Origin of the sequence: Mycobacterium sp. AMU20-3851 (assembly GCF_043974665.1) — a bacterium.
Classification (GTDB): domain Bacteria; phylum Actinomycetota; class Actinomycetes; order Mycobacteriales; family Mycobacteriaceae; genus Mycobacterium.
This window is the reverse complement of the sequence record NZ_CP146371.1, coordinates 4,039,205-4,096,875: the sequence shown is the minus strand read 5'-3', so window position 1 is coordinate 4,096,875 and position 57,671 is coordinate 4,039,205. Positions and strand designations below refer to the sequence as shown.

26 protein-coding genes (2 of these 26 running past the window's edge) are annotated in these 57,671 nt (G+C 69.9%); 8 read left to right on the top strand and 18 right to left on the bottom strand.

Annotation, left to right across the window (positions count from 1 at the left end; genetic code table 11):
- The 9 genes from V4U86_RS19525 to V4U86_RS19485 all read right to left on the bottom strand — a co-directional run.
- Positions 1-8 carry the 5' end (the start) of a DUF6285 domain-containing protein gene (locus V4U86_RS19525; protein ID WP_395307585.1) on the bottom strand. Its footprint begins 331 nt before the window's first position, so 8 of the gene's 339 nt are visible here — the first part of the coding sequence; its start codon is at positions 6-8; the stop codon falls past the left edge of the window.
- A complete protein-coding gene (locus tag V4U86_RS19520; RefSeq protein ID WP_395307584.1) occupies positions 5-973 on the bottom strand; it encodes a phosphotransferase family protein in 969 nt (322 codons plus the stop codon). Before V4U86_RS19520 ends, V4U86_RS19525 begins: the two co-directional genes overlap by 4 nt.
- On the bottom strand, positions 970-2,208 hold the full coding sequence (locus V4U86_RS19515) for an acyl-CoA dehydrogenase family protein (protein ID WP_395307583.1): 1,239 nt from the start codon (positions 2,206-2,208) through the stop codon (positions 970-972). The genes V4U86_RS19520 and V4U86_RS19515 overlap by 4 nt, the downstream gene beginning before the upstream one ends.
- A gap of 19 nt (positions 2,209-2,227) precedes the next feature.
- A complete protein-coding gene (locus V4U86_RS19510) occupies positions 2,228-2,842 on the bottom strand; it encodes a TetR/AcrR family transcriptional regulator (RefSeq protein ID WP_395307582.1) in 615 nt (204 codons plus the stop codon).
- Position 2,843: 1 nt separating this feature from the next.
- Positions 2,844-3,734, bottom strand: a complete 891-nt coding sequence (locus V4U86_RS19505) for a hydroxymethylglutaryl-CoA lyase (protein ID WP_395307581.1) — start codon at positions 3,732-3,734, stop codon at positions 2,844-2,846.
- Complete coding sequence (locus tag V4U86_RS19500; protein ID WP_395307580.1) at positions 3,734-4,972, bottom strand: CaiB/BaiF CoA transferase family protein; 1,239 nt, start codon at positions 4,970-4,972, stop codon at positions 3,734-3,736. The genes V4U86_RS19505 and V4U86_RS19500 overlap by 1 nt, the downstream gene beginning before the upstream one ends.
- Positions 4,972-6,165 carry an alpha/beta hydrolase family protein gene (locus V4U86_RS19495; protein ID WP_395307579.1) on the bottom strand — a complete coding sequence of 398 codons (1,194 nt, stop codon included), beginning with the start codon at positions 6,163-6,165 and terminating at the stop codon, positions 4,972-4,974. The genes V4U86_RS19500 and V4U86_RS19495 overlap by 1 nt, the downstream gene beginning before the upstream one ends.
- A 4-nt stretch (positions 6,166-6,169) precedes the next feature.
- Positions 6,170-7,285 (bottom strand): homogentisate 1,2-dioxygenase, encoded by a 1,116-nt coding sequence (locus V4U86_RS19490; protein WP_395307578.1) that lies wholly within the window; start codon positions 7,283-7,285, stop codon positions 6,170-6,172.
- A gap of 93 nt (positions 7,286-7,378) precedes the next feature.
- Positions 7,379-7,822, bottom strand: coding sequence for a hypothetical protein (locus tag V4U86_RS19485; RefSeq protein WP_395307577.1), 444 nt, complete (start codon positions 7,820-7,822; stop codon positions 7,379-7,381).
- Positions 7,823-8,379: 557 nt separating this feature from the next.
- Between V4U86_RS19485 and V4U86_RS19480 the strand changes: the two genes are divergently transcribed.
- The 3 genes from V4U86_RS19480 to V4U86_RS19470 are packed head-to-tail and all read left to right on the top strand — an operon-like array spanning position 8,380 to position 42,503.
- The gene (locus V4U86_RS19480; RefSeq protein WP_395307576.1) at positions 8,380-8,604 is read left to right on the top strand and encodes an MbtH family protein; all 225 of its coding nucleotides are present in this window, start codon (positions 8,380-8,382) and stop codon (positions 8,602-8,604) included.
- A 30-nt stretch (positions 8,605-8,634) separates the two neighbouring features.
- Entirely contained in the window at positions 8,635-39,549 is a 30,915-nt protein-coding gene (locus tag V4U86_RS19475; protein ID WP_395307575.1) for a non-ribosomal peptide synthase/polyketide synthase, read from the top strand.
- Positions 39,546-42,503 carry an RND family transporter gene (locus V4U86_RS19470; RefSeq protein ID WP_395307574.1) on the top strand — a complete coding sequence of 986 codons (2,958 nt, stop codon included), beginning with the start codon at positions 39,546-39,548 and terminating at the stop codon, positions 42,501-42,503. Before V4U86_RS19475 ends, V4U86_RS19470 begins: the two co-directional genes overlap by 4 nt.
- Here V4U86_RS19470 and V4U86_RS19465 read toward each other — a convergent pair.
- Positions 42,496-43,410: an amidohydrolase family protein gene (locus V4U86_RS19465; RefSeq protein WP_395307573.1), complete on the bottom strand. Its 915-nt coding sequence runs from the start codon at positions 43,408-43,410 to the stop codon at positions 42,496-42,498. The genes V4U86_RS19470 and V4U86_RS19465 overlap by 8 nt on opposite strands.
- A gap of 33 nt (positions 43,411-43,443) precedes the next feature.
- On the opposite strand from V4U86_RS19465, the gene V4U86_RS19460 reads away from it, so the two are divergent.
- Positions 43,444-44,913 carry an aldehyde dehydrogenase family protein gene (locus V4U86_RS19460; RefSeq protein ID WP_395307572.1) on the top strand — a complete coding sequence of 490 codons (1,470 nt, stop codon included), beginning with the start codon at positions 43,444-43,446 and terminating at the stop codon, positions 44,911-44,913.
- Positions 44,914-44,920: 7 nt separating this feature from the next.
- On the opposite strand, the gene V4U86_RS19455 is transcribed toward V4U86_RS19460, so the two are convergent.
- Together V4U86_RS19455 and V4U86_RS19450 are read right to left on the bottom strand one after the other, a co-directional pair.
- Positions 44,921-46,084: an acyl-CoA dehydrogenase gene (locus tag V4U86_RS19455; protein ID WP_395307571.1), complete on the bottom strand. Its 1,164-nt coding sequence runs from the start codon at positions 46,082-46,084 to the stop codon at positions 44,921-44,923.
- Positions 46,085-46,122: 38 nt separating this feature from the next.
- Entirely contained in the window at positions 46,123-46,689 is a 567-nt protein-coding gene (locus V4U86_RS19450) for a TetR/AcrR family transcriptional regulator (protein ID WP_395307570.1), read from the bottom strand.
- A gap of 228 nt (positions 46,690-46,917) precedes the next feature.
- On the opposite strand from V4U86_RS19450, the gene V4U86_RS19445 reads away from it, so the two are divergent.
- Positions 46,918-47,886, top strand: a complete 969-nt coding sequence (locus tag V4U86_RS19445) for an esterase family protein (RefSeq protein WP_395307569.1) — start codon at positions 46,918-46,920, stop codon at positions 47,884-47,886.
- Positions 47,887-47,951: 65 nt separating this feature from the next.
- Here the strand turns inward: V4U86_RS19445 and V4U86_RS19440 are convergent, their stop codons facing one another.
- The 4 genes from V4U86_RS19440 to hisN all read right to left on the bottom strand — a co-directional run bounded on the left by V4U86_RS19440 (position 47,952) and on the right by hisN (position 53,013).
- Positions 47,952-49,364, bottom strand: coding sequence for an FAD-dependent oxidoreductase (locus tag V4U86_RS19440; RefSeq protein WP_395307568.1), 1,413 nt, complete (start codon positions 49,362-49,364; stop codon positions 47,952-47,954).
- Between the two features lie 134 nt (positions 49,365-49,498).
- Positions 49,499-50,713, bottom strand: a complete 1,215-nt coding sequence (locus tag V4U86_RS19435; protein WP_395307567.1) for an acyl-CoA dehydrogenase family protein — start codon at positions 50,711-50,713, stop codon at positions 49,499-49,501.
- Between the two features lie 43 nt (positions 50,714-50,756).
- Entirely contained in the window at positions 50,757-52,148 is a 1,392-nt protein-coding gene (locus V4U86_RS19430) for an acyl-CoA dehydrogenase family protein (RefSeq protein WP_395307566.1), read from the bottom strand.
- Positions 52,149-52,230: 82 nt separating this feature from the next.
- On the bottom strand, positions 52,231-53,013 hold the full coding sequence (hisN, locus tag V4U86_RS19425; protein ID WP_395307565.1) for a histidinol-phosphatase: 783 nt from the start codon (positions 53,011-53,013) through the stop codon (positions 52,231-52,233).
- Positions 53,014-53,036: 23 nt separating this feature from the next.
- Here hisN and V4U86_RS19420 point away from each other — a divergent pair, with 23 nt between their 5' ends.
- Complete coding sequence (locus tag V4U86_RS19420; protein ID WP_395307564.1) at positions 53,037-53,417, top strand: hypothetical protein; 381 nt, start codon at positions 53,037-53,039, stop codon at positions 53,415-53,417.
- Positions 53,418-53,430: 13 nt separating this feature from the next.
- Here V4U86_RS19420 and V4U86_RS19415 read toward each other — a convergent pair whose 3' ends face one another.
- Positions 53,431-54,378: a hypothetical protein gene (locus V4U86_RS19415; RefSeq protein ID WP_395307563.1), complete on the bottom strand. Its 948-nt coding sequence runs from the start codon at positions 54,376-54,378 to the stop codon at positions 53,431-53,433.
- A gap of 114 nt (positions 54,379-54,492) precedes the next feature.
- Positions 54,493-55,833 carry an FAD-dependent oxidoreductase gene (locus tag V4U86_RS19410; RefSeq protein ID WP_395307562.1) on the bottom strand — a complete coding sequence of 447 codons (1,341 nt, stop codon included), beginning with the start codon at positions 55,831-55,833 and terminating at the stop codon, positions 54,493-54,495.
- Between the two features lie 140 nt (positions 55,834-55,973).
- On the opposite strand from V4U86_RS19410, the gene prfB reads away from it, so the two are divergent.
- Together prfB and V4U86_RS19400 are read left to right on the top strand one after the other, a co-directional pair.
- On the top strand, positions 55,974-57,083 hold the full coding sequence (gene prfB / locus V4U86_RS19405) for a peptide chain release factor 2 (protein ID WP_395307561.1): 1,110 nt from the start codon (positions 55,974-55,976) through the stop codon (positions 57,081-57,083).
- Positions 57,070-57,671, top strand: partial view of a mechanosensitive ion channel family protein gene (locus V4U86_RS19400; RefSeq protein ID WP_395307560.1) — the 5' portion only. 325 nt of this gene lie beyond the right edge of the window; the window shows 602 of its 927 coding nt (coding positions 1-602); its start codon is at positions 57,070-57,072; the stop codon falls past the right edge of the window. The genes prfB and V4U86_RS19400 overlap by 14 nt, the downstream gene beginning before the upstream one ends.

Here is a 57,671-nt window from a genome sequence, read left to right as displayed (position 1 = left end):
TTCGTCACGGGCCCTCCAGAAGGTTGAGCAGGTCATATTCCGTCTCGCACACCCGTCGCCCGATGGCCGCGAGTTCCACCGATCGCGACAGCCCCGAGCGGTGCCGCTCGTACTGGTATCGGCAGATCACCCCCCAGCGCAGCGTGGCCGCCACCAGCCACCAGCGCAGGGCGGTGCGATCCACGGCCCGGCCGGCCGCCTGTTCGTAGGCGGACACGAACTCCTCGATGCTGCCCAGCCCACCGGCACCGAGCGCCGCGGATGCCCCGAACCGCCAGGCCCGGATGCAGAACCAGGCCAGGTCGTCGAGCGCCTCGCCGACGTGGGTCAGCTCCCAGTCGAGCACCGCGGCCAACCCGGTGTCGTCGACGATCAGGTTGCCCATCCGGAAGTCGCCGTGCACCAGCACCTCCGGTGTCGCGGCCGGGCGGTTGTGCTCCAGCCAGCGAAACGCCCACTCGAAGGTGGCGGTGGTGTCGCCCATCTCGTCGAGCTGGCGGCGCCACTCGTCCAGCGGGTCCACGCTGGACAACCCGATTCCGGCCGGATCGGCGCGGTGGATGGCGGCCAGCGCCTCGGCGCACTGATGCAACAGCCGTGCCCGCGATTGGTCGTCGAGGGTGCGCGCGATCTTGCGGACGATCGTCTCGCCGCCGATGAAGTCGCACACCAGATACGGATTGCCGAGTGCGGCAGGGGAATTGTCGGCCGCGATGATCTGCGGTACCGGTGCGCCGGTGGCTGCCGCGCGGCGCAGCGCGGCCGCCTCCAATTCCATACTGGCGTGTACATCGTCAGGTGGCCCGGTGCGCAGGATCAGGGCCCGTGCGCCGTCCGAGGTCTGCGCATCGAAGGCCCAGGTGGCGCGGCTGGCCCCGCCGGTGAGCACCCGCAGGTTCGCCACCGAGACCTCGCCCAGCTTCGGTGCGAGCACCTCGACGAGGGCCGCGGCCAGCCGCGACGCGTCGGTCACTTGCGCCCGAACTTCAGCATGCGCTGGGCGACCCGGCGGATCTGGATCTCCTCGGCGCCCTCGGTGATCCGGTACCGCCGGTGGTGGCGGTAGATGTGCTCGAACGGTTCGTGCCGGCTGTACCCGACCCCGCCGTGGATCTGCATGGCCCGGTCGGCGGCCTCGCACACCAGCCGGTTGGCGCGGTAGTTGGCCATCGACACCTTGTCCGAGACCTCCATGTGGTGGTCGCGGTCCAGATGCCAGGCGGCGTAGTACACCAGCAGGCGCACCATCTGCGCCTCGGTCTGCAACTCGGCCAGCGGCCACTGCACGGCCTGGTTCACCGACAGCGGCTTGCCGAACACGATCCGGTCGCCGGCGTACTGCGCGGCCCGGTCGATGCAGTACTGGGCGGCGCCGAGACTGCTGGCGGCCTGGCGAATCCTGTTCTCGTGCAGGAACGTCTGGCCGACCTCCAGGCCGTGATCGACCTCGCCGAGCACCGCGTCCGCCGGTACCCGGACATCCTTGAGCTCCACCTCGCCGTGGTCGCTGGGCATGTTGAAGGTCCACCAGTAATAGGGGACGGTGAACCCCGGGGTGTCGGTGGGCACCAGGAAGGCGGTGATCCCGACGGCGGAACCGTCCTGCCCGGAGGTCCTGGCGAAGATCAGGTCGTGGGTCGCCCGGTGCACCCCGGTGTTCCAGCGTTTGGCGCCGTTGATCACCCAGTCGTCACCGTCGCGCACGGCGGTGGTCTCCATCCAGGTGGCATCGCTGCCGTGGTTGGGTTCGGTCAGGCCGAAGGCCATCGAGCGTTTGCCGGTCAGCATCGCCTCGACCCAGTCCTTCTTCTGCGCCTCGGTGCCGAACCGGCTCATCATGATCACCTGCGGGAAGTTGCCGACGATCGAGGACTCGTCCTGTAGGTCGTTGTGCAGGCCGAGACCCTTGTGCGCCAGGTGTTCCCGGATGACGGCCATGTCCAGGTTGGACCCGCCGCGGCCACCGAACTCCTCGGGCAGGCCGTAGCGCAACCAGCCGGCCGCGTCCGCACGGCGGCGCATCTCGTCGAGCAGGTCCTCCCACTCCCGGGCCGGCACCCCGCCGTTCTCCAGGTCGGTGCGGGCGAACTCGCGCCGCCGGTCGAAGTACTGCATGTGCTCGCGCTCCAGCGGCTTGATCTCGGCCTCGATGAACGCGTCCATCTCGGCAAGCAGCCCTGGAAGATGTTCCGGTAAAGCGAAATCCACGGTGATCTCTCTTTCTTTCTCAGTGGCCGTACAGGGTTTTCTTCCAGATCGTGGAGAGGGTCTTGATGGCGTCGGCATCGCTGATCTGCAGTTCCGAACCGGGATTTCCGACGACCACGACGGTGAAGTTCTCGAACAGCAAGGCGATCGCCGCCGCGATGTGCTCGGGTTCCAGATCCTGGGCGTAGCCCTGTTCGCGAGCGCGGCGCACCGAGTCGGCCACCATGTCCATGCCGAACCGCCGGAACTCGTGCTGCACCCGGGCGAACCGGGGTTGGGTGGCCCCGAGCTGGGCGACCGCGATCATGATGCCGATGTTCTGTTTGAACAGATTCCAGTAGCCGGTCACCACCGTGGTGAAGTACTCGCTGTCCTCGGGGGAGTCGGGCAGCGGCACCCGAGTGCCGGACGGTTCGACGATGTCGTGCAGGAAGGATTCCGCCAGCGAGGCAAGCAGATCTTCCTTGTCATCGAAGTACCGGTAGAACACCGCCGAGGATTTACCGGCCGCCGAGGTGATATCGGCCAGGGTGGTGCCGTGGAAACCGCGTTCGGCGAACAGTTTCCGGGCGGCGAGTTCGATGGCATCACGGGTCTGGCGACCCTTGGCGGTCAGCGATTCGGCGGGTGTCATATCAGCCCAGGATGCGATCCCCGGCGCGCAACAGCGCGCTGGGCAACTCGTGGCCGACGGCCTGCTGGGCGACCCGGGCCGCATCGATGGCGGCGGTCAGGTCCACGTCGACCTCGATATCGCTGTCGCGCAACAGATACACCAGGTCCTCGGTGGCGATGTTGCCGCTGGCGCCCGGCGCGAACGGGCAACCGCCCAGCCCGCCGACCGAGGCGTCCAGCCTGCTCACCCCGGCCTGCACCGCGGCGTAGGCACTGGCCAGCCCCGCACCGCGGGTGTTGTGGAAGTGTGCGCCCAGCGGCAGTTCCCCGATCAGCGGGCGGACCCGCTCGATCAGGGTCTGCACCCGCCTGGGCGTGGTGGTGCCGATGGTGTCGGCAATCGCGATCCGGTCCACACCGAGATCGGTTGCCGCCGAGGCGATATCGAGTACACGCTGCGGGTCGGTCGGCCCGTCGAACGGGCAGTCCCAGGCGGTGGCGATGATGACCTCGACCGTTGCGTCGTGGTCATGGGCGATGCGGGTGACGTCGGCGATGGCGGCCGTCGCCTCGGCGCTGTCACGTCCGACGTTGGCCCGGCTGTGCGCATCCGAGGCCGACACCACGTATTCGATGGAATTCAGCCCCGCCGCGATGGCACGTTTGGCGCCGTTCGGGCTGGCCACCAGGGCGGAGAACTCCACGTCCGGGAACCGATACAGCTCGGCGGCCAGCTCGGCGGCGTCGGCCAGGGCGGGCACCTTCGACGGGGAGACGAACGCGGTGGCCTCCACCTCCCGGACACCGGTGGCAACGATGGCCTCCAGGATGCCGATCTTGGCCTCCAGTGGGATGGGCGCCTCGATCTGCAGCCCATCGCGCAGACACACCTCGCGGATATCGACCTTCATCACAACACCCCCTGCTCCCGCAGCGTCTCCAGTTCCTCGTCACCGATACCCAGCAGACCCGAGTACACCTCGTCATTGTGCTGGCCCGGCCGCGCCGAACCCGCATTGCGGATGGTGCCCGGCGATTCCGAGAGCACCGGGATGACACCCGGTCCCTTGACGTTACGCTCGATCCGCTCATCCCAGTGGTCGGCGATCATCCCGCGCGCCTGCAGTTGCGGGTCCTCGAACACCTCGGCCACGGTGTTGATCGGCCCGCTGATGACGCCGGCGTCGGACAGGATCGCGATGATCTCCGCGGGTTCCCGCTGGGCCGCCCAGTCACCGATGATCTTGTCCAACTCGTCCTGGTTGCGCCCGCGGGCCACGTGGTTGACGAACCGGTCGTCGGTGGCCAGGTCGGGCCGGCCCATCGCCTCGCACAAGCGGCGGAACACGGTGTCCTGGTTGGCTGCGATCACCACCCAGCTGCCGTTGGCGCTCTGGTAGATGTTCGACGGGGCGATGCCGTCGAGCCGGGTACCCGACGGCCCGCGCACCACGCCGCCGATGTCATAGTCGGGAATGGTGGATTCCTGGATGGCCAAACAGCTTTCGGTCAGCGCGGTATCGACGACCTGGCCCACGCCGGTGACGCTGCGCCGGTACAGCGCGGCCAGCGCGCCCTGCGCGGCGAACATCCCGGCCAGGCTGTCACCGAGCGACAGCGCCAGCCGCGGGGGAGGACCGCCGGGAAAACCGTTCATGTGCCGCAGACCGCTGGCCGCCTCGGCGACCGAGGCGTAGCCGGCCTTGCCGGCGTCCGGCCCGGTCTGGCCGTACCCGGACACCCGCACCAGGATGATGCCCTTGTTGCGTTCGCGCAGCACTTCGTAGCCCAGGTTCCATTTCTCCAGGGTGCCGGGCCGGAAGTTCTCCACGATGATGTCGGAGCGTCCCACCAGTTCCAGGAACAGGTCCCGGCCGCGCTCGGTGCGCAGATCCAGTGTGGCCGCTTTCTTGTTGCGGGCGTGCACCGTCCAGAAGAAGTGGTGTCCGTCCAGTTCGGCCTGCCCCCAGGTGCGCAGCGGATCGGGGCTGCTGGGCAGTTCGATCTTGATGACCTCGGCGCCCATGTCGCCGAGCAACCGCCCGGCGAACGGACCCGAGATCAGGGTGCCCAGTTCGAGCACCCGGATGCCGTCGAGCGGTCCGGTCACACGTCCCGGGTCGCTGCGCTCCTGCCCTCCGGGGACCATCAGAGGCTGAACCCGTGCCGGTGCAACCAATCGGTGCAGATGGCCACGGCCTGGCGCAGGGTGCCGCGCTGGTCCGGGCCCGAGTAGTAGTGGTTGGCGCCCGGAATCTCGTGCATCTCCTTGTCCGGGTGCCCGATTGCCTCGAACAGCCGCCGGGTGTGGCTGGGGGTGCAGGCGTCGTCGGCCAGGTTTCCGATGACCAGGGCGGGCACCGTGATATCCGGTCCGGCCTTGAGTGCGTCACCGTTGGCGTCGTCATAGCTCCACTGCGACAACCAGCTTCGTAGCGTGCAGAACCGGGCCAGGCCGACGGGGGAGTTGTTCACCACCTGCGGATCACCCAGGTAGCAGGTGCCGGGCTTGCGTTCGTTGGGGTCGACGGTGGGATCCAGCCAGCGCGGGTCGGCCATGGTGCCGTGCACGACGAACGCGTACTCGTCATCGGGGCGTCCGGCGGCCTTGAGCTCGGCCAGTTTTTCCTTGACCCACTTCGTGATTCGCCGGTTACGGTCGATCTGGGCCTGGTGGTAGCGCTCCAGGAACTCGCTCGTGTAGGGCGGCTGGTTCGGGTTGTCCGGGTTGTACAGGTCCAACTCGGGGTCCCGCTTGGACGGGTCGTTCTCGTCCAGGATGGAGGCATCCATCCATTCGGTCATGGTGCCGTGCCGGCTGATGTGCGCGGCCAGCAGCATGATGCCGTCGGCCGGGATCAGTCCCAGCTTGGTCAGGTCGGGGCCGTCCCCGGACGGGCTGGCGGTCACCGTCGGGTTCTGGGCCTGCTGCTGGTAGAACGCCGACAGCGAACCGCCGCCGCTCCAGCCGGCCAGCACGACCTTCTGGTAGCCGAGCCGGTTCTTGGCATCCTTGATGCACTCGCCGAGATCCTCGACGACCTTCTCCATCAGCAGTGCGGAGTCGGTACCGCGGAATCGGCTGTTGCAGTAGATGACATGGTGGCCGGCCCGGGCCAGCGCGTTGATCATCGGCAGGTAGGCACCGCCACCGATCGGGTGCATGAAGACGAGCACGGTATCGGACGGCTTGTCCTTCGGCTTGAGCAGATAGCTCTCCAGCACCACGAGTTCGGCGACGCCGCCGTAGACGTCGCGCACCGAGGAGGTGTTCTGGTAGGCGACCAGATACGGGATGCGCTCGTACTCGTGCTTCACGGGGGTTTCGGTGATGGTGGTCATGGTTCTAGTGCTGCCCCAGATCGTTGGCGAGGATTTCGGCGGACGGGATGAGCCGGCGGCGGGTGTCGATGGCGATCACCGACCAGTCGACGCGGTCGTAGTCGTCGAACTTGCGCCGTGCGCGTTCCCGGGCGACCTCGGGTGCGCCATGGTGAACACCTTGCGGCGCATGGGAAACCAGTCCCGGCGGCATCGGGATGCCGTACAGCGTGCCACCGTGGAAGAACGCGATCTCGTCGTAGTCGACGTTGCGGTGATACCACGGGGTGCGCTCGGTGCCGGGCACGCTCTCGGCCGGCTTGGGCAGAAAGTTCATCACGTACACACCGGTCGCCTGCATGAACAGGTGGACCGTCGGGGGCAGGTGCACGCTCTCGGAGGTGATGACGGTGTAGTCCTCGATGTTGAAGGTGAACGGGAAGTTGTCTCCCCGCCAGCCCTCCACGTCGAGCGGATTGTGTTTGTAGAGAAGGGATGTCGTCCCGACCCCATCAATCGGGGAGTGGATGAGGCGGACCTCGTACTCTCCGTCTTTCTGCGGCCCTTCACCGTTTTCGATGGGCTCGGGTTCGGGGATGGTCACCTGTGCCGGGTCGAACGGGAAGTGCCGGCCCAGGGTGCCGGCCGGGGGAACCCGGAAGTCGTCGGTGGCCTGGATCATCAGCCAGGTGCTCTCGCTGTCCGGGATCTGGCGGAAGGTGCACGCCTTGGGGACGTACACCCAGTCGCCCTCGCGGTAGCGCAGCGGGCCGAACTCGGTCTCCAGCAGGCCGGCGCCCTTGTGCACGAAGATCAGCAGATCGCCGTCGACGTAGCGCACGAAGAACGGCATCTCTTCGGTGCGCCGGCTCAGCAGCACCAGGCAGTCGGGGTTGGAGAACATCAGCAGCGGGCCGCCGTGCGCGTCGGTGGCGTCGCTGGGCTTCAGCTCGGAGGAGAGCACATCGGTGGGGCGCAGCGGGCCGACGGTGCGGTAGGCGGTCGGGTCGTTGCGCCGGTACATGTTCGCGGTGCGGCCGACGAAGCCGCCACGGCCCAGCTCGTCGTCTTTCAGGCCGTCGAGATCGGCGTGCACGCGTTTGGGCGTCTTGCCTTTCCGCAGGTGGACGAAGGATTCCATGACGCTCCTCGAAAGTCTGTCAGCAAAACTGAAAGTGACTTTACTTTTCGTTCTGAGCGTTGGCAAGGGTGCGCGGAGGGTGCGGCGCGCGGGTCAGGGGACCGGGACGCCCTCCCGGAGGAAGGTCAGTGCGGCCACCGTGCCGTCCGGCTGCACGGTCAGTCGGAACTGTCCCGGACGGCGGGCCATCTGCAGTGGCACGTTCACCACCGTCGTCTCACCGCGTTGGATGCTCTCCGGTGCGCCGTGCGACTGGTAGGCGCCGAATGCATGTTGGTAGAGATCCCAGGACTGCTGCAGTGCGGGTGTCGGCAGCAGGGTCCGCATGGTCGGGTTGAACTCCGTGGTTGCCGCCGGGTAGTCGCCGCGCACGATCTCCTCGAGGGTGGACAGCGCAATCTGGTCCGCGGGTGTCTCGGCGGCAGCGGTCGGTGTTCCGAGGGTGAGGACACCGGCGCCGGTGACGAGTGCGGCGAGGCCTGCCAGGGCCGGGGTGGTGCGCCGCCGAAGGCTGGGGGGTGTCTTTGCTGAACGCATGGGGGACACGATAGGCCGCCGCCGTACCTCGGTCGGTTGATTGGTGAAGTCGATCTCGGTCTGTGGTGAGCTCGGTGAAAGGGCGCGCGCATTCGGTTGCGTGCCAGTAATTTTCACGGAGGTCAATTCCTGCGGTTAGTGTCCCGGCCGAGCGCGGTTTTTGTATTGACAGTGCCTGGCCGCGATGCCAGATTGGGTAATGTCGAGGCCGGGTGGTTGCCACAGCGGAAGCGATGTTTGAATGGCCCCACGATGTGAATCCGGCGTCGACTGCCCAGCGGTCTACGTACCCCTTGTGTGACGGAAAGTTGTCTCTGCTTTGACCAATGCGGGTTCGCCCACCCCACCGCTCAGGGAAACCTCAAGAGACTGCACGGCTTTGGCCATCGCCGGCAACACGTACCTCGATCGCAAAAGGCGCGTTGAACTGCTGAACCAGTATCCGGCGGTGCGTACAGGAAAGAATCGATCTTGTTAGGACCGTGTCGCATTGGCGCGTGAACCAGGATCTTCAGGCCATCGAAATTCCTTATACGTCAATTATTTTGGAGGGCGCCATGACCACCAATCCGTTCGACGATGAGAAGGGCCGGTTCGTTGTGCTCGTCAACGACGAGGAGCAGCACAGCCTGTGGCCGACCTTCGCCGACATCCCGGACGGGTGGCGAGTGGTCTACGGCGAGGATGACCGCGCCGCCTGCCTGGACTACATCGAACGCGAATGGACCGACATCCGGCCCAAGAGCCTGCGCGACCGACTGGGCGCCAACCAACCGGGCTGATGACCAGAACATCGCGAGTCGAGGGTAGGAATGGAACGCGGGGACGCAGCGTCACCGATCAGTCGCGCGCAGCTGGACATCTGGCTGGCCCAGGAGGCCACACAATCCGGCGCTGAATGGCAGCTCGGTCTGTTCGTCGAAATCGACGGAACTCTGGACCGGAGAGCACTGAAGTGGGCGATCCGCCGTACGGTCGACGAATCCGAACCGCTGCGCGCCACATTCTTCGAAGCCGACGGCCGGGTGTACCAGCGCACCGTCGACGATCCCGCCGAACTGACCGTCGTCGATCTGCGCAAGGCCGACGACCCGGCCGCTGACGCGCTCGCCGCCGCCCGGGACATCCAACACACGCCGATGCCGCTGGACGACCGGTTGTTCCGGTTCGTGCTCTTCCGGGCCGGCGCGACGAAGAACTACCTGTTCGTCTGCGCGCACCACATCGTGGTCGACGGACTGGCCATGGTTCTGGTCTGCCAGCGGATCGCCGCGGTGTACTCGGCGGCGGTCTCGGGCGCATCCATCAGCCCGACCGTGTTCGGGTCGCTGAGCGAACTCCTCACGTACGAAAAACGATACGAAACCTCCGACACCTACGAGATCGACCGGGACTACTGGTCGGCGCATCTGCCGGCCGAGACCGAGCGTAACCACCCGCGGGTCGGGGAGGCGGTGGACACGGATACGGGTGCGGCGCTGGAACGGGTCCCGCTGAACGCCGCGGTCCTGGCCGCCGTCGACACCCTCAGCCGCGTTCGGAACATGCCGCGCTCGTCGGTGATCACCGCGGCCTGCGCGCTGATGCTGCGCGCCTGGCGCGCGGACGGCGACGAGGTCGTCTTCGACTTCCCGGTCAGTCGACGGGTCGACCCGGAATCGAAGACGCTGCCCGGGATGGTGGCCGGGGTCGTCCCCCTGGTGCTGCAGCCGCGACCGGCGATGTCGGTGGCCGAGTTCTGCGGATACGTCGACGGCCGTATCCGGGAAGCGCTGCTGCATCAGCGGTTCCCGGTCGAGGCACTCGAGCGGGAGGCCAATCTGCGCCGGCGGGGGGAGGTCGCCAACCGCCCGGTCATCGACTTCCTGCCGTCGGCGTTCACCGTGCCCTTCGGTGGGGCCACCGCCTCGGCGGTGCTGCTGGCCGGGGCGGCCCGCGGATCCGGCCTGATGTTCACCGGCGCCGGGGACGACCTGCTGGTCAGCACCTTCGGCACCGAGCAGCCGTTCGCCGCGACGCCGCCCGCCGAGCTGGCCGCGCACCTGGAACGCATCCTGGCCGCCATGGTCGCCGACCCGGACCGGCCGCTGTACGCGGTGGACACGCTGACCACCGCGCAGCGGGCCCGGCTGGCCCACCTCGGCAACTGGTCTGTGGCGCCGGCATCCAACGCGGTGTCCATCCCGGCGATGTTCGCCGCGCAGGTCGCCGCCACCCCGGCCGCCACGGCGGTCAGCGTGGCCGCCTCCGCGCTCACCTACGCCCAACTGGATGAGGCGTCGAATCGGTTGGCACACCACCTGATCCGACACGGCGTCGGCCCCGGGCAGATCGTGGCCATGCTGCTGCCGCGCTCGGCGCAGTCGGTCACCACGATCCTCGCCATCCTCAAGACCGGTGCCGCCTACCTGCCCATCGACCCGGCGCTACCCGCCGCACGGATCGCGTTCATGCTCGCCGATGCCGCCCCCGCGGCGGCCGTCACCACCACCGGGTTGGCTGCTCTTCTGGCTGATTTCGGCGGCTCGATCATCGATATCGACGATCCGATCCCGGACGATCCCGGACAGGTATCCGCTGCGGCGGCACCCGCCGACGTCGCATACCTGATCTACACGTCGGGGACCACGGGAACACCCAAGGGTGTGGCCATCACCCATCAGAACCTGACCCAATTGATCGGCACCCAGGATGCGGGCCTGCCCGTACCGACCGAGCAGGTGTGGTCACACTGGCACTCCTACTCCTTCGACTTTTCGGTCTGGGAGGTCTTCTCGGCCCTGTTACGCGGCGGCCGGCTGGTGGTGATACCCGAGTCGGTCGTCGGCGAACCCGAGGAACTGCGCGACCATCTGGTCGCCCAGCGGGTCAATGTGCTCACCCAAACCCCTACGGCCATCGCAATGCTGCCCGCCGAAGGGCTGGAGTCCACCGCGCTGGTGATGGGCGGTGAGGCCTGCCCGGCCGATGTGGTGGACCGCTGGGCGCCGGGCCGGGTGATGGTCAACGCCTACGGCCCCACCGAGACGACGATCTACGTGAGTATCAGCGCCCCGCTGCGGGCAGGCGGTGGCGCGGCCCCGATCGGCGCCGCCGTGCCCGGGTCGGCCCTGTTCGTGCTCGACGCCTGGATGCGTCCGGTCACGACGGGCGTGGTCGGGGAACTGTATGTCGCCGGCGCCGGCCTCGGCATGGGCTATCTGGGGCGGTCCGAGCTGACCGGCGCGCGGTTCGTGGCATGCCCGTTCGCGGGTGCGGGCCAACGCATGTACCGCACCGGCGACCTGGTCTACTGGGGCGCCGACGGGCAACTGCGTTACGTCGGGCGCGCCGACGATCAGGTCAAGATCCGCGGATACCGGATCGAACTCGGCGAGGTCCGAACGGCGTTGGCGGACCTGGACGGTGTCGAGCAGGCGGTGGTGATCGCGCGCGAGGACCGGCCGGGGGACCGGCGGTTGGTCGGCTACGTCACCGGCGACGTGGATCCGGCGCAGGCGCGCGCCACCCTGGTTGCCCGGTTGCCCGGCTACCTGGTGCCCGCGGCCGTCGTCGCGCTGCCCGAACTGCCACTGACCTCCAGCGGCAAGCTCGACTCCCGCGCGCTGCCCGCACCGGAGTACACCGCCGGGCCGCAGCGAGCCCCGCAGAACAGCACCGAGGAGGTGCTGGCCGGCATCTACGCCGAAGTCCTCGGACTGGACCGGGTGGGCGTCGACGACTCGTTCTTCGAACTCGGCGGCGACAGCATCATGTCCATGCAGGTGGCTGCGCGAGCCCGCGACGCCGGGCTGCGCTGCCGGCCGCGCGACATCTTCGTCGAGGAGACGGTGGCCCGGTTGGCGCGCGTGGTCGGGGTCGCCGGCGACGGCGCCGGACCGGTGGACGAGGGCGTCGGCCCGGTCACCCCGACCCCGATCATGCACTGGCTCAACGGACTCGGTGACGACACCGGCTGGACTGCCGAATTCAACCAGACGATGATCCTGCAGGCGCCGGCCGGCGTCGCCGCCGACGATGTGGTGGCCGTGCTGCAGGCGCTGCTGGACCGTCACCCGGCGCTGCGGCTGCAGACCGGCGCCGACGGCGTGCTGGGCACCACCGATGCGGGCAGTGTCGACGCGGCCACCCGGCTGGACGTCCAGGACGAGATCACCGATGCCGCGATGCGGTCCGCCCGGGCGCGACTGGACCCGGCCGAGGGCACCATGCTCAGTGCGGTCTGGGCGCCGACCGCCGGGCAGCTGCTGCTGGTCATCCACCACCTCGCCGTCGACGGGGTGTCCTGGCGAATCCTGGTCGAAGACATCAACACCGCCTGGCTGCAGCACCGGGCCGGGCTGCCGGTGCACCTCGACGTTGCGGGCACCTCCTTGCAGCGTTGGGCGGACGTGCTCGCCGAGCACGCCCGGAATCCCACGGTGATCGAGACCGCGGACACCTGGCGGGACCTCGCCGCGCCGCCGGCCCTGCCCGCACCCATGCCCGGTACCGACACCTTCGCCACCGCCGGCCGGTACACCTGCACTCTGGATACCGAGCACACCCGCACCCTGCTCGGTGAGGCACCCGCGGCCTTCCGGGCCGGCGTGCAGGACATCCTGTTGATCGGGTTCGCCGTCGCACTCGCCGAGTTCCTGGGTGACACCGCATCCGGGGCGGCGATCGGTATCGACGTCGAGGGGCATGGCCGGCACGAGGAACTGGCCGACGATATCGACCTGTCCCGGACCGTCGGCTGGTTCACCACCAAATACCCGGTCTCCCTGCAGGTCCCACCGCTGGGCTGGGCCCAGGTACGCGACGGGCACCCGGCGCTGGGCGCGGCGCTCAAGGCCGCCAAAGAACAGCTCAGGGCGCTGCCGCACCCGCTCAGCCACGGCCTGCTGCGCCACCTGAACTCCGACGTCGACCTCGACCACACCGACCCGGTCATCGGATTCAACTACCTGGGTCGGCTGGGCAACGCCACCGCCCACGGGGCCGCCGAGTCGTGGCGGATCGACCCGGACGCCTTCTCGATGATGGGCGCCGCCGCCGCGATCCCCATGCCGCTGCCGCACACCGTCGAACTCAACGCCGGCACCGTCGACACGGCGGACGGCCCGCAGCTGCAGGCCGACTGGACGTGGGCCACCTCGGTTCTGGATGCCGCCACGGTCACCCGGATGAGCCTGCTGTGGTTCGAGGCGCTCAGGGGCATCTGCGCCCACGTGCGCGCCGGCGGGGGCGGGCTCAGCCCCTCCGACATCGCCCCGGCACGGCTGCGCCAGCACCAGATCGACGATCTGCAGAGCCGCTACCGCATCGCTGACATCCTGCCGCTGACCCCACTGCAGCAGGGCCTGCTGTTCCACACCGGCACCGACGAGTCCGCGGAGATGTATTCCGTCCAACTCGATTTCACCCTGACCGGCACCCTGCACCCGGACCGGCTGCGCGCAGCGGTGCAGACCGTCGTGGCCCGGCACCCGCACCTGGCCGCACAGTTCATCCAGAGCCAGGACCACGAACCGGTGCAGATCCTGCTCAAGGACCCGGTCATCGCCTGGCAGTTCCTCGACGCCGACACCGGGCTGGACGAGGATGCGATCCAACGACTCTGCGCCGATGAGCGCACCGCCGTCGGCGATCTCGCCAACCAGGCCGCGTTCCGGGCCCTGCTGATCCGGGTCGGCACCCGCCGGCACCGGTTCGTGTTGACCAACCACCACATCCTGCTCGACGGCTGGTCGATGCCGATCCTGCTGCGCGAGATCTTCAGCAGCTACGCCGGACGGCAACTGCCCCCGGCCGCGCCGTACCGGACCTTCCTCACCTGGCTGGCCGAACGGGACCTCGACGCCGCGCGGGCCGCCTGGCAGAACGCGCTCGCCGGCCTGCAGACGCCCACCCTGGTGGCGTCCCCGCACACCCGCCGGGACCGACTGGGCCTGGGGCAGCGGGGATTCGGAGCCTTCGCGATCTCCGCGCAGACCACTCAGGCGCTCGGTGAACTGGCCCGCACCTGCCGCACCACGGTGAGCACCGTGCTGCAGGGCGCATGGGCGGTCCTGCTCACCACGCGGACCGGCCATCACGACGTGGTGTTCGGCACCGCGCGTTCGCGGCTGGGCCAGATCGAGATGGCCGACGCGGAATCCATGATCGGCCTGTTGATCAACACGGTGCCGGTGCGGGCCACCGTCACCGCGACCACCACCACGGCGCAGTTGCTGGAGCAACTGCACACCGCGCACAACGACACACTGGCCCACCAGCACCTCGCGCTGAGCGAGATCCACCGTGCCACCGGCCACGAGCAGCTTTTCGACACCCTGTTCGTCTACGAGAACTACCCGGTCGACACGGGCACACCGATCGGCGTCGACGACCTGGCCATCGCCGAGTTCACCAATCGCGAGTTCAACCACTACCCGCTCACCGTGGAGGCCCTGCCCGGTGACGAACTGCGCCTGCACGTGGAATACGACACCGCAGTGTTCACCGTCGACGATATCGGCGTCCTGATAGGGCGGCTGCGGCGCCTGCTCGCGGCGATGACGGCCGACCCCACCCGGACACTGCTGTCCATCGACATCCTCGGCGCCGAGGAACGCGACCGGTTGGCGCAGTGGAGCGGCGCCGGCACCCACGCGCCGACCGGCATCGCACCGGTGCTGCTGGAGCGGGCGCTCGCCGCCGGTCCCGACGCGCTCGCCGTCGTCGACGGTGACCGCTCACTGTCCTACCGCGAACTCGACGCCTGGTCGAACCGACTGGCACGCGAGCTGATCCGGCACGGCATCGGGCCGGAGCGGGCGGTCGGCGTCGCCGTCGACCGCAGCGCCGAGCTCGTCGCCGCATGGTGGGCGGTGCTCAAGGCCGGCGGCACCTATGTACCGGTGGACCGCACCCACCCGGTGGAACGCATTGCCGCGGTGCTGGATTCGGTTGCCGCCTGCTGCGTCCTGACCGTCGGCGCCGACACCGTACCCGGCGCCGGGGCGCGGCCGGTGCTGCGCCTGGACGAGCTCGACCTGTCCGGGCACCCGGCCGGCCCGGTCACCGACGCCGACCGGCTCGCCGCGCTGCACACCGACAACACCGCCTATGTGATCTTCACCTCCGGTTCCACCGGCGAACCCAAGGGAGTGGCGGTCAGCCACGCCGGACTGCTGGGCGCCGCCGCGGCCCAGCAGCAGATGTACGAACTGCACCCGCGCGCGCGGGTGCTGATGGTCGCCGCCCCCACCTTCGACGCCTCCCTGTTCGAGATGCTGATGGCCACCGGGCCCGGGGCCGCACTCGTGGTGGCGCCCAAGGACGTGTACGCCGGTGAGGCATTGACGGCGCTGATGCACGAACACCGGGTCACCGCGACGCTGCTGACCCCGACCGTCGCCGCCTCGCTGGACCGGTCCCGGCTGGCCGGCCTGCACACCCTGGTCACCGGTGGCGAGGCCTGCCCGGACGAACTGGTGGCCGCCTGGGCGCCCGGACGGCGCATGTTCAACGCCTACGGCCCGAGCGAGGCCACCATCTGGGCGACCGGCACGCAGCTGACCCCGGGACATCCGGTCGGCATCGGATCGCCGATCGCCGGCGTCCGCGCGCTGGTACTCGACGCCCACCTGCACCCGGTCTCGGCGGGTGTCGTCGGCGAACTCTATCTGGCCGGACCCGCCCTGGCCCACGGCTACCTCGGCAAGGTGCGCCTCACCGCCGAGCGGTTCCTCGCCGATCCGCTTGGGGCACCGGGTGAACGGATGTACCGCACCGGGGACCTGGCGCGCTGGAACGAGGACGGCACGCTGGACTACCTCGGGCGGGTGGACACCCAGATCAAGCTGCGCGGTCAACGGATCGAACTCGGTGAGATCGAGAGCGCACTGCTGGCCTGCCCGCAGGTCGGTCAGGCGGCCGCCACGGTGCACCACGGCACCGCCGGTTCCCAACTCGTCGCCTACATCACCTTCGAGCACGGCACCGGTACCCGCGACGACGGGCACGACACCGAGATCGTCGAGGAATGGCAGAGCATCTACGACGAGCTGTACGGGACGGACATCGACAAGCCCCCGTTCGGCGATGATTTCCGCGGCTGGAACAGCAGCTATACCGGGGAACCGATCCCGCTGCCGCAGATGCGGGAATGGCGCGCGGACACTGTCGCGCGGATCCTGGCGCTGACCCCGCGCACGGTGCTGGAGATCGGCGTCGGCTCCGGCCTGCTGATGTCCCAGATCGCCCCGGCCTGCGCGGAGTACGTGGCCACCGACATCTCCTCGGTCGTCGTGGACTCCATTGCACAGGCCTTGCGGGACAACGACATCGCGTGGCGGGACCGGGTCCGGCTGCTGGCCCGGCCCGCGCACGTCACCGAGTCGTTGCCGCGCGGCCATTTCGACACGATCATCGTGAACTCGGTGGTGCAGTACTTCCCCAATGCGGCCTACCTGGCCGAGGTCATCGACAACGCGTTCACCCTGCTTGCCCCCGGCGGTCGCCTGTTCATCGGGGACGTCCGTAACCACAGCCTGCAGAACGCCTTCCAGACCGGCATCGTCACCGCACGGCACGGCGGGGCTGACCTGGACGTGGCCGTCCTGCGCCAGCGGGTGCAGCACGCCGTGCTCGGTGAACCCGAACTGCTGTTGGCCCCGGAGTTCTTCACCTCCTGGGTCGAGCAGCACCCGGCCGCCGCCGGTATCGACATCCAGGTCAAACGCGGGACCGCGGACAACGAGCTGAGCCGGTACCGCTATGACGTCGTCATCCACAAGGGCCCGGTCGCGGCGCGGTCGCTGTCCGCGGTCCCGACCTGGCCGTGGCGCGACGGCACGGATCTCGAAGCGCTCCACGACAATTTGGCCCGGTCGGGCGCCGGCGAGGTCCGGGTCAGCGGCATCCCGCGCGTCGGCGTGGTCGACGATGTGCACCTCGCGCAGGCGCTGACGGCGGGTGAGGCACCGACCGCAGACGGCCCGGCCGTCACCCCGGCACAGCTGTACCGGCTCGGCGAAAGCCTCGGCTACCACGTCGCCGTCACCTGGGGCCGCGAGCCCGGCACCGTGGACGCCGTCTTCGTTGCCGCCACCGGGACCATACCGGCGTTCACCGGCAGCTACCTGCCCACACCGCATGCCGTGCACGCGAACGAGCCGCACAGCGCCACCAAGATCAGCGCGGTCCGGCAGCGGCTGTCGGACTGGCTGCCCGACTACATGGTGCCCCCGCACATCGTGGTGCTCGACGAGATGCCGCTGACCTCCTCGGGCAAGCTCGACCGAAAGGCGTTGCCGGCACCCGAGTACGGCGACGCCGACGGTTACCGCGCCCCGTCCGGGGCGGTCGAGGAGATCCTGGTCGACATCTACGCCCAGGTGCTGGGACTGCAGCGGGTCGGCGTCGACGACTCCTTCTTCGACCTCGGCGGCGACTCTCTGTCGGCGATGCGGCTGATCGGCGCGGTCAACTCCAGCCTGGACGCGGACCTGTCGGTGCGCACCATCTTCGAGGCGCCCACCGTCGCCGAACTCGCGCCGCGGATCGGTGGGGATGCCGCCCGCCTGGAGCCCCTGGTGTCCGGGGCACGCCCCGACGTGCTGCCGTTGTCCTTCGCGCAGAACCGGTTGTGGTTCTTCGAACAACTGCAGGGGCCCTCGCCGATCTACAACCTCGCCGTCGCCTTGCGGCTGCGCGGCCGTCTCGACGTCGACGCGCTGCGCGCAGCGATGACCGATGTGGTGGCCCGGCACGAATCGCTGCGCACCCTGTTCGTGGCGCCAGGCGGCGTCGCGCAGCAGGTCGTCATCCCCGCACGGGATGCCGATCTGGGCTGGCGGCACGTGGACACCACCGGCTGGGAGCCCGACCGCCGCGACGACGCCGTGCGGTCGGCCGCCCGGCACACCTTCGACCTGTCCCGCGAAATCCCTTTCCACGCAGAGCTTCTCCGGGTCGCCGACACCGAGCACATCCTGGTCGCCGTGGTGCACCACATCGCCGCGGACGGCTGGTCGGTCACCCCACTGGTCCGCGACCTCGGCCTGGCCTACGCCGGTCGGTGCGTCGGGCAGCCGCCCGGCTGGGCGCCGCTACCGGTGCAGTACGCCGACTACACCCTCTGGCAGCGCACCCAGCTCGGCGACTTCGACGACGACCGCAGCCCGATCGCCGCCCAGTTGGACTACTGGCAGACGGCGCTGACCGGCATGCCCGAGCAGTTGCAGCTGCCGACCGACCGGCCCTACCCGCCGGTGGCCGATCACCGCGGGGCCCGGGTGGCCCTGGTGTGGCCTGCCGATCTGCAACAGCAGGTACGCCGGGTCGCGCGCGAACACAACGCCACCAGCTTCATGGTCGTGCAGGCCGCATTCGCCGCGCTGCTCGCCGAGCTCAGCACGAGCACCGATGTGGCGGTGGGCTTCCCGATCGCCGGACGGCGCGACTCCGCCCTCGACGACCTCGTCGGCTTCTTCGTCAACACCCTGGTACTGCGCGTCGACTGCAGCGGCGACCCGACGTTCGCCGATCTGCTCGCGCAGGTACGGGCCCGCAGCCTGGCCGCCTACGAGCATCAGGACGTGCCCTTCGAGGTGCTGGTGGAGCGGCTCAACCCGGCGCGCAGCCTCACCCGGCACCCCTTGGTGCAGGTCCTGCTCGGCTGGCAGAACTTCGCGTGGCAGGCCGGGGACGCCGCCGGCCTGGCGCTGGGCGACCTGCAGGTGACACCGTTGCCGGTGGACACCGAGACCGCCCGGATGGATCTGGCGTTTTCGCTGGGGGAGCGCTGGACCGGCGGCGGCGATGCCGACGGCCTGGACGTCACCGTCGAGTACCGCACCGACATCTTCGACGCGGCCACCGTGCAGATGCTGGCCGGCCGGCTGGAGCGGCTGCTGGCCACGCTCAGCGCCGAACCGCAGCGCCGGTTGTCCTCCATCGACCTGGTGGACGGCGCCGAACGCGTCCGCCTGGACCGCTGGGGCAACCGCGCCGCACTACACACCCCGGCAGCAGCCACCACGGTGCCCGGTCTGTTCGCCGCCCAGGTCGCCCGGACCCCAGGGGCGACCGCACTGGTGTGCGGCGCGACGGCACTGACCTACACCGAACTCGACCACGCGGCAAACTATCTGGCACACCGGCTGATCGCCGACGGTGCCGGGCCAGGCCGGTCGGTGGCGCTGTTGTTCGGCAAGTCCGCCGAGGCCGTGGTGGCCATCCTGGCGGTGCTCAAGTCCGGGGCGGCCTACCTGCCGATGGACCCCGCACTGCCGTCCGCCCGGATCGACTTCATGCTCGACGACGCCCGGCCGGTCGCCGTGCTCACCACCTCGGCGCTGGCCGACCGGGTCCGCGGCGCGCGGATCCCGGTGATCACCTACGACGACTGCTCCGCGCGGACGGCCTCGCGGCCGCTGCCGCCGGCCCCCGACGACGTCGCGCACATCATCTACACCTCGGGCACCACCGGCGTCCCCAAAGGTGTTGCGGTGACCCACCGCAACGTCACCCAGCTGTTTCACGGTCTGGACATCGGTATCGACCTGACCCCCGATCAGGTGTGGACCCAGTTCCACTCCTACGCGTTCGACTTCTCGGTCTGGGAGATCTGGGCGGCGCTGCTGCACGGCGGCCGCCTGGTGGTGGTGCCCGACGACATCGCCCGCTCGGCCCCGGACTTCCGTGACCTGCTGATCGCCGAAGGCGTGACGGTGCTGACCCAGACCCCGTCGGCCGCCGCGGTGCTGGACACCGCCGGGATTCGGGCCGACCTGGTGATCGGCGCGGAGGCCTGCCCGCCGGAACTGGTCGACCGCTGGGCACCGGGCCGGGTCATGGTCAATGTGTACGGGCCGACCGAGACAACCATGTGGGCCTGCAAGAGCGCACCCCTGGCGGCCGGGTCCGGAGCCCCGCCGATCGGGTCCCCGACCGCCGGCGCGGCGTTCTTCGTGCTCGACGAATGGCTGCGCCCGGTCCCACCCGGGGTGGTCGGCGAGCTGTACCTGGCCGGGCACGGTGTCGGCGTCGGATACCTGCGCCGAACAGGTTTGACCGCAACACGTTTCATGGCCTGTCCGTTCGGAGAGCCGGGCACCCGGATGTACCGCACCGGTGACCTGGTGGCCTGGCGCGCCGACGGGCAACTGGACTACTTCGGCCGCGCCGACGAACAGGTGAAGGTCCGCGGCTACCGGATCGAACTCGGTGAGGTGCGCTCCGCGCTGGCCGCCGTCGACGGCGTGCAGCAGGCCGTGGTGATCGCCCGCGAGGACAGCCCCGGCGACAGACGTCTGGTGGGCTATGTCACCGGCACCGCCGACCCCGTTGCGGCGCGCGCCGCACTGGCCGAGCGGCTGCCCGGGTACATGGTCCCGTCAGCGGTGCTGGCCGTGCCCGAGATGCCGGTCACGGTGAACGGCAAACTCGACGTCCGGGCATTGCCCGCCCCGGACTTCCAGGAGGCGTCGAGCTACCGGGCTCCCACTGGCGCCGTCGAACAGACGTTGGCCGCTGTCTTCGCCGACACCCTCGGCCTGGACCGCGTCGGCGTCGACGACTCGTTCTTCGACCTCGGTGGCGACTCGCTGTCCACCATGCGGCTCATCGCCGCCATCAACGACGCACTCGACGCCGAGCTGCCGGTGCGCACCGTGTTCGAAGCGCCCACCGTGGCGCAACTGGCGCTGCGGCTGGCCGACGCCGGCACCCAGCGCGCCCCGCTGGCGGCCGTGCAACGGCCCGCGGTGATCCCACTGTCGTTCGCGCAGAACAGATTGTGGCTCGTCGACCAGTTGCAGGGACCGTCGCCGGTGTACAACATCGCGGTCGCGCTGCAGCTGCGCGGCCGGCTCGACACCGGCGCCCTGCGCATGGCACTGGCCGATGTGGTCGTCCGGCACGAGAGCCTGCGCACCGTGTTCGCCGTCACCGACGGCACCCCGCACCAGGTGATCCTGCCCGCCGCGGACACGGTGCCCGGCTGGGACACCGTCGACGCCACCGGCTGGACGTCCGGGCAGCTGGACGCGGCGGTGCACACCGCCGGCCGGCACACCTTCGATCTGGCCACCGAGATCCCGCTGCGGGCAACCCTGTTCCGGGTGGCCGAGGATGACCACCTGCTGGTGACCGTGGTGCATCACATCGCCGCGGACGGCTGGTCGCTGCGCCCGCTGGTCACCGACCTCGGCGCGGCGTATGCGGCGCGGTGCGCGGGCACCGCCCCGGGCTGGGCGCCGCTGCCGGTGCAGTACGTCGATTACACGCTGTGGCAACGCGACCGGCTCGGCGACCTCGACCAGGCCGACAGCCCGATCGCCGCACAGCTCGGCTACTGGGAACAGGCTCTGGCCGGTCTTCCCGAACATCTCGACCTGCCCACCGACCGGTCCTACCCGGCGGTGGCCGACCACCGCGGCGACACCATCGAGGTGAACTGGCCCGCCGACCTTCAGCAGCGCATCGCCCGGACCGCCGCCGCACACAACGCCACCAGCTTCATGGTCGTCCAGGCCGGCCTGCTCGCGCTGCTGTCCAAACTGAGCACCAGTTCCGATGTGGCCGTGGGCTTCCCGATCGCCGGGCGAGCCGACACCGCACTGGACGACCTGATCGGCTTCTTCGTCAACACCCTGGTGCTGCGGGTGGACTTCGGTGAGTTCCCGGCCGGAAACCCCAGCGTCGCCGACCTGCTGGCCCAGGTGCGGGCCCGCAGCCTGGCCGCCTACCAACACCAGGACGTGCCGTTCGAGATGCTGGTGGAGCGGCTCAACCCGGCCCGCAGCCTCACCCATCACCCGCTCGTGCAGGTGCTGCTCGGTTGGCAGAACCTGCCGTGGCAGCACACCGACGGGGCGGCCGGCCTGGTCCTGGGTGACCTGGAGATCACCCCGCAGCCGGTCGATACCCAGGTCGCCCGAATGGATCTGGCCTTCTCGCTGGCCGAGCGGTGGGACAGCGACGGCACCCCGGCCGGGATCGGCGGCATCGTCGAGTACCGCACCGACGTGTACGACGCGGACACCGTTGCCACCCTGGTGAACCGGCTGCAGCACGTGCTGACCGCGATGACGGCCGACGACACGACCACCCTGGCGGCACTCGAGCTGCTCGACGAACCCGAGCACGCCCGGCTGCACCGGCTGGGTAACCTGGACGCCCTGCGGCAACCGTCGGCCACACCGTCCATCCCGGAACTGTTCGCCGGACAGGTGTCGAGCAACCCGGACGCGATCGCGGTCTGCGGGGAACGCACGCTCACCTACGCCGCACTCGATGCGGCCTCCACCCGGCTGGCCCGGCTGCTCACCGCGCACGGTGCCGGTCCCGGGCAGACCGTGGCGCTGTTGCTGCCGCGCTCGGCGGCGGCGATCACCGCGATGCTGGCGGTGCTGAAGACCGGCGCCGCTTACCTGCCGATCGACGCCGGTTGGCCGGGCGAGCGCATCGACTTCGTCCTCGCCGACTCCGCCCCGCTCGCGGTGCTCGGCACCACCGAAACGGTGTCTCGCGCAGCGGACTTCGTGACATTCATCGACATCGACGATGTGCCCGCCGATACGGACGATGCCCCGCTGCCGCTGCCGGCGCCCGAGAACCTCGCGTACCTGATCTACACCTCCGGCACCACCGGGGTGCCCAAGGGCGTCGGGCTCACCCATGCCAACGTCACCCAACTGCTGACAACGCTCGACCTACCGGCCGGAACCTGGAGCCACGCTCATTCACCGGCCTTCGACGTGTCGGTGTGGGAGATCTTCGGTGCGCTGCTGCGCGGCGGACGGGTGCTGGTGGTGCCCGCCGACACCGCTGCCGACGTGCACGCCCTGCACACGCTGCTGGTCGCCGAAGAGGTCGCCGTGCTCACCCAGACCCCCTCGGCGGCAGCGGTACTACCGTCGGAGGGTTTGGAAGCTGCGGTGCTGGTGGCCGTCGGTGAGGCCTGCTCACCCGAGGTGGTGCACAAATGGGCCGCCCCCGGCCGGGTGATGCTGAACGCCTACGGGCCCACCGAGACCACCATGTGCGTCACCATCAGTCGGCCGGTGTCCCCGGACGACGTCTCGATCCCGATCGGCGCGCCGGTGGCACCGGCCGGTCTGCTGGTCCTGGACGGGTGGCTGCGCCCGGTCCCGGTCGGCGTCGTCGGCGAACTGTACGTGGCCGGTCCCGGCGTCGGTACCGGTTACCTGGGCCGCGCCGGGCTGACCGGAACCCGGTTCGTGGCGAGCCCGGTCGGTCCGCCGGGGGAGCGGATGTACCGGACCGGGGATCTGGTGCGCTGGCGGGCCGATGGCCAGCTGGACTATCTGGGGCGGGCCGACGAGCAGGTCAAGATCCGGGGCTACCGCATCGAACTCGGCGATGTGCAAGCCGCTTTGGCGGCGCTGCCCGGCGTGGAGCAGAGCGTCGTCATCGCGCGAGAGGACCGGCCGGGGGACAAGCGCCTGGTCGGCTACCTGACCGGCACCGCCGACCCCGCCGAGGTCCGCGTCGGGCTCGGCGCCCGGCTGCCCGCCTACATGGTCCCGTCCGCCGTCGTGCTGCTCGATGCGCTGCCGCTGACCGCCAACGGCAAACTCGACACCCGCGCGTTGCCGGCACCGGACTACGCGACCGGTGGCTACCGCGCCCCGGCCGGGGCGGTGGAGGAGATCCTGGCCGGTGTGTACGCCGAGGTCCTCGGCGTCGACCGGGTGGGTGTCGACGACTCCTTCTTCGACCTCGGTGGCGACAGCATCACCGCGATGCGGCTCATCGCCGCGGTGAACACCAGCCTGCACAGCAACCTGGCGGTCCGCACCATCTTCGAGGCACCGACCATCGCCGAGCTGGCGCCGCGCATCGGGGACAGCGCCGGCCGCCCGGCACCGCTGGTCGTCGGGGAGCGGCCCGAGGTCATCCCGCTGTCGTTCGCGCAGAACCGGTTGTGGTTCCTGGAGCAGCTGCAGGGGCCGTCCGCGGTGTACAACATGGCCACCACCCTGCGGCTGCGGGGCCACCTGGACACCGGGGCGCTGCGCGCCGCGCTCGACGACGTCATCGCCCGGCATGAGAGCCTGCGCACCCTGCTGGTGGCACCCGACGGCATACCCCAGCAGGTGGTGGTGCCGGCCGAGAACGCCGAATGCGGTTGGCAGTACACCGATGCCACCGACTGGACGGCCGAGGAACTCGACGCGGCCGTCGGCGCCGCAACCCGGCACACCTTCGACGTGGCCACCGAGATCCCGCTGCGCGCACACCTTTTCCGCATCTCCGACGAGGTCCATCTGCTGGCCGCCGCCGTGCACCACGTCGCCGCCGACGGTTGGTCGATGACCCCGCTGGCGCGGGACCTGGGTTTGGCGTACGCGTGCCGCTGCGCCGGGCGGGCACCGGACTGGGCGCCGCTGCCGGTGCAGTACGTCGACTACACGCTGTGGCAGCGCGCCCAATTCGGTGAACTCGACAACGAGGACAGTCCGGTGGCCGGCCAGCTCGCCTACTGGGAGCAGACCCTGGCCGGGCTGCCCGAGCGACTCAGCCTGCCCACCGACCGGCCCTACCCGATGGTCGCCGAACAGCGCGGCGCCGTCGTCCCGGTCCGGTGGCCGGCCGAACTGCAGCGGGCCATCGCCCGGGTGGCCGGCGAGCACCACGCCACCAGCTTCATGGTTGTGCAGGCGGCGCTGGCACTGCTGCTGAGCAGGCTTGGCGCGACCGACGATGTGGCGGTGGGCGTTCCGGTCGCCGGCCGCCGCGACGCCGCGCTCGACGACCTGGTCGGGTTCTTCGTCAACACCCTGGTGCTGCGCACGGAGTTCACCGATCTGCCCGGCGGCAACCCCACCTTCGCCGACCTGCTCGTCCAGGTGCAGGAGCGCAGCCTGGCGGCCTACGAGAACCAGGACGTGTCCTTCGACCTGCTGGTCGAACGGCTCAACCCGGCGCGCAACCTGAGCCACCACCCGCTGGTCCAGGTGATGCTGGCCTGGCAGAACCTGCCCGGCCAACGCGACACCATGTCCGGGCTCACACTCGGCGATCTGCAGATCGACCCGCTGCCGGTGGACACCAAGACCGCCCGGATGGACCTCACCTTCTCGCTGGGCGAACTGTGGTCCGCGGACGGCGGTCTCTCCGGCATCGGTGGCACCGTGGAGTTCCGCACCGATGTCTTCGATCCGGCCACCATCGAGACCCTGATCGGCCGGCTCCAGCGGGTGCTGACCGCCGCGACCGCGGACCCCGCGGTGCCGCTGACGGCGGTGACGCTGCTCGACGACGCCGAACAGCACCGGATCGACGCCCTGGGCCGCCGGGCCCGGCTCTTGGACACCCCCGGCCAGGCTTCGATCCCGGACCTGTTCGCCGACGTGGTCGTCCGCACCCCGCACGCCGCGGCGCTCACCTGCGACGGCACCACGCTGACCTACGCCGAACTCGAGGCCGCCGCGAACCGGCTGGCGCACAAGTTGATCGCCCAGGGCGCGCGTGCAGGCCGGACCGTCGCGATGCTGGCACCACGGTCCGCCGAGGCCATCGTCGCCATCCTCGCGGTGCTCAAGTCCGGGGCGGCCTACCTGCCGCTGGATCCGGCGCTGCCGCCGGCCCGGGTCACCGTCGTCCTGGACGATGCCGCACCGGTTGCGGTGCTCACCACCGACGAGCTGGCCGGGTACCTGCACGGATACCCCGGGACCGTCCTGGACATCGCCGAGCCCCGCCTCGACCAGCCCTCGACACCGCCCGCGACCGGCCCGGCCGCCGATGACCTCGCGTACCTGATCTACACCTCCGGCACCACCGGCGTGCCCAAAGGCGTTGCGGTCAACCACCGCAACGTGGTCTCGCTGATCACCGCACCGGACACCGGCCTGCCCGACACCGGGGTGTGGTCCCAATGGCACTCACTGGCCTTCGATGTGTCGGTATGGGAGATCTTCGGTGCGCTGCTGCACGGCGGTCGGCTGGTGGTGGTGCCCGAGTCGGCCGCCCGCTCCCCGGAGGACCTGCACGCGCTGCTGCTCGCCGAACACGTCACCGTGCTGAGCCAAACCCCCTCCGCGGCAGGCGCTCTGCCCACCGAGGACCTGCACGACGTGACGCTGGTCGTGGCCGGCGAGGCCTGCCCGGCCGAAATCGTGCAACGCTGGCCGGGACCGATGCTCAACGCCTACGGCCCCACCGAGGGCACGATCTACGCCTCGGTCAGCGCCGCCCTCACCCCGGGATCGGGGAGCGGGGTGCCGATCGGATCACCGGCCGGCGGTGCGGCGCTGTTCGTCCTGGACGCCGCATTGCGGCCCGTCCCGCCCGGCGTCGTCGGCGAGTTGTACATCGCCGGCGCCGGGGTGGCCGCCGGTTACCTCAACCGCGGCGCGCTGAGCGCAGCCCGGTTCGTGGCGTGCCCGTTCGGTGGTGGGGGTGCGCGGATGTACCGGACCGGGGATCTGGTGCGTTGGCGGGCCGATGGTCAGTTGGATTATCTGGGTCGGGTCGATGAGCAGGTCAAGATCCGTGGTTACCGGATCGAACTCGGTGATGTGCAAGCCGCGTTGGCCGCTGTGGCAGGAGTGGAGCAGGCGGTGGTCGTCGCCCGTGAGGACCGACCGGGGGACAGGCGTCTGGTCGGTTACCTGACCGGCACCGCCGACCCGGCGCAGGTGCGCATAGACCTGGCCGACACCCTGCCCGGGTACATGATCCCGGCGGCCGTGATCACGCTGCCCGAACTGCCACTCACCGCCAACGGCAAACTCGACGTGCGGGCCCTGCCCGCCCCCGACTACCAGGGCGGCGACTACCAGGCGCCGACCAGTGCGGTCGAGGAGATCCTGGCCGGTATCTACGCCGAGGTCCTCGGGGTCGACCGGGTCGGTGTCGACGACTCGTTCTTCGACCTCGGTGGCGACAGCATCTCCTCGATGCAGGTGGTCACCCGGGCCCGGGCCGCCGGACTGAACTGCCGCACCCGCGACATCTTCGTCGAGCAGACGGTGGCCCGGTTGGCCCGGGTCGCCGGCCTCGGCGCGGACCGGCCCGAGCCGGCCGACGACGGCGTCGGCACCCTGCCTGCCACCCCGATCATGCGCTGGCTCAGCGAGGTTCGCGGACCGACCGGCGAGTTCAACCAGACCATGCTGGTACAGGCGCCCGCCGGCGTGGTGCACGCCGACGTGCTGGCCGTGTTGCAGGCCCTGCTGGACCGGCACGGCGCACTGCGGCTGCGGGTGCTCGACGACACGACCCTGCGGGTCGGTGAGCCCGGCACGGTGTCGGCCGATGACTGCCTGAGCACCGTCGGAGAAATCACCGAGTGGGCGCTCACCGACGCACGCGCGACGCTCGACCCCACCAGCGGCGCGGTGTTGCGGGCGTTGTGGGAACCGGCCACCGGCCGGCTCGCGGTACTGATCCACCACCTCGCGGTCGACGCGGTATCCTGGCGAATCCTGCTGGAAGACATCAACATCGCGTGGTCGCAGCGCCAACACGGACAGCCCGTACAGCTACCGGCCGGTGGCACCTCCCTGCAGCGGTGGGCACATACGCTCACCGAGCACGCCCACCACCCGGACATCGCGGCGCACGCCGCAACCTGGCAGCGGGTCACGGCCACCCCCGCGGCCCTGCCCGCCGTGCGACCCGACCGCGACACCTTTGCCACCGCCGGCCGGCTCTCGGCGCAACTGGACGCCGAGACCACCGCGGCGCTGGAGACCGCGGCCAAGGCCTTCCACGCCGGGGTGCAGGACATCCTGCTCATCGGGTTCGCCCTGGCCACCGGGCATTTCGCCGGCCACCCCGCGGTGCTGATCGACGTCGAGGGTCACGGCCGGCACGAGGAACTGGCCGACGACATCGACCTGTCCCGCACTGTCGGCTGGTTCACCACCAAGTCCCCGGTCGCGGTCCGGCTGTCACAGCTGCCGTGGGGCGACGTGGTCGCCGGCACCGAAGGGCTGGGTGCCGCAGTCAAGGACGCCAAGGAACAACTCCGTGACCTGCCCGACGGTCTGACCTATGGGCTGCTGCGCCATCTGAACTCCGAGGTCGACCTCGAAGGCACCGACCCGGCCATCGGATTCAACTACCTGGGCCGCCAGACCGGCATGACCCACCTCGCCGAGACCCTGTGGCGCCCCGTCACGGACTGGCCACTGGCCGCGGCCGCCTCGGCGATACCCATGCCGCTCATGCACACCCTGGAACTCAACGCGGTGACCACCGACGGCCCGGACGGTCCACAGCTGCAGGCGGATTGGACCTGGGCGCCGTCGGCGTTGACCTCCGAACAGGTCGCCACGCTGAGCGCGCTGTGGTTCGAGGCGCTGACCGGGATCTGCGCGCACGTGCGCAGCGGTGGAGGCGGGCTCACCCCGTCGGACATCCTTCCCGCCCGGCTGAGCCAGCGGCAGATCGACGAGCTGCAGCGCGGACAGCGCATCGCCGACATCCTGCCGCTCACCCCGGTCCAGGAGGGCCTGCTCTTCCACGCCCAGTCCGGCGACCGAACGGACCTGTACGCCGGCCAGGTCAGCGTCGAGCTGACCGGGCCGCTGGACCCGGACCGGCTGCGCGCCGCGGTCGCAAACGTGCTCACCCGCCACCCCCACCTGAGCGCACGCTTCACCCAACCCGGCCCGGTGCAGATCATCCCCGCCGAACCCCACCCGGTTTGGCGCTCCGACGATCTGCGCGCCCACCCGGACGTCCCCGGGGAAATCGACCGGATCCGCGCGGACGAGCGCGCCGCGGTCGGCGACCTGGCCGGCGGCGAGGTCGTGCGGGCCGCGCTGATCCGGACCGCCGACGCCCGGCACCGGTTCGTGCTGACCAACCACCACATCGTGCTCGACGGGTGGTCCATGCCGATCCTGCTGGGGGAGATCCTCGCCGGTTATCACGGCCACCACCTGCCCGCGGCCACCCCGTACCGCACCTTCGTCAGCTGGCTGGCCGACCGGGACCGCGACGCAGCGGCACGGGCCTGGGCCGAATTGCTCAGCGGCCTCGACGAACCCACCGTCATCGGTGTCCCGGTGGCGACGGGTCGAGGTACACGCGGAGTGCAGACCGTCACGCTGCCCGACGGCACCGCCGCGGCGGTGGCCGCGCTGGCACGCGAACAGCGCACCACCGCCAACACGGTGCTGCAGGCCGCCTACGCCCAGGTGCTGTGTTGGCTGACCGGCCGCCACGACGTGGCGTTCGGCACCACCGTGTCCGGCCGGCCGGCCGAGGTGCCCGGCGTAGCGACCATGGTCGGGCTGTTCATCAACACCGTCCCGGTGCGCGCCACCCTGGACGCCTCGACCACCGCCGCCGACCTGATCCAGCGGCTGCACCGCGGCTTCAACGACACCGTCGACCATCAACATCTGGCGCTCAACGAGATTCACCGCATCGCCGGGCACGACCAGCTGTTCGACACCATGTTCGCCTACGAGAACTACCCGGTGGACACGGCGGCGCTGTCGGCCGGCCACGCCCTGGCGGTCACCGATGTGGACGCCTTCGAGTCCAGCCACTACCCGCTGACCGTGCAGGCCCAACCCGGCGCGGACCTGACCCTGCGCATCGAGTACGACGCCGAGACCTTCGATGCGGCCGGCATCGGCGCCCTGACCCGCCGGTTCACCGACGTCCTGGCCGCGATGACCACCGATCCGGACCGCCCGCTCGCCGAGTTGCCCGCGCTGCACGCCGACGAGCTCAGCACACTCCACGAGTGGGGCAACCGGGCGGCGCTGGAACGCCGCACCGCCGGTGCCACGGTCACCGACCGGTTCGCTTGGCAGGTGCACCGCGCCCCGGACGACATCGCGGTGGTCTGCGGTGACCGCGCACTGACCTACGCCGAACTCGACGACGCCTCGAACCGGTTGGCGCACAGTCTCATCGAACACGGCGCAGGACCGGGCCGGACGGTGGCGCTACTGGTGCCGCGCTCGGCCGAGGCGGTCGTGGCGATCCTCGCCGTGCTCAAATCCGGTGCGGCCTACCTGCCGATGGACCCGGTGATGCCCCCGGCACGTATCGAGTTCATGCTCGCCGACGCCGCCCCGGTGGCCGCGGTCACCACCCCAGGTCTCGCCGACCGGTTCGGCGGGTACGACATCGCCCTGCTCGACGCTGACACCCCGGACCCGGTCGATGCCGACAGCCCGGCCGCGGCGCCGCTGGCCGACGACATCGCCTACGTCATGTACACCTCGGGCACCACCGGACGGCCCAAAGGCGTTGCCATCAGCCACCGCAACCTCACCGCGCTGTTCGACGGCGCGCAGCTCGGCATCGACATGGCGCCCGGGCAGGTGTGGTCCCAGTTCCACTCCTATGCCTTCGACTTCTCGGTGTGGGAGATCTGGGGCGCGCTGCTGCACGGCGGACGGCTCGTGGTCGTCCCCGACGACGTCGCCCGCTCCACCCCGGAGTTCCACGACCTGCTGGTCCGCGAACACGTCACCGTGCTGTGCCAAACCCCGTCGGCCGCCGCCCTGCTGCCCACCGACGGCCTGGACGCGCTGTCCCTGATGGTCGGCGCGGAGGCCTGCCCGCCGGAGCTGGTGGACCGCTGGGGCGAGCAGCCCGGCGACGACGAGCCCGGCCGGGTGATGGTGAACCTGTACGGCCCCACCGAAACCACGATCTGGGCCGCGGCCAGCGCCCCGCTGCGCGCCGGGGCCGGCACGGCCCCGATCGGCACACCACCGTCCGGTGCGGCCCTGTTCGTCCTCGACGAATGGCTGCAACCGGTGCGTCCGGGAGCGGCCGGCGAACTGTACGTCGCGGGCGCCGGGGTCAGCGTCGGCTACTGGAACCGCCCGGATCTGACCGCGGGCCGGTTCCTGCCGTGCCCGTTCGGTCCGCCCGGAGAGCGCATGTATCGGACCGGGGACCTGGTCCGCTGGGGCGCCGACGGGCAGCTGCAGTATCTCGGCCGCGCCGACGAACAGGTCAAGATCCGCGGCTACCGCATCGAACTCGGCGAGGTCCGGTCCGCTCTGGCCGCCGTCGAGGGCGTCGAGCAGGCCGCGGTCATCGTGCGCACCGACGACGCCGGGCGACGACGGCTGCTCGGCTACATCACCGGACCCGCCGACCCGGCCGCCGTGCGCGCCGCGGTCGCCGACCGACTGCCCGCCTACATGGTCCCCGCCGCGGTCACCGCACTGGACGCCCTGCCGTTCACGGTGAGCGGCAAGCTCGATGTGCGCGCCCTGCCGGAACCGGACTACACCGCCGCGCCACACCGCGCCCCGGGCAGCGTCGCCGAACAGCTGCTGGCCGACATCTTCGCCCGCGTCCTAGGTGTGCCCCGGGTGGGCGTCGACGACTCGTTCTTCGATCTCGGCGGGGACTCGCTGTCCAGCATGCGGCTGATCGCCGAGATCAACGCCGCCCTGGACATCGACCTGCCGGTGCGCGCGGTGTTCGAGGCGCCCACCGTCGCCCGGCTCGCCCAGCGCGTCGCCGACGGCGCCGCCGCACGGCAACCGTTGGTGGCCGGGCCCCGCCCGGCGCAGATCCCACTGTCCTTCGCGCAGAACCGGCTGTGGCTGGTCGACCAGGTGCAGGGGCCGTCGGCGGTCTACAACATGGCCTCGGCGCTGCGCTGCAGTGGACCCCTGGACACCGCGGCGCTGCGCGAGGCACTGGTCGACGTGGTCAGCCGGCACGAAACCCTGCGCACCCTGTTCGCCGCCCCGCAGGGCACCCCTCATCAGGTGGTGGTGCCGGCGGAGGATGCCGACTTCGGTTGGCGCATCGTCGAAGCCGGCGACTGGCCGGCCGACCGGCTGCACGACGAACTGCAGGACACCGCACGGCGGACCTTCGACCTGAGCACCGACCTCCCGCTGCGGGTCACGCTGTTCCGGATCAGCGATGAGGACCACATCCTGGTCACCGTGCTGCACCACATCGCCGCCGACGGCTGGTCGATGCGCCCGCTGGTCGCCGACCTGTCCGGCGCCTACGCCGCCCGCTGCGCCGGCCAGGCACCGGACTGGGACCCGCTGCCGGTGCAGTACGTCGACTACACCCTGTGGCAGCGCGCCCAATTCGGCGACCTGCAGGACGACACCAGCCGGGTCGCCGCGCAACTCGGCTACTGGGAGCACACGCTGGCCGGCCTGCCCGAACGGCTCGACCTACCCACCGACCGGCCCTACCCGCTGATCGCCGATATGGCCGGCGACACCGTCGGCGTGGACTGGCCGGCCGCCCTGCAGGAGCAGATCACCCGGGTGGCCCGCGAACACGACGCCACCGTCTTCATGGTGCTGCAGGTCGCCCTGATGGCGCTGCTGTCCCGGATCAGCGCCAGTACCGATGTGGCCGTGGGCTTCCCGATCGCCGGGCGAGGCGACCCGGCACTCGATGACCTCGTCGGGTTCTTCGTCAACACCATGGTGCTGCGCGCGGACCTGTCCGACGACCCGAGTTTCGCCGACCTGCTGGCGCAGGTCCGCACCCGCAGCCTGGAGGCGTTCGAGAACCAGGACGTGCCGTTCGAGGTGCTGGTGGAGCGACTGAATCCGGCCCGCAGCCTGACCCACCATCCGCTGGTGCAGGTGATGCTGTCCTGGCAGAACTTCACCGAACTGCATGACGCGGCCGGCGGGCCCGGACTCAAAGGCGTTGATGTCAGCGCGGTCCCGTTGACCACCCGGTCCGCCCGGATGGACCTGACCTTCTCACTGGCCGAACGGTGGACCGCGACCGGGACCCCGGCGGGCATCGGCGGCGAGGTCGAGTTCCGCACCGACGTGTTCGACGCCGCCACCATCGGCACTCTGGTCACCCGGCTGGAGCGGGTACTGGCGGCGGTCACCGCCGACCCGCACCGGCCGCTGTCGGCGGTCAGCCTGCTCGACGAGCAGGAGCGGACCCGCCTCCACGAACTCGGGCACACCGCGGCGCTGTCCGACGCCCCGGACACCCCTGCGTCGCTGGTCCACGCCTTCACCGGGCAGGTGGCCCGCACCCCGCACGCGGTCGCGCTGACCGACCAGGACCGGTCCTGGACCTACACCGAACTCGACGCGCTGTCGGACCGATTGGCCCAGCTGCTGGCGGGCCGCGGTGCCCGGCCCGGGCAGACCGTGGCACTGCTGTTCCACCGGTCGGCGGCGGCGATCACATCGATCCTGGCGGTCCTCAAGGCCGGAGCAGCCTACCTGCCCGTCGACCCGGCACTGCCGGACGCGCGGATCGGCTTCATGCTCGACGACTCGGCCCCGGTGGTGGTGCTCACCTCCGCCGAGCTGACCGGCCGGGTCGACGAAAGTGACTGTGTCGTGGTCGATCTCGACGATCCCGCGCTGCACGCTCAGCCGACTGCGGCACTGCCCGGCCCGGCCGTCGACGACCTGGCGTACCTGATCTACACCTCGGGCACCACCGGCATACCCAAGGGGGTGGCGATCACCCACCGCAATGTGCTGGGACTGCTGGGGCCGGTGGGTGACGGGCTGGCACCGGCCGGTGCGTGGAGCCAGTGGCATTCGCTGGCCTTCGACGTGTCGGTGTGGGAGATCTTCGGTGCGCTGCTGCGCGGCGGCCGGCTGGTCGTCGTGCCCGAATGGGTGGCCCGCTCCCCGGAGGACCTGCACGCCCTGTTGGTCGCCGAGCAGGTCACGGTGCTGACCCAGACCCCGTCGGCGGCAATGATGTTGTCCCAGGAAGGGTTGTCGGCGACCACCCTGGTGGTGGCCGGGGAGGCCTGCCCGGCCGAACTGGTCGACCGGTGGGCCGACGGCACCCGGATGCTCAACGCGTACGGCCCCACCGAGGGCACCATCTATGCGACGGTCAGCGCACCGCTGCGGGCCGAGTCGCAGACCACTGCGCGCCCGGTACCGATCGGCGCGCCGGTGCCCGGGGCGGCCGCCTTCGTGCTCGACGAACGGCTGCGGCCGGTACCGGTCGGCGTCGTCGGCGAACTGTACATCGCCGGAACGGGTGTCGCGGCCGGGTACATGGGGCGCGGGGGACTGACCGCCACCCGATTCCTGCCCTGCCCGTTCGGTCCGCCCGGGCAGCGGATGTACCGGACCGGGGACCTGGTGCGCTGGGGTGCCGACGGGCAGCTGGAGTATCTGGGCCGGGCCGACGAACAGGTGAAGGTCCGCGGTTTCCGGATCGAACTCGGGGACGTGCAAACGGCGTTGGCCGCACTCGACGGTGTCGAGCAGGCGGTGGTGATCGCCCGTGAGGACCGACCGGGGGACAAGCGCCTGGTCGGCTACATCACCGGCGGCGCGGATCCGGTGGCCGCGAGGGAGGCCCTGACCGGCGTGCTGCCCGGCTACATGGTGCCGACCGCGGTGGTCGCGATCGAGGCACTCCCGTTGACCCCCAACGGCAAACTGGACAAGCGGGCCCTCCCGGCGCCCAGCTACGAACAGCCCGACCGGTACCGGGCACCGGGCACCGCGATCGAGGAACTGCTGGCCGGCATCTTCGCCGAGGTCCTCGGGCTGGAGCGGGTCGGGGTCGACGATTCGTTCTTCGAACTCGGCGGCGACAGCATCATGTCGATGCAGGCGGTGGCCCGGGCCCGGGCGGCCGGCCTGACCTGCCGCCCGCGGGACATCTTCGTCGAGCAGACCGTGTCGCGGCTGGCCCGGGTGGTCGGCGTCGCCGACGGTGAGGCCGCCCACGACGACGGCGTGGGCCCGGTGGTCGCCACCCCGATCATCCGCTGGCTCGCCGAGGTCGACGGTCCGACAACGGAGTTCAACCAGACCGTGGTGCTGCAGGCACCGTCGGGTGCCACCGGACACGATGTGCACATGGTGCTGCAGGCCGTCCTGGACCGCCACGGTGTGCTCCGGATGCGCGCCGACGGCACCGATCTGCACGTCCCCGAGCCCGGTGCCCTCGACGCACGCGACTGCGTGACCGTGGTGGACGACCTCACCGAGACCGCGGTGCTGACCGCACGGACGCAGTTGGCGCCCCGATCCGGGATGCTGCTACGGGCGCTGTGGGTGACCCGCACCGAGCAGCTGGTGCTGATCGTGCACCACCTGGCCATCGACGGAGTGTCCTGGCGAATACTGTTGGAGGACATCAACATCGCCTGGGGGCAACACCGCAGCGGACAACCGGTGGTGCTGCCCGCCGCGGGCACCTCGTTCGCCCGGTGGTCCGAACAGCTGGCCGCCCACGCCCGCAGCGCGGACGTACGCGCCGACGCGCCGGCCTGGCGGCGGATCGCCGCGACCCCGGCCGTGCTGCCCGCGGCAACGGACACCTACGCCGACGCCGGCCGGCTGTCGGTGTCCCTGGACGACCCCGAAATGGTGCAGCAGCTGCTGGGCGCCGTGCCGAAGGCCTTCCACACCGGGGTACACGACATCCTGCTGCTCGGATTCGCGCTGGCCGCAGCCGAATTCGTCGGCGAGCAACACATCGCCATCGATGTAGAGGGCCACGGCAGGCACGAAGACCTCGCCGAGGACATCGACCTGTCCCGCACCGTCGGCTGGTTCACCACCAAATACCCGGTGGCCCTGACCCTGGAGGATCTGGACTGGGCGCAGGTCCGTGCCGGTGACACCGCGCTGGGGGCGCTGCTCAAGAACGCCAAGGAACAGCTGCGGGCGCACCCGGACGGCCTGGGCTACGGCCTGCTGCGCTACCTCGACGACACCACCGATCTGGACGGTCCGGACCCGACCATGGGGTTCAACTACCTCGGCCGGCTCGGCGGGGGAGCCGAGCTGCCCGACGGGCTGTGGCGGCTGGCGACCAACGGTGCGGAGGCCACCGCGGTGAGCGCCGCGGTGCCGATGCCGCTCATGCACACCGTGGAACTCAACGCGGCCACCGTGGACACCCCGGACGGGCCTGCGCTGCACGCCAACTGGACCTGGGCCCGGTCGGTGCTCGACGCCGAGCAGGTCGACCGGTTGGCCCGGCTGTGGTTCCAGGCCCTGCAGGGCATCTGCGCGCATGTGCGCACCGGCGGCGGCGGACTCACCCCCTCGGACATCGCGCCGGCCCGCCTGAACCAGCGGCAGATCGACGAACTGGCGGCGCGGCACCCGATCGCCGACATCCTGCCGCTGACCCCGCTGCAGCACGGCCTGCTGTTCCACGCCGGCACCGCCGAGGCAGCCGATCTCTATGCGGTGCAACTGGATCTGACGCTGGAAGGGGCACTGGACCCCGACCGGCTGCGGGACGCCGTGCGCACGGTGCTCAAGCGGCACCCGCACCTGGCCGCCCGGTTCGAGGAACGCTTCGGCGAACCCGTCCAGATCGTCCCCGCCGACCCGGACATCCCGTGGCGCCACCTCACCGACGGCGCCGACGTCGCCGCCCTGCGCGCGGCCGACCGCGCCGCCGTCTGCGCCCTCGACGACCACCCGCCCATCCGGGCCACCGTGGTCCGCACCGGAGCGCACCGGCACCGGCTGATCCTGACCAACCACCACATCGTGATGGACGGGTGGTCGCTGCCGATCCTGCTGCACGAGATCTTCGCCGCCTATCACGACCACCGGCTCCCGGCGCCCGCACCGTACCGGACCTACGTGGCGTGGCTGGCCGGCCGTGACCTCGACGCCGCCCGCACGGCGTGGGCCGAGACGCTGGCCGGGTACGACACCCCGACCCTGCTCGGGCCACTGAATCCGCAGGGCGACCGGGCGGTCCGCTCCTACACACTGTCCGAGGACGTCACCCGAGGCGTGGGCGAGCTGGCCCGGGACCGGCGCACCACCGCGAATGTGGTGTTGCAGGCCGCCTACGCCCAGCTGCTGATGCGGTTGACCGGGCAGCGTGATGTCACCTTCGGCACCCCGGTCTCGGGCCGGCCCGCCGATGTTGCCGGTGCCGATGCGATGGTGGGCCTGATGATCAACACGGTGCCGGTGCGCGCCACCGCCACCGCGACCGACACCGCCGCCGATCTGCTCGCCCAGATCCAGTCCGCGCACAACGCGACCCTGGACCACCAGCACCTGGCGCTCAACGAGATTCACCGGGTGGCGGGCCACGACCAATTGTTCGACACCATGTTCGCCTACGAGAACTACCCGCTCGGCGCGGCCGTCGCCGGCACCGGGGACACCCTGGCCGTCACCGACTTCGACGCACACGAGCAGAACCACTACCCGCTGACCGTGCAGGTCGCCCCCGGGGCGGCCCTGGGCCTGCGCGTGGAGTACGACACCGAGGTCTTCGACGACGCCCGGATCGACGCGCTGGTACGACGATTCGAGCGGCTGCTGACCGCGATGGTCACCGACCCGGACCGGGCGCTGGCATCGATCGACCTGCTCGACGACGCCGACCACGCCCGGCTGGACGGCTTCGCCCACCGCGCCGTCCTGGCCACGCCCGGGCCCGCCACCTCCATCCCGCAGCTGTTCACCGCGCAGGTGGCCCGCACCGCGGATGCGGTGGCGCTCACCGACCGAGACCGGTCCTGGACCTACACCGAACTCGACCAGGCCGCAAACCGGCTGGCGCATCTGCTGATCGGGCACGGCGCCGGGCCGGGACGGGTCGTGGCGCTGGTGTCCGGACGCTGCGCGGAGGCCGTCATCGCAATCCTCGCGGTGCTCAAGAGCGGAGCGGCCTACCTGCCCATCGACCCCGCGATGCCGCCCGACCGGCGGGAGTTCATGCTCGCCGATACCGCCCCGATCGCGGTGCTCAGCACCGAGGACCCCGCACTGTTCGGTGGCCTGACCGTCATCGACCCGGCCGATCCGGCACTGGCCGGACAGCCGGTCACCGCACCCACGCCGCCGGCACCGGACGACACCGCCTACGTCATCTACACCTCCGGCACCACCGGCATCCCCAAAGGTGTTGTGGTCAGCCACCGCAACGTGACCGGGCAGTTCGCGACGCCGGTCATCGAACCCGCCGCACAGGTCTGGGCGCAGTGCCACTCGTATGCGTTCGACTTCTCGGTGGGGGAGATCTGGGCGGCGCTGCTGCACGGCGGCCGACTGGTGATCGTGCCCGAGTCCGTCACGGCGGCACCGGAGGAGTTCCACGCCCTGCTGCGCGCCGAACGGGTCACCGCGCTGGGGCAGACCCCGTCGGCGGCCGTCATGCTGGCGCGGGAGGGGCTGGAGTCGCTGACGCTGCTGGTCGGCGGCGAACCATGTCAGGCCGAACTGGTGGACCGCTGGGCTCCCGACGGCACCATCGTCAACATCTACGGGCCGACCGAGGCCACGGTGTACGCCACGGTGAGCACACCACTGAGCGAGGGCGGGCCGATGCCGATCGGGTCCGCCGTGCCGGGGGCGGCGACCTTCGTGCTCGACGAGTTCCTGCGGCCGGTCCCGGTCGGGATGGTCGGGGAACTGTACGTGGCCGGCACCGGGGTGGCCGCCGGGTACGGGGGACGCCCCGCACTGACCGGCACCCGCTTCGTGCCCTGCCCGTTCGGCGAACCCGGGCAACGCATGTACCGCACCGGGGACCTGGCCCGGTGGCGTGCGGACGGTCAACTCGACCACCTGGGCCGCGCCGACGAGCAGGTCAAGATCCGTGGCTTCCGCATCGAACTCGGTGACGTGCGCGCGGCGTTGGCGGCCCAGGACGGCGTCGAGCAGGCGGCCGTCATCGTCCGCGAGGACCGGCCCGGGGACCGACGCCTGGTCGGTTATGTCACCGGCGGCGCGGACCCCGCCGACCTGCGTGCGGCACTGGCCGACCGGCTGCCCGGCTACATGGTCCCGTCCGCGGTGCTGGCCGTCGAACAGCTGCCGGTGACCGTCAACGGAAAGCTCGACACCCGCGCGCTGCCCGCCCCGGAGTACACCGGCAGCCATGTCGCGCCGAGCACGGCCACCGAAATCATGTTGGCCGGTGTCTTCGGCGAGGTGCTCGGCCTGGCCCGGGTCGGCGCCGACGCATCTTTCTTCGATCTGGGCGGTGACAGCATCGCCGCGATGCGTCTGGTCGGCGCCGTCAATGCGGCGACCGGCGGGGAGCTGTCGGTGTCGGCGATCTTCGAGGCCCCGACGGTGGCCGCCCTGGCAGCCCGGCTGGACAGCGGCGCCCCGGCGGCCGGCCCCACCGTCGCGCCGGTGCAGGTGCTGGGAAGCGGCACCGGCACACCGGTCTTCACCCCGCATGCTGTCAGCGGCGTCAGCTGGCACTACCAGGTCCTCACCGGTGTGCTGGACGCCCCGGTCGTCGGCGTCCAGCAGGCCACCGACGATGCGCCGCCGGCGGCGCTGACCGAGCTGGCGGCCCGGCACGCCGACCGGATCGAAGCCCACCATCCGGGTGGCCCGTACCGGCTGCTCGGCTGGTCCTACGGTGGGGTGCTGGCGCACGCGATCGCGGTCGAGCTGCAACGCCGGGGCGGTATCGTCGAGCGGCTGGTGCTGCTGGACGCCGAACCCACGCTCGGCGACACGGCCGACCCGGCGGTGGACCGCGGCCAGGTCGACGAATTGATCGGAGAACGAGGGGATCTGGACATCACCGGGCTACTCGACCAGATGGTGGACAACGTCGCGATCAACATCGACCTGTATCGGGCGCACCGGGCCGAGACGTTCGCCGGGGAGCTGATCCTGTTCTCCGCGCAGCGCGACGATCCCGACCGCGCCGGCCACCTGGCCCGGGCCTGGTCCCCGCACGTGCAGGGCCGGGTCACGGTGCACCCGCTGGACTGCACCCATCAGGACATGCTGAGCCCGGAGACCCTGGCCGGCTACGCCGACCGGCTGCGGCGACTGTTCGGTGAGGCACCGTGAAATCGGTATGGCCCGCCCGGTCCCGCATCGGGACCGGACGGTTCACGGTCAACGCCGCCTTCGGTGTGCTCGGCCGCATCGTGGTGCGCCGCCCGTGGTGGGTGATCGCGACGTGGCTGATGCTGGCCGCCGTGTTGGCGAGCACGATCCCGCCGCTGATCCAGCTGGCCAGCGACCGCGACCAGGAGATGCTGCCCGCCGACGCCGCGGTGATGGTGGCGACCGAGCAGATGACCGAGGCGTTCGGCGAGCCCGGCATCCAGAACATAGCCCTGGTCGTGCTCACCGACGACGACGGCCTCGACGAGGACGACGAGGCCGTCTATCGCCGACTGGTCGACGAATTACACGGCAACGTACGCGATGTGGTGATGGTGCAGGACTTCATCACCCAGCCACCGCTGCGCGAGGTGTTCCAGAGCAAGGACGACAAGGCCTGGTTCATCCCGGTCGGCATCGTGGGGGAGTTGGGCTCCCCGGAGTCCAGCGAGGCGTACAAGCGCGTCGTCGAGACCGTCGAGAACACCGTCGCCGGGTCGGACCTGACCCTGCACATGACCGGCCTGACCGCCACCGTCGCCGAACGCGAGGCGATCGGGGTCAAGGACCTGCGGTTGATCGAAACCGTCACGGTGGGCCTGGTTCTGATCATCCTGCTGATCGTCTACCGCAGCATCGTCACGATGCTGTTGCCGCTGCTGACCATCTCCATCTCCCAGGTGGTCGCCAGCCAGTTCGTGGCCGCGCTCGCCGAGATGGGACTGGCCATCTCCCAGCAGACGCTGGTGTTCATGTCGGCGATGATGATCGGCGCCGGCGTCGACTACGCGGTGTTCCTGATCAGCCGCTACCACGAATACCTGCGGGCCGGGTTGGCCTCGGAGGAGGCGGTGGCGCAGGCGATCACCGCGATCGGCAAGGTGATCGCCGCCTCGGCGGCCACCGTCGCGGTCACCTTCCTGGGCATGGGATTCACCACCCTCAAGGTGTTCTCCACCGCCGGACCGGCGCTCGCGGTGTCGATCGCGGTGGCCTTCGTGTCCTCGATCACCCTGCTGCCGGCGTTCCTGGTGTTGTGCGGGCGGCGCGGCTGGGCCAAACCCCGGCGTGAACTCACCAAGCAGTTCTGGCGCCGCTCGGCCATCCGGATCGTGCGCCGGCCCACCGCGCACCTGGTCGGCAGCCTGCTGATCCTGGTGCCGCTGGCGCTGTGCGTGATGGTGATGGACACCAGCTACGATGCGCGCACCGCGCTGCCCCCGGACGCGGAGAGCAACGTCGGCATGGCTGCCATCGAGGAACACTTCCCGGCCAGTATCACCGCGCCGCAGTACATCTTCATCCAGTCGCCGCACGACCTGCGCACGTCCGAGGCGCTGGCGGACCTCGAGCAGATGGCGCAGCGGGTCAGCCAGCTGCCCGACATCGAGACCGTCCGCGGCGTCACCCGGCCCACCGGGGAACCGCTGGAGCAGGCCACCCTGAGCTACCAGGCCGGACTGATCGGGGACAAGCTCGCCGACGCCTCCGCCAAGATCACCGAAAGCACCGACGCGCGCTCCCAGCTGACCGGGGGCGCGGACAAACTGGCCGAGAGCCTGGCCTCGGTGCGCGGTCAGCTCACCCAGGCCACGAAGGTCTTCGACGGCCTGAAGAAGACGATGGCCGATGTGCGCAGACAGCTCACCGATTCCGAGTTGCTGCCCAAGATGCCCGGCGATGCGCCGTTGGTCCAGGACGCGGACAGCTTCAAACAGTCGCTGGAGTTCACCCGCTTCGTGGTGACCACCCTGCGGGGCAACCCCGCGTGCGACGTCGACCCGGCCTGTGTCACCGAGCGGGACCGCTGGCAGCGCGTGGTCGAGACGCTCGACAAGGTGCAGCCCGCGATGGATGCGGCCGGCAAGGTGCTGTCCTCGCTGGGTTCGGCCAACAGCGGTGGGCTGCAACAGCAGATCGCCAAGATCGACCAGGGCGCCGCCGCGCTGGCCGAGGGCAGCCGTCAACTCGCCGACGGGGTGAAGACCCTGGACGAGCAGACCGACGAACTCGGTGACGGGCTGGAGGACGCGGCGACGTTCCTGCGGTCGATGCAGCGCAATGCGACCGACCCGGGCACCGCAGGATTCTTCGTGTCCCCGGAAATCCTGGACAACAAGAGCTTCCAGGATGTCGTCGAGGTGTTCATGTCGCCCGACGGGCGCTCGGCACGGTATCTGGTGGAGTCCCGCCTGGCGCCCTACGACGTCGCGGCGATGGACCAGGTGAAGGACATCCTGGCCACCGCCCGGGGCGCCCAGGTCAACACGGCGCTGGCGGACGCGACCATCTCGATGTCGGGCATGACGCCCTACTACAGCGAACTTCGTGACTTCTACGACCGCGACCTGCTGTTCATCGTGGTGATGACCGTACTGGTGGTCTTCGTCATCCTGGTGCTGCTGCTGCGTGCCGTGGTCGCACCGCTGTATCTGGTTGTCTCGGTGGTGATCTCGACACTGTCGGCGCTCGGTATCGGGGTGCTGGTGCTGCAGGTGATGGCCGATCAGGCCATCGCGGCGAGCACCCCGGGCCTGGCGTTCATCGTGCTGGTCGCCGTCGGAGCGGACTACAACATGCTGCTGATATCCCGGATCCGCGACGAATCCCCGCACGGCATCAAATCCGGGGTGGTCAAGACGGTCCGCGCGACCGGCAGTGTGATCACCTCGGCCGGAATGATCTTCGCCGCGCCGATGCTGGCGATGTGTTTCTCCAGCATCAGTTCGATGGTGCAGGGCGGCTTCATCATCGGCGTCGGATTGCTGCTCGACACGCTGCTGGTGCGCACCCTGACCGTGCCGGCGTTGGCGGTGCTGGTGGGCAGACACAACTGGTGGCCGTCCGGGCGGCGACGCCGTCGCGCACCGCGGGCCGAACCCCCGCTCGACCAGGACGCCGTCCCGGTCAGCTGAACAGCCGGTGCGCGTTATCCCGGGTCCGGGCAGTCAGATTCGGGTCGACCTGCGCGGTGTTCCGGTCCACGAACGGGGCCGGTGCGAACGGGATGTCGCTGCCGTAGAGCAGCCGGTCGGTGCCCACCACCTCGGCGGCCAGTGCCAGCGCCTCCGGGGAGGCCGACAGCGCGACGTCGTAGTAGAAGCGGCGCAGCTGATCGCGGACCGGTTCGCGCCGGCCACCGTGCGCGGACGGGAAGTCGTCGAGCATCGACAGTCGCCAGGCCGCCCACGGCAGGGTGCCGCCGAGGTGGGAGAGCACCAGTTTGAGATTCGGGTAGCGCGCCGGGGTTTCGGTGAGGATGAGCTCGGCGACCATGCGGGTGGTGTCGAAGGTGAACTCCAGCACCGGCGCCGGCAGCAGCAGTCGGGCGTCGACCATCGCCGGCGGCAGGTTGGGGTGTACATGCACGACCGCATGCCGGCGGTCCAGCTCGGCCAACACCGGTTCGAAGCGCCGGTCGCCGAGATAGCGGCCCTCGTAGTTGGTGAGCACCGCGACGCCATCGAGGCCCAGAACGTCGAGTGCGTACGCGATTTCGGTCAGTGCGGCGTCGACGTCGGGCAGCGGCAGCAGGGCGAATCCGCCCAGTCGGTCCGGGTGCCGCAGGCTCAGATCGGCCATGGTCCGGTTGCACGACCGCGCCAGCGCGGGTCGGTCGGTGGGCTCCAGCGGGGCCAGGGCAGGCGCCGACACCGACAGCACGGCCCGGTCGATGTGCAACGCCGCCATGCGTTCCAGCATCGAGGTCTCGTCCCATGCCGGTTGCGGTATGCCGCCGACCGAACCGCCGGTGGCCGCGTCGACCGCCGCACGGTAATCCGGCGGGACCAGATGCTGGTGTACGTCGATCAAACCGGACACCAGGCCAACGTACCTTAAGGTACGTTCGGGTCTGTGGGGAATGACGCGCACGTCCTGATCGGCGGTCGCACGGTCGACAGCCCGATGCATCCGGTCCACAATCCGGCCCGCGCCCGCGACATCGTGGGGGAGTCCGCGCTTGCCGACGCCGACCTGGTGGACCGGGCGGTGCGCGCCGCCGACGACGCGGCGCCGGCGTGGGCGGCACTGTCGGTGGCCGAGCGTCGCGATGCGCTCAAGGCGGCCGCCGCGGCGGCGTTGGAGGACTTCGAGAACCGGGCCCGGCTGCTCACCGGTGAGCAGGGCAAGGTGCTGTGGGAGTCGATGGTCGACCTCGCCGGGGCGCCCTATCTGCTGCGCGAATGCCGGCGGCTGGTCGAGCGGGTGGCCGAGGAGCAGATCGTCGACGACGAGCGCGGTCGGTTCGTCCGGCGCCGCCGCCCGGTCGGAGTGGTGGCCGTCATCGTGCCGTGGAACTACCCGGTGTTGTTGGCGTTCAATGCCATTGCCCCCGCGCTGGCGGCCGGGAACACCGTCGTCGTCAAACCGTCGGAGCTGGCGCCGCTGGCCCTGACCGCGGTGCTGGGAGCGGTGGCGGCCGCGCTGCCCGACGGGGTGATCAACGTGGTGCCCGGTGACGGAGCGCAGGCCGGTCATGCGCTGGCCGCCCACCCCGGGGTGCGCCGCATCATGTTCACCGGCGGCACCGCGAGCGGACGCGAGGTGATGCGCGCGGCGGCGGGCTCGATCACCGGTGTCGGACTGGAACTCGGCGGCAACGATCCGGCGCTGGTGCTGGAATCGGCGGTCGTCGACGATGCGCTGGTCACCGCGCTGCGCAACTCGGCGTTCACCTGCTCGGGTCAGGTGTGCTTCGCCATCAAACGGATCTACGTGCACCGCAGCCACTTCCGCGATCTGGTCGACGCCCTGGCCGCGGTCACCGATCAACTCGTCGTCGGCGACGGGCTGGACCCGGCCAGCTCCATCGGCCCGCTGATCAGCACGGCCGCCGTGGACCGGGTCCGGGACCTGGTGCGGGACAGCGTCGAGATCGGCGGCACCGTCACCGAATTGGGGCGCAAGCTCGATCCGGCCGGATGGGAGCACGGGCATTTCCTGCTGCCGCATCTGGTCACCGGCATCCCGCAGCAGTCCCGGTTGGTGGCCGCCGAACAGTTCGGCCCGGTGCTGCCGATTCTGCCGTTCGACACCGAGGAGCAGGCCGTCGCGCTGGCCAATGACTCCGAATACGGTCTGGCCGCGTCGGTCTGGTCCCGCGACGACGATCATGCGTTCGCGGTGGCCCGCGGCATCGAGGCGGGCACCGTGTTCATCAACGTGCACGCCGCCGGGGCATCGGACCACACCACCCCGTTCGGCGGGGTCAAGCAGAGCGGGATCGGCCGGATCAACGGCTGGGCCAGCATCGAGGAACTGACCGAGACCCAGATGCTGATCCGCCGCGACGACGCGGCGAACCTACCCGGGCCGCCGAACTGAGGATTCCTCAGATCATCGAGGTGAACGGGATCTTGCACCCCAGGGCCAGCGCGCCGGCCAGTTCCCGGCTGGTGTCGTAGTCGAACACGACGTGCCCGGACAGCACGTCGACATCGCGCTTGAACCGCTGCATCGGGCTGGACAGAAAGTGGATGCTGGCCCCGCCGGCGCCCATCAGCTCGGCGATGACGCCCTTGGACTCGGCCACGATGTGCGCGGCCGCCAGCCGCGCCTGCGCGCGGACCGGCTTGGTCACCGGGTCCCCGGCGGCCACGATCGCTTCTATCTGTCCGACGGTGTCGCCCAGCAGTGCGTTCAGGGCGCGCAACCGGACCTGCGCGCCGGCCAGGTGGGCCTGGGCGATCGGCTTGTCCCTCTGCATCACGCCCTCGTAGGCCAGCACCCGCTCGGCCAGACGCTCCGCGTAGATCTCGGTGACCCGCTCGGCGCTGCCGAGGGCGGGCATCGCGGCCAGTAGCGCCAGTGCGGGCACCATCGGCCAGCGGTAGGTGGCGCTGGCGTGCAGGGCGGTGCCGGGTGCGGTGCCCGAGTAGATGTCGAGCACGTTCACCAGCCGGTGCGCCGGCACGAACACATCGGTGGCGACGACGTCGTTGGAGCCGGTGGCCCGCATGCCATCGGTGTGCCAGACGTCCTCGACGCTGACGTCCTCGATCGGCAGCAGGGCCAGCGCGGGGTAGATGCCGTCGTCCGGGCCGCACAGCGCGGCCACGAAGACCCAGTTGCCGTGCATGACGCCGGTGGCCCAGGACCAGCGCCCGGTGATCCGGACGCCGCCCTCGGCGGGCAGGCCGCGGCCGGTGGGGGCCAGCGGGGCCGGCGCCAGGAACGGGCCGCCGGCGAAGGCCTCCTCCTGGGCCTGCTCGCTGAACAGCGCCAGGAACCAGTTGTGCAGTGCGAGGAAGCCGATGGTCCAGGCACTCGAGGTGCAGCCGTGGGCCATCCGGCGCACCGGGTCCAGCAGGGCGGGGAACGGCGCCTCCAGCCCGCCGTAGCGTGCCGGCTTCAGCAGGTCGGTGAACCCGGAACCGGTCAGCTCGGCGACGGTGGCCTCGGGCAGCCGGCGCAGTTGCTCGGCCTCGGGGGCACGCTGGGCCAGCGCGGCCACGAAGTCGTCGGTCACCAGGGCGGAGGTGTCGATCGTCTGCATACCGCCGAAGCTACCATACTTTTTAGTATGGAAGCGGGTCAGCGGATGAGCATGAGGTCGAGGTAACGCTCGCTCTGTGCGGTCTGCCGCGGGTTCGGTGTCTGGCCGGAGAGGTGGAGAAAACCGATACCCATCGCGAACGTCGCATTCGCCCGCAGCTCGGCGTCCTCGGCGTCGAACCCGTAGTCCTCCAACGCGGCGCGTACCGCGGCCAGTATCCGCCGGTCAGCGGCCCGCACACTCTCGGCGACGGTGTCGTCGGTGCGTGCCCACTCGCGCATCGCGCGTTCCAGCGTCCAGTGCCGCGGGCTGACGAGGGAGGCCATCATCTGAGCCAGCCGCTCGCGCGGCGGGAGCCCACCGAGGGCCTCGATCTGGCTGCGGTCCTCGTCGCGCAGATCCCGCCAGCCCTGCACCAGCGCCGCCCGGTAGCTCGGCATGCCGTCGAAGTGCCAGTAGAAGCTGCCCTTGGTGACCTTCAGGCGGGCGCACAAACGATCGATTTTGAGCGTTTTTATGCCCTCCTCGGCGAGGAGCGCATAACCGGCCTGGAGCCAATCGTCAATGGTCAGGCGGCTGCCGGACGAGGATCGGGCGGGCGACATGAGGGGCAGCCTACGGCGACGCGCCCGCCCCCCGGACTTTCTGTAGCCCCTGACTGCGTGTTTTACTGCAAGTCGGACAACTGAATTCTCGGTCCGCTCCACGATCCGAATCGGCGAGCGGACGCGGATACCGCAGTGCAAAGAGGCACTGCGGTATCTCTGGGTGTTGGGTCCACCAACACCAGGGTCGGGCGGGACCGTGACGATACAGAGTTGGGATTGAATTTGATGCAGAACGTTGTTGGCCGGTGGATGCGCCGGATCGGGGCCGCCGCCGCGGCCGCGCTGGTCGTGCCGGGCGCGATCGCAGTTGCAGGTGAGACGGCCACCGCTGGTGCCTTCTCCCGTCCCGGCCTGCCGGTGGAATACCTGATGGTTCCGTCCGCCGGTATGGGCCGCGATATCAAGATCCAGTTCCAGAGCGGTGGCGAGAACTCGCCGGCCGTGTACCTGCTGGATGGCCTGCGTGCGCAGGAAGACTTCAGTGGCTGGGACATCAACACCCAGGCCTTCGAGTGGTTCCTCGACAGTGGCCTGTCGGTTGTCATGCCCGTCGGTGGCCAGTCGAGCTTCTACGCCGACTGGTACGCGCCGGCCCGTAACAAGGGCCCGACCGTCACCTACAAGTGGGAGACGTTCCTGACCCAGGAGCTGCCGGCCTACCTGCAGGCGAACCGGGCCGTCAAGCCCACCGGCAGCGCCGCCATCGGTCTGTCGATGGCCGGCTCGGCCGCGCTGAACCTGGCGACCTGGCACCCCGGGCAGTTCATCTACGCCGGCTCGATGTCGGGCTTCCTGAACCCCTCCGAGGGCTGGTGGCCGTTCCTGATCAACATCTCCATGGGTGACGCCGGCGGCTTCAAGGCCGACGACATGTGGGGCAAGACCGAGGACCCGAACAGCGGCTGGAAGCGCAACGACCCGATGGTCAACATCCCGACGCTGGTGGCGAACAACACCCGCCTCTGGGTCTACTGCGGTAACGGCACCCCCAACGAGCTCGGTGGCGGCGATCTGCCCGCGACCTTCCTCGAGGATCTGACCATCCGCACCAACATCACCTTCCGCGACAACTACCTGGCCGCGGGCGGTAGCAACGGTGTGTTCAACTTCCCGAACAACGGCACGCACAACTGGGCGTACTGGGGACGGGAACTGCAGGCCATGCTGCCCGATCTGCAGCGCGTCCTGATCTAAGTACGGACCACAAGAAATCCCCCGGGGCTTTTGCCCCGGGGGATTTCTTGTCTGCTGCCCACAGCTCAGTTGCGGCCGACCCGAGCGACGCCGGACGGGAATGGACGCGGGCCGCGATTCCCCTCTGATCGCGGCCCGCGCCCTATCCCATTGACCCGCGATACGCGACCCACGAAGGCGGGTCGGAGCAGACGCAACGGGGAATCAAGCATTCCGGTCACCCGCAACAGCTGGACCGCGGTGGTCGGGTCGGATTCGGCGGCCGTCATCACCCAGTCGAGGTAGGCGTTGGACAGTCGCATCGACAGCGGACGGGGCCCGGCCACCTCCGGCAGCGTCAGGTCCGAACCGACGGCGGTCTGCCATGCCACCCGTAGTTTGGCCGCCGCGGCGTGGAAGAAGCGCTGCGGCAGCCCCTGGTCGCCGTGGCGCAGGCATTCACTCAGCAGCGTCGATTCGATCGCCGCCAGCGTCATGCCCTGCCCGTAGATCGGGTTGAAGCTGCAGACCGCGTCCCCGAACACCAGCAACCCCTGCGGGAACCGCTTCATCTTGTCGTAGCGCCGCCACCGGTTCGACGGCACCCGGTAGTGCTCGACGTCGCTGAGCGGGGTCGCCGCCCGTGTCGCGGCGAGGGCATGTTCGGCGACGAATCCGTCACCCCACGTGAGCATCTGGTCCCGGTTGGCCGGCGCGGGCCGGCCGGCCATCGAACCCAGCGTCATCATCCAGGCGTCGTTCTCGTAGCGGACCAGCGTCCAGGTCTTGGGCCGCCCGGGGGCGGGGAAGTAGGCGAAGAACGTCTCGGGCAGCGTGCCGGCCGGGATGTGCAGCAGCTGGCTGGCGTAGACGAGTTTGACGACGAGCTCGTCTTCCGGCGGTCGCCCGTAGCCCAGTTCGTCGAGGAAGGTCGGGGTCCGTGAGCCCCGCCCGGTGGCGTCGACGACCAGGTCGGCGTGGATGGTGCTCTCGGTGGCGTGCACCCGGTGGGACACCCGCACCCCGGTGACGCGGGCGCCGTCGGCGGTCGCGGTCAGCTCGGCGACGTCGTGGCCGTCGAGCACGGTCACGTTCGGCAGAGCCTGGACCCGTCGGCTGATGTTGCGTTCCAGCAGGGGACGGCTCGGGAAATGCAGCGTCGAATCGTCGGGCACCGGCAGATCGGTCTGGGCGATCGGGTGGCCGTTGATCGACAGCCGGATCCGCGACATGTCTCCGCCGGACAACGAGGGCACACCGTCGGCGGCGAGTTCGTCGGCGAATCCTGGGAACAGTTCGGCGAGCACCTGCGAGCTGCGGGCCAGCAGCACGTGGCCGTGCCGGCCCTGCGGGACACCGCGGCGCGCGGCCGGCAGATCGGTCAGCACATCGCGTTCGACGATGGTGACGTCGCGGTAGTGGTCGGCCAGTACCCGGGCGGCCAGCAGACCGCCGATGCTTGCGCCCAAGACCACCGCGTGTTCGCCGAGTAGCTCCATGATCGGAGTCTGTGCGCCGGTGGGCCGCGACCATAGAGTAGGGGACTACTCGTTTTTGTGTTCGCTACGCGGGAGCCCCCCGGGGATCGGTGAGGTGGTGCCGGCCCCCCGGTCGGCGCCACCTCACCGAAGTCTCATTTCAGCTGGGCGGAGGACAGCCCCAGCAACCGGCGGGCCACCACCAGCAGCTGGATCTGCTGGGTGCCCTCGAAGATGTCGAGGATCTTCGAATCGCGGGCCCACTTCTCCAGCAGGGTCTGCTCGGAGTAGCCGACGGTGCCCGCCATCTCCACGGCCTTCAAGGTGATGTCGCTGGCCACCCGGGCGGCCTTGGCCTTGCCCATCGAGGCTTCCTTGGAGTTCGGGATCTTGTTGTCGGCCTGCCAGGCCGACCGCACCGTCAGCAGGTACCCCGACTCCCAATCGGCCTCCATGCGAAGGAATTCCGCTGCGGGGGCGCTCTGCGCGTGGGCGGGTTTGTCGTAGGAGATCTCGATGCCGGCCTCGGTGAGGATCACCCGCAGCTCCTCGAGGGCGGCCCGGGCGACGCCGACGGCCATGGCCGCCACGATCGGCCGGGTGTTGTCGAAGGTCTCCATGACCCCGCCGAACCCCTTGTCCACCTTGACTTCCGGATCACCGAGCAGGTTCTCCTTCGGGATGCGGGCGTTCTCGAAGCGGATCACCGCGGTGTCGGAGGCCTTGATGCCCAGCTTGTGCTCGAGGCGCTCCACGGTGACGCCGGGGTGCTCGCGCGGGACCACGAACGATTTGATGGCTGCACGCCCCAGTGACTTGTCCACCGTCGCCCACACCACGATGTGGGTGGCGCGCGACCCGGCGGTGACGAAGATCTTCTCGCCGTTGATGACGTACTCGTCGCCGTCGAGCACCGCGGTGGTGGACACCGCCGCGGAATCGGACCCGAAGCTGGGCTCGGTGATCGCCATTGCGGCCCACACCTTGCCGAATCGCTCCAGCTGGTCCTTGGTGGCCACGCTGGAAATGGCCGCGTTACCGAGACCCTGGTAGGGGATGGACAGCAGCAGGGCGATGTCACCCCAGCTGACTTCCAGGGCGTTGAGCAGCGCGGACATGTTGGCGCCGTTCACGTTTGTCTTCTTGGTGTCATCGTCGCGCCCACCGAATGCATCGGCGCCGGCGAACGAGATGGTGTTGGCCTCCTGCAAACCCTCGAACAGGTTGGCCAGGGTGTCCAGCTCGACCGGGTAGGCGTGCTCGGCGAGGTCGTACTTGCGCGAGATCGGCCGGAGCATCTCCGCGGCGCCCTGGTGGCCCTTCTCGACGACCGCCTGCAGTTTGCGGGGCAGTTCCAGATTGATTGCCATGACTGGGTTTTCCGTTTCTGTGATGGCTTAGAGGACGCCGCTGTTAAAGGACGACGACACCTTCGGCGACGCCGAGGACCCGCAGATCGCGGTACCAGCGCTCGACCGGGTGTTCCTTGGTGTAACCGTGACCGCCGAGCAACTGCACCCCGTCCAGCCCGATCTGCATGCCCTTGTCGGCGGCGATCCGCTTGGCCAGCGCGGCTTCCCGGGCGAACGTCAGGCCCTGCTCGGCGCGCGACGCGCCCCGCAGCGTGATCAGTCGCAGCCCGTCCAGTTCGATGGCCATGTTGGCGGTCATGAACGCGACGGCCTGCCGGTTGGCGATCGGCTCGCCGAACGCCTCACGCTCCTTGATGTAGGGCATGACGTAGTCGAGCACCGCGTGTGAGGTGCCGACGGCCAGTGCGGCCCAACCCAATCGGGAGTAGGCGATCGCCTCAGAGAAATCCTGGGCGTAGTCCTGGTCGGAGCGGTCCTGTTCGCCGAGCCGGTTGTGCAGGGGCACGGCGACATTGTCGAGGGCGACCTTGCCCAACGCGGCGCCCCGCACACCCATCGACGGGTCGGCCTCGACGGTGAGGCCCTCGGAGGAGGCCTCCACCACGAAAAGTGCGGGCTTGCCGTTGAGTTGGGCGGCGACGATGAACAGTTCGGCGGCTCCGGCGGCGGGGACCAACGACTTCACCCCGGAGAGCCGGTATCCGCCCGGGGTGCGGACCGCGGTGGTCTTCAGCGCGGTGGGGTCGAACAGCGCATGCGGTTCGGCGATGAGAACGCTTGCCTGCGGCACGTTTTCACCGGCGAACTCGGGCAGGTAGGTGCCTTGCTGTTCGGCGCTGCCCCAGTGCGTCAGTGCCGCGGCGACGCCGGCCGGGGCCAGGATCGGCAGCGCCAATCCCATGTCTCCGTAGGCGAGTGCCTCGGCGACCAGCGCCCCGGTGACAGTGCTGCGGTGCTCGGCGATGCCGTCGAAGTTCTCCGGGATGTTCAGCGCGGTGACGCCGATCTCGGCGGCCTTGGCGATCAGATCGGCCGGGTAGCTCGCGGCGGCGTCGGCGTCGTAGGCGGCCGGGCGCAGGATCTCGTCGGCGAATTCGCTGACCGTCTCGACGATCATCTTCTGGTCGTCGTCGGGGGTGAGGTCGAAGTAGTCCGACGGCCGCGGAGCGAGCCGGGTGGGCGAGCCGCCACCGAGGTTCTGGATGCGCTTGAACTGGCGGGTGGTGGCGCCGGCGGCGGAGAACGCGGTCTTGACGCCGTACCGGATGCCCTTGTTGAGCGGGTCGCGCAGGCCGTAGCGGTCCAGGACTTCCTGGCCGACGAGGGGGGTGATCAGCGCCAGGGCGATATCGGTCGCTGTCCGCTTGTGCTTCTGCAACCCGACGGCGCTCTCGGGCCCGGTGCGCCGTGGACGGGATTCGATCTGAGTCATGTCAGCAGCCTCTTTTGGTGGGGGCAATGCGCCATGACCGTATCTTACTCCTGAGTAAGATAGACCGATCCTGTTACCAAGTTCACAGCGGTGCCAGGCGGGCCCGCACCTGGTCGTGGAGGTGGCCGTTTGTGGCCAGCGCGCTGCCGCCGTGCGGGCCGGGCTCACCGTCGATGCTGGTGAACGAGCCGCCGGCCTCCCGGATCAGGATGTCCAGCGGGGCGATGTCCCAGACCTTGACCTCCGGTTCGCACGCGATGTCGACCGCGCCCTCGGCAACCAGGCAGTAGGACCAGAAGTCGCCGTAGGCCCGCACCCGCCACACCGCGTCGGTGAGGGCGACGAACTGCTCGCGCCGGTCGTCCCAGCCGGTGGTCAGATCCGAGTACGACAGGCTGGCCGAGGCCAGATCACTGACGCCGGACACCTGGATGCGCCGGGTCGTCCCGCCGAACGAGGTGTGCGCGCCCAGCCCGTGCCCGGCCCACCAGCGGCGGCCGAGCGCGGGCGCACTCACCACCCCGATCACCGGCACGCCGTCGGAGATCAGGGCGATCAGCGTGCACCACACCGGGACGCCGCGGACGAAGTTCTTGGTGCCGTCGATCGGGTCGAGCACCCATTGGCGGCCGGTGGAAGACACTGTGCCGCCGAATTCTTCGCCGAACACCGCGTCGTCGGGGCGGGCCTCGGCGAGGGCGGCGCGCAACGTCTCCTCGGCGCCCTTGTCGGCGTCGGTGACCGGGGTGAGGTCCGGTTTGGTCTCGACGCGAAGGTCCAATGCGCCGAACCGGGCCATGGTCAACTCATCGGCCCGATCGGCGAGCCGGAGGGCCAGGGCCAGGTCATCGGAAACATCGCTCATGCCCGCAGTCCTACCATGGCAGCGTGATCGAATTCGCGATGGTGCTGTTGTTGGTGGGCGCGCTGGTCCTGATAGCGATGCCCTGGATCCGGAAGCGCCAGGGCGGTGGTCGGATGGGGGCGGACATGGCGCCCGGCACGCTGCTGGTAACCGGGGTGAGCCCGCGTCCCGACGAGGTCGGTGAGCAGTTCGTCACGATCAGCGGCGTGATCAACGGCCCGACGGTCAACGAGCACGTCGTCTACCAGCGGATGATTGTCGACGTGAACCAGTGGCCGACCATGGGCCAGCTGATCGACGTCGTCTACTCCACGAAGAACCCGGACAAGTGGGGCTTCGCGCCGCTGGATGCGCCGCCGCCCGACTACCCGCCGCCACCCCCGAACTACCCGCCCGCCAACTGAGAGCGCGGCGCTGCTATCCCGCGAGTTTGCGGTTATCGCGGGAAAGTTCGAGTGCGGTCCTCGATAACGGCAATCTCGCGACAAGTCGGGCTACGGACCGATGGGGTGTGCGCAGTTTTCCGTCCCAGCCGTGGGCGACCAGCGCCCGATACGCCTGCACCAGGATCTCCCCGTCGCTCTGTTCCTTGACCACCCGCAGCACCGTCCAACCCATCCGCTCCAGCTGCGGGATCACGCGCAGGTCCTTCAGGTACTGATACCGGTCGGTCTGGTGCTGGCCACCGTCGTACTCCGCGGCGACCATGAATTGCTCCCAGCCCATGTCGAGTTTGCGCAGGGGACGTAACCCGTCGAATATCTGGATCTGGGTGCGGAGTTCCGGGAATCCGGCGTCGAGGTAAAGCAGTCGCAGCCGAGATTCGCGTGGTGATTCGGCTCCGCGATCGACCAGTGGAACCAGTGATCGCACCTGTTTGACCCCGCGGGCGCCCCGATAGCGTTCGGCGAGTGCCAGAACGTCGTCGGGCCGGCACCGTGTCACGCGCGCAAGCGCATCCAGTCGGGCGAGGGCCTCGCGACGTTCGAGATACCGACCCATGTCGAAGGCGGTGCGTTCCGGCGTCGTCACAGGAAGTCCCATGTGCACGGTGATCTCATCGGCGGCGATGCGATCGCGCCGCACGATGATCCCGGCGGGAGCGCGGCTGACGTTCCAGATCAATTCGACGGGGATGTTGTCGTCGACCCACTCCGCGCCGAGCAGGGCCGATGCAGCGACTCCGGCGACGACGCCCGTACCCCCGGAACGCAGGTACGCCCCGTGGATGTATTCGGCCAGCGTGAGTCGGTGGCCACGTGGCGCGTAGATGTCGCGGTGGACGCGGTCATACCAGCGGCGTAGGTCATGCTCGGTCACGATCCCCGCGGCACGTGCGTGGCTACCGACAATCAGCTCCCCCATGGGGTGATGCTGCCCAGCGGCACCGACAACCTCCGCGACATTGCACTCATCGCGCGGAAGTGCGAGTGGCGGCGTCGATATCTGCAATCTCGCGGCGAGGCGCGCGCAAAGAAGTCAGCCGTGCGCGATCCCCAGCATCTCCTCGAGATTGCTGATCTTGACCCGGGGACGGTGCTGGGCGTCGCCGACGGCGCGCTCGTGGGCGTCGATGCGCTGCCAGTGCGCGTCGGTCACCAGCTTCGGCTGACGCGAGAGCAGCCACTGCGCGAGCTCCTCGGCGTGGTCCTCGTCGAACCTGGGCTCGCCCAAATCGGCGAGCAGGGTGTCCACGGTGTCCGCGGAGTCCTTCTTATTGCTGCCGATGACGCCGGACGGGCCGCGCTTGATCCAGCCGACGACGTACTCGTTGCGGCTGCCGTCGACCCGGCCGTCGGTGTGCGGGATGGTGCCGGAACGCTCGTCGAACGGCAGGCCCGGGGTGGCCACGCCCTTGTAGCCGACCGCGCGCACCACCAGCTGCACGGGAAGCTCCTCGCGTTCACCGGTGTCCTTGGCGATCACCCGGCCGCCCTCGTCGACCAGCTCGTTGCGTCCCAACACGATCGACTCCACCCGGCCGTCCCCGCGGATCTCGATCGGGGAGGTGGCGAACCGGAACACCACCCGGCGGGTGGCCCCGGCCGGCTCGTTCTCCGCGTACTCGCGCAGCACCTTGATGTTCTGCCGGACGGTCTTGTCCGCCGCCTCCAGATCGTCGTCGCTGATGGCGTCGAAGTCGGCGCGCTCGACCACCACGTCCACCTCGGCCATCTGCTCCATGTGCCCGAGCTCGCGCAGTTCCAGCGTGGTGAACGGGGCCTGCAGGGGACCGCGCCGGCCCACCACGATCACCTCGCGGACCCCGCGCGGGCCCAGCAGGTCCAACGCGTGATCCGCGATGTCGGTCTGTGCCAGCATCTCCGGGTCGCTGATCAGGATGCGCGCCACATCGAGGGCCACGTTGCCGTTGCCGATCACCACCGCGCGGTCGGCGGTCAGGTTCGGCGCCATCGTCCCGAAGTGCGGGTGCGCGTTGTACCAGCCGACGAAGTCGACGGCCGACACGCTGCCCGGCAGGTCCTCACCCGGGATGCCGAGCACCCGGTCGGCCTGCGCGCCGATCGCGTAGATCACCGCGTCGTAGCGCTCGGCCAGCTCGGCGGCCTGCACATGCTCGCCGATGGTGACGTTGCCGAAGAACCGGAAGTGCGGGTCGGCGGCGATCTTCTCGAACTGCGCGCTGATCGATTTGATCTTCGGGTGGTCCGGTGCCACCCCGGAGCGCACCAGCCCCCAGGGGGTGGGCAGCATCTCGATCATGTCGACCCGGAAGTCGCGGTCGTTCTTCAACAGCGAAGCGGCGGCGAAGAACCCGGACGGGCCCGAGCCGACGATCGCCACGTGGTACGGGCGCATCTGGAGCCTTTTCTTTAGGCTGCCCGGCGGCGCGCAAGGGGCTGTCGCGACGTCACCGGAGGGGTTACCGCACCCGATGCTAGCTGCGGTGGGCCGATCGAGGGCGGAGTCCGGAGAAGCGGCCGGTAACCTCAACAATCGTGGATCCAGACCGTCTTGCAGATATCGCCGCCCTCGACACCACGTTGACGACCGTGGAGCGGGTGCTCGATGTCGAGGGTCTGCGCGGCCGCATCGAAACGCTGGAGGCCGAAGCCGCGGACCCCAACCTGTGGAACGACCAGACGCACGCGCAAAAGGTCACCAGCGAGTTGTCGCACGCCCAGAACGAACTGCGCCGCGTGGAGGAACTGCGCCAGCGCATCGACGATCTGCCGGTGCTCTACGAACTCGCCGCCGAGGAGGGTGGCGCGGACGAGAAAGCCGAAGCCGACGCCGAGCTGGACAAGCTGCGCGAGGACATCGCGGCCATGGAGGTGCGCACCCTGCTCTCCGGTGAGTACGACGAGCGCGAGGCCGTCGTCACCATCCGGTCCGGCGCCGGCGGCGTCGACGCCGCGGACTGGGCCGAGATGCTGATGCGGATGTACATCCGCTGGGCGGAGGCCCACAAGTACCCCGTCGAGGTGTTCGACACCTCCTACGCGGAGGAGGCCGGCATCAAGAGCGCCACCTTCGCCGTGCACGCCCCGTACGCCTACGGCACCCTCTCGGTCGAGCAGGGCACCCACCGGCTGGTGCGGATCAGCCCGTTCGACAACCAGAGCCGGCGCCAGACGTCGTTCGCCGACGTCGAGGTGCTGCCGGTCGTAGAAACAACGGACCACATAGAAATTCCCGAGGGTGATCTGCGTGTCGACGTCTACCGGTCCAGCGGTCCGGGCGGGCAGTCGGTCAACACCACCGACTCGGCGGTCCGGCTGACCCACATCCCGACCGGCATCGTCGTGACCTGTCAGAACGAGAAGTCCCAGCTGCAGAACAAGGTGTCGGCCATGCGGGTGCTGCAGGCCAAGCTGCTGGAGCGCAAGCGGCTGGAGGAGCGCGCCGAGATGGACGCGCTCAAGGGCGACGGCGGCAGCTCCTGGGGCAACCAGATGCGGTCCTACGTGCTGCACCCGTACCAGATGGTCAAGGATCTGCGCACCGAATACGAGGTGGGTAGCCCGGCCGCGGTGCTCGACGGCGACATCGACGGTTTCCTGGAGGCCGGCATCCGATGGCGGAACAGGAAAGATGACGACGAGTAGCCGCGTGCTCGCCCTGTCGGTGGCCGACCGCTGGCAGGGGTTCTGGCGCGGGGACATCGGCGAGTGGATCATCACGCGCGGCCTGCGCATCGTCATGCTCGTGATCCTGGCGGTCCTGCTCGCGCGGTTCGTCAACTGGGCGGCCCAGCGCATCAGCCGGCGTATCGACGCCGACTTCCAGGAGAGCGACGCGCTGGTGCGCACCGAGACCGCCAAGCACCGGCAGGCGGTGGCCTCGGTGATCTCCTGGGTGACGATCGCGCTGATCTGTGTCGTGGTCCTGCTGCAGATCACCGACATCCTGGCCATCCCGCTGGGCTCGCTGGTGGCGCCGGCCGCGGTGCTCGGCGCCGCGCTGGGTTTCGGTGCGCAGCGCATCGTGCAGGACCTGCTGTCCGGGTTCTTCATCATCACCGAGAAGCAGTACGGCTTCGGTGACCTGGTGACGCTGACCCTCGGCGCGTCCAACGACGCGACCGGCACCGTCGAGGACGTCACGCTGCGGATCACCAAACTGCGCACCAGCGACGGTGAGGTCTTCACCATCCCCAACGGGCAAATCATGAAGTCGCTGAACCTGTCCAAGGA

Coding starts and splice junctions, on each gene's coding strand:
- V4U86_RS19510 (WP_395307582.1), bottom strand. CDS start 2,842: ATGACACCCGCCGAATCGCTGACCGCCAAGGGTCGCCAGACCCGTGAT.
- V4U86_RS19505 (WP_395307581.1), bottom strand. CDS start 3,734: ATGAAGGTCGATATCCGCGAGGTGTGTCTGCGCGATGGGCTGCAGATC.
- V4U86_RS19500 (WP_395307580.1), bottom strand. CDS start 4,972: ATGGTCCCCGGAGGGCAGGAGCGCAGCGACCCGGGACGTGTGACCGGA.
- V4U86_RS19495 (WP_395307579.1), bottom strand. CDS start 6,165: ATGACCACCATCACCGAAACCCCCGTGAAGCACGAGTACGAGCGCATC.
- V4U86_RS19490 (WP_395307578.1), bottom strand. CDS start 7,285: ATGGAATCCTTCGTCCACCTGCGGAAAGGCAAGACGCCCAAACGCGTG.
- V4U86_RS19485 (WP_395307577.1), bottom strand. CDS start 7,822: ATGCGTTCAGCAAAGACACCCCCCAGCCTTCGGCGGCGCACCACCCCG.
- V4U86_RS19480 (WP_395307576.1), top strand. CDS start 8,380: ATGACCACCAATCCGTTCGACGATGAGAAGGGCCGGTTCGTTGTGCTC.
- V4U86_RS19475 (WP_395307575.1), top strand. CDS start 8,635: ATGGAACGCGGGGACGCAGCGTCACCGATCAGTCGCGCGCAGCTGGAC.
- V4U86_RS19455 (WP_395307571.1), bottom strand. CDS start 46,084: ATGCAGACGATCGACACCTCCGCCCTGGTGACCGACGACTTCGTGGCC.
- V4U86_RS19450 (WP_395307570.1), bottom strand. CDS start 46,689: ATGTCGCCCGCCCGATCCTCGTCCGGCAGCCGCCTGACCATTGACGAT.
- V4U86_RS19445 (WP_395307569.1), top strand. CDS start 46,918: ATGCAGAACGTTGTTGGCCGGTGGATGCGCCGGATCGGGGCCGCCGCC.
- V4U86_RS19440 (WP_395307568.1), bottom strand. CDS start 49,364: ATGGAGCTACTCGGCGAACACGCGGTGGTCTTGGGCGCAAGCATCGGC.
- V4U86_RS19435 (WP_395307567.1), bottom strand. CDS start 50,713: ATGGCAATCAATCTGGAACTGCCCCGCAAACTGCAGGCGGTCGTCGAG.
- V4U86_RS19430 (WP_395307566.1), bottom strand. CDS start 52,148: ATGACTCAGATCGAATCCCGTCCACGGCGCACCGGGCCCGAGAGCGCC.
- hisN (WP_395307565.1), bottom strand. CDS start 53,013: ATGAGCGATGTTTCCGATGACCTGGCCCTGGCCCTCCGGCTCGCCGAT.
- V4U86_RS19415 (WP_395307563.1), bottom strand. CDS start 54,378: ATGGGGGAGCTGATTGTCGGTAGCCACGCACGTGCCGCGGGGATCGTG.
- V4U86_RS19410 (WP_395307562.1), bottom strand. CDS start 55,833: ATGCGCCCGTACCACGTGGCGATCGTCGGCTCGGGCCCGTCCGGGTTC.